At 63.3% G+C, this 55,801-nt stretch carries 54 protein-coding genes and 1 tRNA gene (2 of these 55 cut by a window edge); 38 read left to right on the forward strand and 17 right to left on the reverse strand.

Annotated elements, in window-relative coordinates:
• The 12 genes from nagZ to MUU55_RS00375 all read left to right on the forward strand — a co-directional run.
• Nucleotides 1–267, forward strand: the 3' end of a protein-coding gene (gene nagZ, locus MUU55_RS00320) for a beta-N-acetylhexosaminidase (protein ID WP_244758789.1). 753 nt of this gene lie to the left of the window's left edge; only the last 267 of its 1,020 coding nucleotides appear in the window; its start codon lies beyond the left edge, outside the window; its stop codon occupies nucleotides 265–267.
• Between the two features lie 75 nt (nucleotides 268–342).
• Complete coding sequence (locus MUU55_RS00325; protein ID WP_244759832.1) at nucleotides 343–1,158, forward strand: segregation and condensation protein A; 816 nt, start codon at nucleotides 343–345, stop codon at nucleotides 1,156–1,158.
• Nucleotides 1,151–1,849, forward strand: coding sequence for an SMC-Scp complex subunit ScpB (gene scpB / locus MUU55_RS00330; protein ID WP_244758790.1), 699 nt, complete (start codon nucleotides 1,151–1,153; stop codon nucleotides 1,847–1,849). Before MUU55_RS00325 ends, scpB begins: the two co-directional genes overlap by 8 nt.
• Nucleotides 1,850–2,012: 163 nt before the next feature.
• Nucleotides 2,013–3,116, forward strand: a complete 1,104-nt coding sequence (locus tag MUU55_RS00335) for an ABC transporter ATP-binding protein (RefSeq protein ID WP_244758791.1) — start codon at nucleotides 2,013–2,015, stop codon at nucleotides 3,114–3,116.
• A gap of 42 nt (nucleotides 3,117–3,158) precedes the next feature.
• The gene (locus MUU55_RS00340; protein ID WP_023511864.1) at nucleotides 3,159–3,356 is read left to right on the forward strand and encodes a twin-arginine translocase TatA/TatE family subunit; all 198 of its coding nucleotides are present in this window, start codon (nucleotides 3,159–3,161) and stop codon (nucleotides 3,354–3,356) included.
• Nucleotides 3,357–3,406: 50 nt separating this feature from the next.
• Entirely contained in the window at nucleotides 3,407–4,039 is a 633-nt protein-coding gene (gene tatB, locus MUU55_RS00345; protein WP_244758792.1) for a Sec-independent protein translocase protein TatB, read from the forward strand.
• Nucleotides 4,036–4,866, forward strand: coding sequence for a twin-arginine translocase subunit TatC (tatC, locus tag MUU55_RS00350; protein WP_244758793.1), 831 nt, complete (start codon nucleotides 4,036–4,038; stop codon nucleotides 4,864–4,866). The genes tatB and tatC overlap by 4 nt, the downstream gene beginning before the upstream one ends.
• Nucleotides 4,867–4,929: 63 nt before the next feature.
• Nucleotides 4,930–6,213, forward strand: coding sequence for a serine--tRNA ligase (serS, locus tag MUU55_RS00355; RefSeq protein ID WP_244758794.1), 1,284 nt, complete (start codon nucleotides 4,930–4,932; stop codon nucleotides 6,211–6,213).
• Between the two features lie 14 nt (nucleotides 6,214–6,227).
• Nucleotides 6,228–6,998, forward strand: a complete 771-nt coding sequence (gene surE / locus MUU55_RS00360) for a 5'/3'-nucleotidase SurE (protein ID WP_244758795.1) — start codon at nucleotides 6,228–6,230, stop codon at nucleotides 6,996–6,998.
• Nucleotides 6,995–7,651 carry a protein-L-isoaspartate(D-aspartate) O-methyltransferase gene (locus tag MUU55_RS00365; protein WP_244758796.1) on the forward strand — a complete coding sequence of 219 codons (657 nt, stop codon included), beginning with the start codon at nucleotides 6,995–6,997 and terminating at the stop codon, nucleotides 7,649–7,651. Before surE ends, MUU55_RS00365 begins: the two co-directional genes overlap by 4 nt.
• Before the next feature lie 267 nt (nucleotides 7,652–7,918).
• Complete coding sequence (locus MUU55_RS00370) at nucleotides 7,919–8,545, forward strand: hypothetical protein (protein ID WP_244758797.1); 627 nt, start codon at nucleotides 7,919–7,921, stop codon at nucleotides 8,543–8,545.
• Between the two features lie 141 nt (nucleotides 8,546–8,686).
• Nucleotides 8,687–10,270, forward strand: coding sequence for a peptidoglycan DD-metalloendopeptidase family protein (locus tag MUU55_RS00375; protein WP_244758798.1), 1,584 nt, complete (start codon nucleotides 8,687–8,689; stop codon nucleotides 10,268–10,270).
• A gap of 58 nt (nucleotides 10,271–10,328) precedes the next feature.
• Here the strand turns inward: MUU55_RS00375 and ftrA are convergent, their stop codons facing one another.
• The gene (gene ftrA / locus MUU55_RS00380) at nucleotides 10,329–11,327 is read right to left on the reverse strand and encodes a transcriptional regulator FtrA (RefSeq protein ID WP_244758799.1); all 999 of its coding nucleotides are present in this window, start codon (nucleotides 11,325–11,327) and stop codon (nucleotides 10,329–10,331) included.
• 87 nt (nucleotides 11,328–11,414) lie between these two features.
• On the opposite strand from ftrA, the gene MUU55_RS00385 reads away from it, so the two are divergent.
• The 3 genes from MUU55_RS00385 to MUU55_RS00395 are packed head-to-tail and all read left to right on the forward strand — an operon-like array spanning nucleotide 11,415 to nucleotide 12,655.
• Complete coding sequence (locus tag MUU55_RS00385) at nucleotides 11,415–11,846, forward strand: rhodanese-like domain-containing protein (RefSeq protein WP_244758800.1); 432 nt, start codon at nucleotides 11,415–11,417, stop codon at nucleotides 11,844–11,846.
• Nucleotides 11,843–12,316 carry a GNAT family N-acetyltransferase gene (locus MUU55_RS00390; RefSeq protein ID WP_244758801.1) on the forward strand — a complete coding sequence of 158 codons (474 nt, stop codon included), beginning with the start codon at nucleotides 11,843–11,845 and terminating at the stop codon, nucleotides 12,314–12,316. The genes MUU55_RS00385 and MUU55_RS00390 overlap by 4 nt, the downstream gene beginning before the upstream one ends.
• A gap of 33 nt (nucleotides 12,317–12,349) precedes the next feature.
• On the forward strand, nucleotides 12,350–12,655 hold the full coding sequence (locus MUU55_RS00395) for an NIPSNAP family protein (protein WP_244758802.1): 306 nt from the start codon (nucleotides 12,350–12,352) through the stop codon (nucleotides 12,653–12,655).
• 39 nt (nucleotides 12,656–12,694) lie between these two features.
• Here MUU55_RS00395 and MUU55_RS00400 read toward each other — a convergent pair whose 3' ends face one another.
• Entirely contained in the window at nucleotides 12,695–13,579 is an 885-nt protein-coding gene (locus MUU55_RS00400) for an ATP-binding protein (protein WP_280518831.1), read from the reverse strand.
• A gap of 168 nt (nucleotides 13,580–13,747) precedes the next feature.
• Between MUU55_RS00400 and yajC the strand changes: the two genes are divergently transcribed.
• The 5 genes from yajC to MUU55_RS00425 all read left to right on the forward strand — a co-directional run bounded on the left by yajC (nucleotide 13,748) and on the right by MUU55_RS00425 (nucleotide 18,503).
• The gene (yajC, locus tag MUU55_RS00405) at nucleotides 13,748–14,086 is read left to right on the forward strand and encodes a preprotein translocase subunit YajC (RefSeq protein WP_244758804.1); all 339 of its coding nucleotides are present in this window, start codon (nucleotides 13,748–13,750) and stop codon (nucleotides 14,084–14,086) included.
• A 146-nt stretch (nucleotides 14,087–14,232) separates the two neighbouring features.
• Nucleotides 14,233–16,737 carry a protein translocase subunit SecD gene (gene secD / locus MUU55_RS00410; protein WP_244758805.1) on the forward strand — a complete coding sequence of 835 codons (2,505 nt, stop codon included), beginning with the start codon at nucleotides 14,233–14,235 and terminating at the stop codon, nucleotides 16,735–16,737.
• The gene (locus tag MUU55_RS00415; RefSeq protein ID WP_244758806.1) at nucleotides 16,730–17,116 is read left to right on the forward strand and encodes an Mth938-like domain-containing protein; all 387 of its coding nucleotides are present in this window, start codon (nucleotides 16,730–16,732) and stop codon (nucleotides 17,114–17,116) included. The genes secD and MUU55_RS00415 overlap by 8 nt, the downstream gene beginning before the upstream one ends.
• Before the next feature lie 15 nt (nucleotides 17,117–17,131).
• Nucleotides 17,132–17,983 carry a phytoene/squalene synthase family protein gene (locus tag MUU55_RS00420; protein WP_244758807.1) on the forward strand — a complete coding sequence of 284 codons (852 nt, stop codon included), beginning with the start codon at nucleotides 17,132–17,134 and terminating at the stop codon, nucleotides 17,981–17,983.
• A gap of 76 nt (nucleotides 17,984–18,059) precedes the next feature.
• On the forward strand, nucleotides 18,060–18,503 hold the full coding sequence (locus MUU55_RS00425) for a hypothetical protein (protein WP_244758808.1): 444 nt from the start codon (nucleotides 18,060–18,062) through the stop codon (nucleotides 18,501–18,503).
• 12 nt (nucleotides 18,504–18,515) lie between these two features.
• On the opposite strand, the gene trmFO is transcribed toward MUU55_RS00425, so the two are convergent.
• The 3 genes from trmFO to MUU55_RS00440 form a co-directional block, all read right to left on the reverse strand.
• Entirely contained in the window at nucleotides 18,516–19,925 is a 1,410-nt protein-coding gene (gene trmFO, locus MUU55_RS00430) for a methylenetetrahydrofolate--tRNA-(uracil(54)-C(5))-methyltransferase (FADH(2)-oxidizing) TrmFO (RefSeq protein WP_244758809.1), read from the reverse strand.
• Between the two features lie 158 nt (nucleotides 19,926–20,083).
• Complete coding sequence (locus MUU55_RS29270; protein ID WP_117371029.1) at nucleotides 20,084–20,227, reverse strand: DUF1127 domain-containing protein; 144 nt, start codon at nucleotides 20,225–20,227, stop codon at nucleotides 20,084–20,086.
• Between the two features lie 346 nt (nucleotides 20,228–20,573).
• The gene (locus tag MUU55_RS00440) at nucleotides 20,574–20,717 is read right to left on the reverse strand and encodes a DUF1127 domain-containing protein (protein ID WP_117371030.1); all 144 of its coding nucleotides are present in this window, start codon (nucleotides 20,715–20,717) and stop codon (nucleotides 20,574–20,576) included.
• Between the two features lie 1,069 nt (nucleotides 20,718–21,786).
• On the opposite strand from MUU55_RS00440, the gene MUU55_RS00445 reads away from it, so the two are divergent.
• From MUU55_RS00445 to tig, 4 genes are all read left to right on the forward strand, one after another.
• Complete coding sequence (locus MUU55_RS00445; protein WP_244758810.1) at nucleotides 21,787–22,890, forward strand: DUF2157 domain-containing protein; 1,104 nt, start codon at nucleotides 21,787–21,789, stop codon at nucleotides 22,888–22,890.
• 3 nt (nucleotides 22,891–22,893) lie between these two features.
• Complete coding sequence (locus tag MUU55_RS00450) at nucleotides 22,894–23,484, forward strand: GDYXXLXY domain-containing protein (protein ID WP_244758811.1); 591 nt, start codon at nucleotides 22,894–22,896, stop codon at nucleotides 23,482–23,484.
• 135 nt (nucleotides 23,485–23,619) lie between these two features.
• A tRNA-Leu gene (locus tag MUU55_RS00455) sits at nucleotides 23,620–23,704 on the forward strand.
• 180 nt (nucleotides 23,705–23,884) lie between these two features.
• The gene (gene tig / locus MUU55_RS00460) at nucleotides 23,885–25,360 is read left to right on the forward strand and encodes a trigger factor (RefSeq protein ID WP_244758812.1); all 1,476 of its coding nucleotides are present in this window, start codon (nucleotides 23,885–23,887) and stop codon (nucleotides 25,358–25,360) included.
• A gap of 1,216 nt (nucleotides 25,361–26,576) precedes the next feature.
• Here tig and MUU55_RS00465 read toward each other — a convergent pair.
• Complete coding sequence (locus MUU55_RS00465) at nucleotides 26,577–27,209, reverse strand: hypothetical protein (protein WP_244758813.1); 633 nt, start codon at nucleotides 27,207–27,209, stop codon at nucleotides 26,577–26,579.
• Nucleotides 27,210–27,337: 128 nt separating this feature from the next.
• Here MUU55_RS00465 and MUU55_RS00470 point away from each other — a divergent pair, with 128 nt between their 5' ends.
• Entirely contained in the window at nucleotides 27,338–28,465 is a 1,128-nt protein-coding gene (locus tag MUU55_RS00470) for a DUF2336 domain-containing protein (RefSeq protein ID WP_244758814.1), read from the forward strand.
• Nucleotides 28,466–28,470: 5 nt separating this feature from the next.
• Here MUU55_RS00470 and MUU55_RS00475 read toward each other — a convergent pair whose 3' ends face one another.
• Nucleotides 28,471–28,902, reverse strand: a complete 432-nt coding sequence (locus MUU55_RS00475) for a hypothetical protein (RefSeq protein WP_244758815.1) — start codon at nucleotides 28,900–28,902, stop codon at nucleotides 28,471–28,473.
• A gap of 105 nt (nucleotides 28,903–29,007) precedes the next feature.
• On the reverse strand, nucleotides 29,008–31,074 hold the full coding sequence (parE, locus tag MUU55_RS00480) for a DNA topoisomerase IV subunit B (RefSeq protein ID WP_244758816.1): 2,067 nt from the start codon (nucleotides 31,072–31,074) through the stop codon (nucleotides 29,008–29,010).
• Between the two features lie 299 nt (nucleotides 31,075–31,373).
• On the opposite strand from parE, the gene MUU55_RS00485 reads away from it, so the two are divergent.
• The gene (locus MUU55_RS00485) at nucleotides 31,374–32,258 is read left to right on the forward strand and encodes an alpha/beta hydrolase family protein (RefSeq protein ID WP_244758817.1); all 885 of its coding nucleotides are present in this window, start codon (nucleotides 31,374–31,376) and stop codon (nucleotides 32,256–32,258) included.
• A 104-nt stretch (nucleotides 32,259–32,362) separates the two neighbouring features.
• Here MUU55_RS00485 and MUU55_RS00490 read toward each other — a convergent pair whose 3' ends face one another.
• Together MUU55_RS00490 and MUU55_RS00495 are read right to left on the reverse strand one after the other, a co-directional pair.
• A complete protein-coding gene (locus MUU55_RS00490) occupies nucleotides 32,363–32,971 on the reverse strand; it encodes a hypothetical protein (protein WP_244758818.1) in 609 nt (202 codons plus the stop codon).
• 22 nt (nucleotides 32,972–32,993) lie between these two features.
• Entirely contained in the window at nucleotides 32,994–34,571 is a 1,578-nt protein-coding gene (locus tag MUU55_RS00495; protein WP_244758819.1) for a caspase family protein, read from the reverse strand.
• Nucleotides 34,572–34,729: 158 nt separating this feature from the next.
• Between MUU55_RS00495 and tpiA the strand changes: the two genes are divergently transcribed.
• The 3 genes from tpiA to MUU55_RS00510 all read left to right on the forward strand — a co-directional run bounded on the left by tpiA (nucleotide 34,730) and on the right by MUU55_RS00510 (nucleotide 37,920).
• On the forward strand, nucleotides 34,730–35,500 hold the full coding sequence (gene tpiA, locus MUU55_RS00500; protein ID WP_244758820.1) for a triose-phosphate isomerase: 771 nt from the start codon (nucleotides 34,730–34,732) through the stop codon (nucleotides 35,498–35,500).
• A gap of 132 nt (nucleotides 35,501–35,632) precedes the next feature.
• Nucleotides 35,633–36,145, forward strand: coding sequence for a preprotein translocase subunit SecG (secG, locus tag MUU55_RS00505; RefSeq protein ID WP_244758821.1), 513 nt, complete (start codon nucleotides 35,633–35,635; stop codon nucleotides 36,143–36,145).
• Nucleotides 36,146–36,291: 146 nt separating this feature from the next.
• A complete protein-coding gene (locus tag MUU55_RS00510; RefSeq protein ID WP_244758822.1) occupies nucleotides 36,292–37,920 on the forward strand; it encodes a CTP synthase in 1,629 nt (542 codons plus the stop codon).
• Nucleotides 37,921–37,977: 57 nt separating this feature from the next.
• Here MUU55_RS00510 and MUU55_RS00515 read toward each other — a convergent pair whose 3' ends face one another.
• Nucleotides 37,978–39,339 carry an MATE family efflux transporter gene (locus MUU55_RS00515; protein ID WP_244758823.1) on the reverse strand — a complete coding sequence of 454 codons (1,362 nt, stop codon included), beginning with the start codon at nucleotides 39,337–39,339 and terminating at the stop codon, nucleotides 37,978–37,980.
• Between the two features lie 221 nt (nucleotides 39,340–39,560).
• Complete coding sequence (locus tag MUU55_RS00520; protein WP_244758824.1) at nucleotides 39,561–40,784, reverse strand: MFS transporter; 1,224 nt, start codon at nucleotides 40,782–40,784, stop codon at nucleotides 39,561–39,563.
• A gap of 118 nt (nucleotides 40,785–40,902) precedes the next feature.
• On the opposite strand from MUU55_RS00520, the gene MUU55_RS00525 reads away from it, so the two are divergent.
• Nucleotides 40,903–41,493 (forward strand): TetR/AcrR family transcriptional regulator, encoded by a 591-nt coding sequence (locus MUU55_RS00525; RefSeq protein ID WP_244758825.1) that lies wholly within the window; start codon nucleotides 40,903–40,905, stop codon nucleotides 41,491–41,493.
• Between the two features lie 7 nt (nucleotides 41,494–41,500).
• On the opposite strand, the gene MUU55_RS00530 is transcribed toward MUU55_RS00525, so the two are convergent.
• The gene (locus MUU55_RS00530) at nucleotides 41,501–42,646 is read right to left on the reverse strand and encodes a ceramide glucosyltransferase (protein WP_244759833.1); all 1,146 of its coding nucleotides are present in this window, start codon (nucleotides 42,644–42,646) and stop codon (nucleotides 41,501–41,503) included.
• Between the two features lie 191 nt (nucleotides 42,647–42,837).
• Nucleotides 42,838–43,383, reverse strand: a complete 546-nt coding sequence (locus MUU55_RS00535) for an isochorismatase family protein (RefSeq protein ID WP_244758826.1) — start codon at nucleotides 43,381–43,383, stop codon at nucleotides 42,838–42,840.
• Between the two features lie 98 nt (nucleotides 43,384–43,481).
• Between MUU55_RS00535 and MUU55_RS00540 the strand changes: the two genes are divergently transcribed.
• Nucleotides 43,482–44,441, forward strand: a complete 960-nt coding sequence (locus MUU55_RS00540; protein ID WP_244758827.1) for a GlxA family transcriptional regulator — start codon at nucleotides 43,482–43,484, stop codon at nucleotides 44,439–44,441.
• Here the strand turns inward: MUU55_RS00540 and MUU55_RS00545 are convergent, their stop codons facing one another.
• The 3 genes from MUU55_RS00545 to MUU55_RS00555 form a co-directional block, all read right to left on the reverse strand.
• Nucleotides 44,442–45,845 (reverse strand): bifunctional serine/threonine-protein kinase/universal stress protein, encoded by a 1,404-nt coding sequence (locus tag MUU55_RS00545; protein ID WP_244758828.1) that lies wholly within the window; start codon nucleotides 45,843–45,845, stop codon nucleotides 44,442–44,444.
• Entirely contained in the window at nucleotides 45,845–46,585 is a 741-nt protein-coding gene (locus tag MUU55_RS00550; protein WP_244758829.1) for a metallophosphoesterase family protein, read from the reverse strand. Before MUU55_RS00550 ends, MUU55_RS00545 begins: the two co-directional genes overlap by 1 nt.
• 96 nt (nucleotides 46,586–46,681) lie before the next feature.
• Nucleotides 46,682–47,938 carry an NAD(P)/FAD-dependent oxidoreductase gene (locus tag MUU55_RS00555; RefSeq protein ID WP_244758830.1) on the reverse strand — a complete coding sequence of 419 codons (1,257 nt, stop codon included), beginning with the start codon at nucleotides 47,936–47,938 and terminating at the stop codon, nucleotides 46,682–46,684.
• 129 nt (nucleotides 47,939–48,067) lie between these two features.
• Between MUU55_RS00555 and MUU55_RS00560 the strand changes: the two genes are divergently transcribed.
• From MUU55_RS00560 to MUU55_RS00590, 7 genes are all read left to right on the forward strand, one after another.
• Nucleotides 48,068–48,961, forward strand: coding sequence for a VOC family protein (locus MUU55_RS00560; RefSeq protein ID WP_244758831.1), 894 nt, complete (start codon nucleotides 48,068–48,070; stop codon nucleotides 48,959–48,961).
• Nucleotide 48,962: 1 nt separating this feature from the next.
• A complete protein-coding gene (gene kdsA / locus MUU55_RS00565; RefSeq protein WP_244758832.1) occupies nucleotides 48,963–49,802 on the forward strand; it encodes a 3-deoxy-8-phosphooctulonate synthase in 840 nt (279 codons plus the stop codon).
• A gap of 131 nt (nucleotides 49,803–49,933) precedes the next feature.
• Complete coding sequence (gene eno / locus MUU55_RS00570; protein ID WP_244758833.1) at nucleotides 49,934–51,208, forward strand: phosphopyruvate hydratase; 1,275 nt, start codon at nucleotides 49,934–49,936, stop codon at nucleotides 51,206–51,208.
• 449 nt (nucleotides 51,209–51,657) lie between these two features.
• A complete protein-coding gene (locus MUU55_RS00575; protein ID WP_117371052.1) occupies nucleotides 51,658–51,966 on the forward strand; it encodes an FtsB family cell division protein in 309 nt (102 codons plus the stop codon).
• A 148-nt stretch (nucleotides 51,967–52,114) separates the two neighbouring features.
• Nucleotides 52,115–53,161, forward strand: coding sequence for a pyruvate dehydrogenase (acetyl-transferring) E1 component subunit alpha (pdhA, locus tag MUU55_RS00580; protein WP_244758834.1), 1,047 nt, complete (start codon nucleotides 52,115–52,117; stop codon nucleotides 53,159–53,161).
• A gap of 16 nt (nucleotides 53,162–53,177) precedes the next feature.
• On the forward strand, nucleotides 53,178–54,572 hold the full coding sequence (locus MUU55_RS00585; RefSeq protein WP_244758835.1) for a pyruvate dehydrogenase complex E1 component subunit beta: 1,395 nt from the start codon (nucleotides 53,178–53,180) through the stop codon (nucleotides 54,570–54,572).
• A 14-nt stretch (nucleotides 54,573–54,586) separates the two neighbouring features.
• Nucleotides 54,587–55,801, forward strand: partial view of a pyruvate dehydrogenase complex dihydrolipoamide acetyltransferase gene (locus tag MUU55_RS00590; protein WP_244758836.1) — the 5' portion only. 123 nt of this gene lie beyond the right edge of the window; the window shows 1,215 of its 1,338 coding nt (coding positions 1–1,215); it begins with the start codon at nucleotides 54,587–54,589; its stop codon lies off the right edge, out of view.

The following is a 55,801-nucleotide window of genomic DNA, read 5'->3' on the forward strand; positions in this document are numbered from 1 at the left end:
CTGCTGATGTCCGACGACGTGTCGATGAACGCGCTGAAGGGCGATATTGCCGAAAGAACCCGGGGAATCATCGCCGCCGGCCTCGACATGGTGTTGCATTGCCATGGCATCATGGACGAAATGATCATGGTGACCGAAAACGCGCCGCCGCTGACCGGAGAAAGCCTGCGGCGCGCCAAGGCGGTGCGTGCAGCCTTCACGGCGCCCGATGCGGCGGACGAACAGGCGATGCGCGAAGAGTTCAATGCAATGATCGCGGTGTCCTGAGCGGCTCCGCAAAGGATGCTCGTGCCAGGACCGGGAAGCAAGTCGCAGAAGAATGGCCGCGGCGCGGATGCGCCGATGGAGGACCTGTGGCAGGAGGGCGGCGAAGAGCGGGGGCTTTCGGAAGAGAGCCTCGTCGTCGATCTCGCCGGCTTCGAAGGCCCGCTCGACCTGTTACTGCATCTCGCCCGCACGCAGAAGGTGGACCTCACCCGCATTTCCGTGCTGGCGCTTGCCGAACAGTATCTCGCCTTCATCGACAAGGCGCGAAAAATCCGCATCGAGCTTGCCGCCGATTATCTCGTCATGGCGGCGTGGCTCGCCTATCTCAAATCCCGCCTGCTGATTCCCAAGCAGGCCAAGGACGATGGTCCCACCGGCGAGGAAATGGCGGCAAGCCTGGCGTTCCGGCTGAAGCGGCTGGAGGCCATGCGCGATGCGGCGACACGGCTCGTCAACCGCAATCGCCTCGGCCGCGACGTCTTCGCCCGCGGCATGCCGGAGCATATCCCGACCGAACGGCGCTCCGCCTTCGAAGCCTCGCTCTATGACCTGCTCAACGCCTATGCATCGCTGCGCCAGCGCCATGCGATCACTCAGGTAACGATCGAGAAGCGCAATGTCTGGTCGCTGTCCGACGCGCGCGAAATCCTGTCGCTGCTGGTGGGCGGCTTTGCGGACGACGACTGGACGGCGCTCGACCATTTCATGCTGCGCTACCTGACCGATCCGGCCGAGCGCACCACGGCGATCGCCAGCGCCTTCGCAGCGACGCTGGAGCTCGTGCGGGAAGGGCGCCTGGAGCTTCGCCAGGATGGCGTGTTCCAGCCGATCTATCTGCGCCGCGGCCCCAAAACTGAGGGCGACGACGAGGAGGGTACGAAAAATGGCTGATGAGGATGTACCGGAGGGCGGCACGATCGTCGATCCGCGCCGGCTGCATGAGGCCGCACGCATCGCCGAAGCCCTGGTCTTTGCCTCCGCCGGCCCGGTCTCGCAGAACTATATCGCCGAGCGCCTGCCGCGCGGTGTGGACGTATTGCATGTGCTGCGTGAACTGAAGGGCCTCTATGCCGGGCGCGGCGTCAACCTGGTGCAGGTTGATGACGGCTGGGCCTTTCGCACGGCGCCGGACCTGTCCTTCGTCATCCGCACCGACGAGACGGAGGTGCGCAAATTGTCGCGCGCCGCGCTCGAGGTTCTGTCGATCATCGCTTACCACCAGCCGGTCACGCGCGCCGAGATCGAGGAGATCAGAGGCGTGCAGACCTCGAAGGGCACGCTCGACGTGCTGATGGAAGCAGGCTGGGTGCGTTTTCGCGGGCGCCGCCGCACGCCGGGCCGCCCCGTGACCTTCGGCACGACGCGGGATTTCCTCGACCATTTCGGACTGGAGGAACTGCGCGACCTGCCCGGTCTCGAAGAATTGAAGGGCGCCGGCCTTCTTTCCGGCCGCATTCCCTCCAATTTTCAGGTACCACTGCCGCTCGGTGAGGACGAACTGGCCGAGGACGAGGATCCCATCACCCAGCTCGACCTTGAGGAACTGGGTCTCTTGACACCCGGCGGGAAAGAAGACGAATAGGCGAAACCTATCGGCCGGCCCCATGGCTTTCTGATGCACCTTGCATGGGAATATTGCGGAGAAACAAACAGCGGGCCGCGCTCCTGCGGTAAGCAGTAGAAGAAGAAAAGCCGTTCAGGCAGGACTGTGGCCGGCCGGGCCGGTGACAGGGAAAGATTTGGCAATGGCTTCGGACCCCTCGGGCTCCAGCGATATCGAGACGAGACGGGCCTCGGCTGTGACCTTCGCCGCGCGCCTTGCCTTCGAAGACATCCATCACAGCTACCAGAACAAGCAGACGATCCGCGGTATCTCGCTGACGGCCGAGCCCGGAGAAGTGCTCTGCCTGCTCGGCCCCTCGGGCTCCGGCAAGACGACGCTTTTGCGCATCGCCGCCGGCATCGAGGCGCAGACATCCGGCCGCGTTCTCCTCAACGATCGCGAGATCGCCGGCCCGAGCGTCTTCCTGCCGCCGGAGCGGCGCGGCGTGGGTCTGATGTTCCAGGATTTCGCGCTTTTTCCACATATGTCCGTACTCGACAATGTGCGATTCGGCCTGACGGCTCTGCCGCGTGCCGAAGCCGAGGCCGAGGCGGGGGTGGCGCTGGAGCGCGTCGGACTGTCGCACTATGCCCAAAAGTTTCCGCACATGCTGTCCGGCGGCGAGCAGCAGCGTGTGGCTCTCGCCCGCGCGCTGGCGCCGCGGCCCTCCGTACTTCTCATGGACGAGCCGTTCTCCGGCCTCGACTCACGGTTGAAGGATTCGATCCGCGCCGACACGCTCGCCATCCTGCGCCAGTCGCGCGCCAGCGCCATCGTCGTCACGCACGATGCCGAAGAAGCGATGCGCATGGGAGACAGGATTGCCCTTCTCAAGGATGGCTGTCTCGTGCAGGCCGGCACGGCGGAGGAACTCTATCTCCATCCCAGCGACATCTTTGCTGCCGCGTTCTTTTCCGAGATCAACGAATTTCCGGGGCATGTGCGTGGCGGTGTCGTGGAAACGCCGCTCGGCAACGTGGACGGGAAGCGTTTTGCCGACGGCCAGAAGGTGAACGTCGCGGTGCGTCTCTCGGGACTGCGTGTTCTGGAGACCGGCGGTGAAATTCCCGCGCGCATTTTGTCGCGGCGGTTTCTCGGCGTCGTGGAGCTGCTGGACCTCGCGATACCCGGCGCGGACCGGCCCATCCGGGCACGCGTGCGGGCAGACCAGTTGGCGGCCGGATTGCGTGAGGTCACGCTTTCGGCTAACCAGCGGGATATTCTAGTGTTTGAAAAAAACGGTTGAACGTCTTACATCGGGGTAAGGGTTCGTAAGGGAGTCGAAAAAATGGGTTCTTTCAGCATCTGGCATTGGCTGATCGTTCTGGTGGTTGTGCTGCTGCTGTTCGGCCGTGGCAAGATTCCGGAACTGATGGGCGATGTCGCCAAGGGTATCAAGAACTTCAAGAAGGGCATGTCCGACGAGGAGGCCGCTGCCGCCGACAAGGCGAAGACGGTCGATCACAAGGCCGACGAGGTCAAGTGACCGGCATTCGGCCGTTGATCGCTGATTGCGGCCTATGAGGACAGTTTTCTATGCTTGATGTCGGCTGGACCGAGATACTCGTCATCGCCATCGTTCTGATCATCGTGGTGGGTCCGAAGGACCTGCCGCAGATGCTCAGGACGTTCGGCCGCATGGTCTCAAAGATGCGCGGCATGGCCAGCGACTTCCGTCAGCAATTCGACGAGGCGCTGCGCGAAGCCGATCTTGACGACGTGCGCAAGACCATCGGCGAGGCGCAGAAGCTCAATCCGCTCAACACCATCAGGGAGGCGGTCAACCCGCTGCGCCAGATGGGTGACGAGCTGAAGGCAGACCTGCAGAAGTCGACCAGTTCCGTCACGACGGCGACGCCTTCGGCCAATCCGGCCGAGAGTGTGTCCGGCGTGCCTGTTGCTGTGCCCTCGGAGGCCGGAAAACCCGCCTCCGCCGAGCCTGTCTCCGCCGCGCCGCTCAAGACCGGTCCGGTCCGCAAGACGGCGAAGAAGAAGGCCGATGACGGCGCCGCCAAGATCGCAAAACCGCGCAAGGCGGCGGCGAAGCCTGAGGCCGAGCCGAAGAAGGCCGCCGCCGTCAAGGCATCGTCTTCGACCAGTAAGGCGGCTCCTGCCAAAACCTCGACCGCCAAAACCAAGACTGCAAAGACCAAGAAGGGCGAGGCATGAGCGGCGATATTGACGACAAGCCCCAGCCGCTCATCGAGCATCTGATCGAGCTGCGCCAGCGCCTGCTCTGGGCCGTGGGAGCATTTTTCGTTGCCTTCCTTGTCTGCTTCTATTTCGCCAAGCAGCTCTTCAATCTGCTCGTCCTGCCCTTCAAGTGGTCGGTGGAATGGGCGGGGCTCACACACCGCAATGTCGAACTGATCTATACGGCACCGCAGGAATTCTTCTTTACGCAGATTAAGGTCGCCATGTTCGGCGCCCTGGTCATCGCCTTTCCGGTGATCGCGCAGCAGGTCTACAAGTTCGTGGCGCCTGGCCTGTACAAGAACGAGCGTGCAGCCTTCCTGCCGTTTCTGATTGCGTCGCCCATCCTGTTCCTCATCGGTGCCGGGCTCGTTTATTTCTTCTTCACACCCATGGTCATGTGGTTCTTCCTCGCCATGGAGCAGGGCGGCGGCGAAGGCCAGGTGTCGATCCAGCTTCTGCCGAAGGTGTCCGAATATCTCAGCCTGATCATGTCGCTGATCTTCGCCTTCGGTCTCGTCTTCCAGCTTCCGGTGGTTTCGTCGCTTCTCGTGCGCGCCGGTTTCATCACGTCGCAGACGCTGAAGGAAAAGCGGAAATACGCGATCGTCATCGCCTTCGTGGTGGCCGCCGTGCTGACGCCCCCGGATCCGGTTTCCCAGATCGGTCTTGCACTGCCGGCCATCCTTCTCTACGAGATTTCCATCTATACGGCCCGACTCATCGAACGGCAGCGGGCGAGCGTCTCGAACGCGCAGGATGCGGAAAACGAGGTCGCTGCAACGCAGGGCGAAGCCGATTGAGGCTTCGCCGGCGGGTCGCTGCCGGGCGTGATGGGCTCCATCCACGCAAGGCCTGGAACGACAATGCTTGATATCAAATGGATCCGCGACAACGCCGACGCTCTTGATGCCGCTCTGGCAAAACGCGGTGCCAGCCCCCTTGCCCAGAGCCTCATCGATCTCGACGAGAAACGCCGCAGCGTCATCCAGAAGGCGCAGGACATGCAGTCGCGCCGCAACGCCGCCTCCAAGGAGATCGGTGCGGCCATGGCCGCCAAGAACAGCGAGCTTGCCGACAAGCTGAAGGCGGAAGTGTCGGCTATCAAGGATCAGCTGCCGGCGGCCGAAGAGGAGGAGCGTCAGGCGACAGCCGAACTCAACGATGCCCTGTCGCGTCTGCCGAATATCCCGTTCGACGACGTGCCGGTCGGTTCGGACGAGACCGGCAATGTGGAAAAACACAAATGGGGCCAGAAGCCCGGCTGGAACCACAAGGCGCTGGAGCACTACGAAATCGGCGAAGCGCTCGGCTACATGGATTTCGAAGCCGCCGCCAAGATCGCCGGTTCGCGCTTCACCGTGTTGAAGGGGCAGCTTGCCCGCCTCGAGCGTGCGCTCGGCCAGTTCATGCTGGATGTGCATACGCAGGAGCACGGCTATACGGAAGTCCATGCGCCGCTCCTGGTGCGCGACGACGCCATGTTCGGAACCGGCCAGCTGCCGAAATTTTCCGAAGACCTCTTTCGCACGACCGACGGCCGCTGGCTGATCCCGACGGCCGAAGTCTCGCTCACCAATCTCGTGCGTGAAGACATTCTCGATCAGGAGAAGCTGCCGCTCCGCTTTACCGCGCTGACGCCGTGCTTCCGCTCGGAAGCCGGCTCTTCGGGTCGCGATACGCGCGGCATGCTGCGCCAGCACCAGTTCATGAAATGCGAGCTTGTCTCGATCACCGATGCTGAAAGTGCCGTCGACGAACATGAGCGCATGACCGCCTGCGCGGAAGAAATCCTCAAGCGTCTCGGCCTGCATTATCGTGTCATGACGCTTTGCACCGGCGACATGGGCTTTGGCGCCCGCAAGACCTACGATCTGGAAGTCTGGCTGCCGGGGCAGGATACGTTCCGTGAAATCTCGTCCTGTTCGGTTTGCGGCGATTTCCAGGGGCGCCGCATGAATGCGCGCTATCGCGGCAAGGACGACAAGACGACGAGATTCGTGCACACGCTGAACGGCTCGGGCACTGCTGTCGGCCGCGCGCTGATCGCCGTTCTGGAAAACTATCTCAACGCCGATGGCTCGGTCACTGTGCCCGATGTCCTGCTGCCCTATATGGGTGGCCTGAAGAAGATCGAGAAGGCAGCGTAAGGCCGGGGTATCGTATGCGTATTCTGCTGACCAATGACGATGGCATTCACGCCGAGGGCCTTGCGGTTCTCGAACGGATTGCCCGGGAGCTGACGGACGACGTCTGGATCGTGGCACCGGAAACGGACCAGAGCGGCCTTGCGCACTCGCTGACCCTTTCGGAACCTCTGCGCCTGCGCAAGATCGACGAGAAGCGTTTCGCCCTGCGCGGCACGCCGACCGACTGCGTCATCATGGGGGTGCGGGAGGTTCTGGACAAGAAGCCGGATCTCGTTCTGTCCGGTGTCAATGTCGGCGCCAACATGGCCGACGACGTGACCTATTCGGGTACGGTCGCCGGCGCCATAGAGGGGACGCTCCAGGGTATCAAGTCCATGGCGCTGAGCCAGGCCTATAACCATGCCGGCGGCCGCATCGTGCCGTGGGAAGTGGCCGAGAGCTTTGCGCCGAAACTCATCCGCCAGCTGATGGATGTGGAACTGCCGGACTGGACGTTCTTCAACATCAACTTCCCGAATTGTGCGCCATCCGATCTCAAGGGTGTCGAGGTGACCGCCCAGGGCAAGCTCGATTTCGGCTTGACGATCGAGGAGCGCGCCGATGGCCGCGGCTTCCCCTATTATTGGCTGCGCTTCGGCGAACGGAAGGGCGATTTCCGCGCCGGCACCGATATCCATGCCGTCAAGAACCAGAAGATCTCTGTGACGCCGCTGAAGCTCGATCTGACGGATTATTCCGTGCTCGACCGCGTTCAACGCGCGCTCAACGGCGAGGACGCGGATTGAGCGCGGGTCGGGTGATCGAGAAGGAAGGTTTTGCCGCGCTTGCGCTGCGCCTGCGCGGGCAGGGCATCAACAATATCGAGCTCCTGACCGCCGTCGAGCAGACACCGCGCACGCTTTTCGTACCGCCGCAATTTACCGGTGAGGCCTATTCGCGTCGCGTGCTGCCGCTCGATTGCGGGTCCTTCATGGAAGGCATCGATCTCTCGGTGCGCATCCTGCACCTGCTGAGCCTCAAGCCCGGCCAGCGCATTCTCGAAGTCGGCACCGGCAGCGGCTTCACCGCCGCCGTCATGGGCCGCATGACCGAGCGCGTGCTCACCGTCGATCGCTACCGCACGCTCGTCACCAATGCGCAGGCCTCCATCGACAAGGCCGGCATCCGCAATGTCATCGTGCGTCAGGCCGATGGCAGCAACGGCATGCCGGGCGAGGGAACCTTCGACCGCATCCTCGTTACGGCCGCTTTTCCAGCCCTGCCGCGCTTCTTTGCCGAGCAGCTGGTTTCCGGTGGCATGCTGATCGCACCCGTCATGATCAGCGAAACCGAGTGCCGCATGCTGAAGCTGGTCAAGACCGGCAGCCGTTTCGATCGCGAGGACCTTTTCGAGGTGCCTTATCTGCCGATCGTACCCCATATGGCGCAGGCCCTTTAGGGCGCACGACATCTCTTCAAATCAATATTTCGCGGCTGAGCGGGGATCTGCCCGCTGAGTCTTGCGGTGTTTCTGCGGCAGGACGCGGGCCTGATTGCGGCCGGCTACACGCATCGAGTGAAATCCTGTCGTAAATACAGCGCGTTAACCTTTTGTTAACTTTGGTAAGCCTCGCGCAAGCTTCGGGGCGTAGGCCGATGACGAAGCACAAGTTCCAAGCAGAATGCCGGTTTCCCAATGGGTTCCGGAGTTCCGATGGAGAGGGCAATGTACGTCTCGAACAGGATTTCCAGCGGATCGACCAATGACAGCCTCGCGTATCTCGCGACAAAGGCTGCGGGTCGGGCTGTCGAAGAGAATGCCGAGGTCGCCTCGAGTGCTCATCTGGCTGGTGGCAGCTACGATCCCTCCGCCCATGTCGGCCTTTCCGTCGATGCCCTTCTTGTGTTGAGCGTCGCCAAGGAAGAGACGACTTACAGTCAGCCTTCATTGACGGAAGCCGAGCGCAACAATCTCGATACATCGGAACTGGAAAAGCGTGAATATGCCGCTTACGGCCACTTCCTCGATGAGGGCGACCGCAAGGGCTATTATCGCGCCTATATCGAATACTTCGACAGTATGCCGGCCCATGACCAGCGCAGCGACCGTTACGCCGGCACGCGCGAATCCGCGGTTTCGGCTCTTCGTGCTATCGCCTACAATGAGAGTGCCCTCGACATGACGGCGCCGGATGCCGCACTAGAGAATGCGAGCGCCGCCGGCGAGCGAGGCCAGCGCCGGGCGACGCCGATCTCGGCGATCTTCCAGCCGAGCGCCGGCGACTATGAGAACGTCGCCCGCGTTTCCGGCCGTATCTCGCGCGCCGACAGCATGTACGCCACCGGTTTCTGACCTTCGGCTGGCGGTCGTGACATCACGCCATGGTTATCAATTCATCAAAAAATCAACGCGGATGACCCGGCCTTAACCGGGCAGTAACTCTAACGCGCTTTAATCGGACTACATCAAGTAGCGTACCGATTGGGTAGTCTCATGCGTAAGAGTGTATCGCCGAGTTTTGGTAGGACTGCGACCCGTCTGGTGGCGGCCGCCCTGCTGGCCAGCGTTGCGACCGGGTGCAGCTCGGACGTTTCCCGTTTTGGCGGCCTCTTTTCCGGCTCCGGTTCTGACAATATCACGACGAATTCGGTTCCGCGCCGCACGCTTCTCGGTGGCGATCCGGTTCCGCGCGGCACGGTCGGCAACGGTCAGATGGCGCAGGTCAATCCGATGGGCGGCTCGCGCGACGAAGCGCTGAACCAGCCCTTCCCGGATCAGGGCAACGTCTCCTACGATCCCATCAATACCGCGACGACGAATGGTTCCGGCACGCGCCTTGCGACGACGCCGATGACAGTCCAGCGTGGCGAGCTTTCTGATCCGACGGCCGGCGCCCGTGCCGAAGCCGAGCGCGATGTCGCGATGGCGCAGGAACTGCCGCAGCGCAAGGCGAAGGCGATCGTCGAGGAAGCCGATGCCACGGCGAAGACCGTGAAGGGCAAGGCCGGCTGGTCGACCAACAATGCGCCGGTCGTGATGTTGCGGCAGGGCGAAAGCGTGAAGACGCTCGCCAACCGCTACGGCGTGCCGGAAAAGGAAATCCTCGCCGCCAACGGCCTGAAGCGCTCCTCGGATGCCGAGCCGGGCCAGAAGATCGTCATTCCGACCTTCTCGACGACGGCCAGCGCCGCCAAGGCCTCGACGGATCACACGCTGAAAGTCGACGGCAAGCTGCCGACGCCGGAACAGAAGGGCGAAAAGAACGTCGCCATCCTTCCCGGCACGTCAAGCCGCGACAAGCAGAAGTCGGAGAACGGTCAGGCGAACACCAACGTCGCCGATGCCGGCGAAGGCAAGGGCAAGGGCAAGGGCGGCTACGAAGTACAGCCCGGTGATTCGCTTGCCAAGATCGCGCGCAGCAACGGCGTTTCGGTCGATGCGCTGAAGAAGGCGAATGGCCTTGAGACGGCTTCGATCCGCATTGGCCAGAAGCTGGTGATCCCGGCTGGCGGTGGCGCGGTCGTGGCGGAAAAGGCGACCACGGACAAGACGACGACGGCATCCGTTCCGGTCAGCAAGGAAAAGAAGGTCGAGACGGCCGAAAAGAAGCCGGAGGCCTACAAGGCACCGGTGAAGACGGTTTCGGTCACCGAGGCCACCGAAAAGTCCGACGTAACGGACGATGCGCCCGAATCGACCGGTATCGGCAAGTATCGCTGGCCGGTGCGCGGCGCGGTCATCGCCGGCTACGGCGCCAATGTCGAAGGCAACCGCAATGACGGTATCGACATCTCGGTCCCCGAGGGCACGCCGATCAAGGCTGCGGAAAACGGTGTGGTCATCTATTCGGGCTCGAGCCTGAAGGAACTCGGCAATGCCGTGCTCGTCCGCCATGACGACGGCACCGTCACTGTCTATGGCCATGCCGGCGAACTGAACGTACAGCGCGGCCAGAAGATCCAGCGCGGCCAGACGGTTGCGACCTCGGGCATGAGCGGCAACGCCACGCGTCCGAAGGTTCACTTCGAGGTGCGCAAGAACGCGACCCCGGTCAACCCGATGACCTTTCTGGAATAGTCGCTTCGTATGCAGCGATGGACACGCGCGGGCGGCCTCTGGCCGCCCGTTTGTATTTCTACTGCCGGGTTGCGGCCTGGCGCCCGAATGCCTCGCGATAGGCGGCGGGTGTCGTCGAAAGATGCAACCGAAAATGATGGCGCAACGTGCCGGTCGTGCCGAAGCCTGACAGGGCAGCGACCTCCTCGATCGAGGCGCTGGTCTCCTCAAGCAGGTCGCGCGCCTTGCCGAGGCGCTGGCTCAGCAGCCACCGGGCGGGCGTCATCCCGGTGGCCGACTCGAAACGGCGCAGGAAGGTGCGATCGCTCATGCCGGCACGGCGGGCGAGTGCGGTGACCGTGTGGTCCGCTCCTAGGTCTTCGCGCATATGGTCGAGCAGTGGCCCGAGCCGGGAGCCTTCATGCGCGCGCGGCACGGACTGGCGAATGAACTGCGCCTGGCCGCCGTCGCGGTGCGCTGGAACGACAAGCCGCCTGGCGACGAGATTGGCCGCCTCCGTACCGAAGTCCCGGCGGATGAGATGCAGGCAGAGATCGAGCCCCGCCGCCGTTCCCGCCGAAGTCAGCACATTGCCGGCATCGACATAGAGCACGTCGGGCGTCACGGCGATGCCGGGAAACCGCGCGGTCAGCGCGTCCGTATAGCGCCAATGGGTCGTCGCACGCCGGCCCTCAAGCAGGCCGGCTGCCGCAAGCACGAAGACGCCGGAGCAGAAGGAGAGGATGCGTGCGCCACGTGCATGCGCTGCCCGTAGCGCCTCGATCAGACGCTGCGGCACCGGCGCATCGATACCCCGCCAGCCGGGAATGACGATCGTGCCTGCCTCCGCCAGCAGATCGAGCCCACCGTCCACGGCGAAGCGCAGGCCACCTGTCGAGCGCATTTCCCCTTCGTCGAGGCCGGCGACGGCGAAGCGATACCAATTCGGCCCCATTTCGGGCCTGGGGAGGGCGAAGATCTCGGTCGCGATGCCGAATTCGAAGGTGCAGAGCTGATCATAGGCAAGGGCCACGACCTGAGAATTGGCAAGAGGCGGCAGGGCAAGGGTATTTGTCATGATATTGATGGTATATGGCGATCATGCCATCTGCAAGCCGTGCCAGGATGCGGGTATATCTCTCACGTCCCAGCAAGGAGAGAGACAATGAGTTTCGTCACCGACTATCCCGCCGCGTCCCCGTTGGTTGCCGTCGAGCATTTCCTGAAACGACTCTCCGTGGAGACCGACTGCGCAGATGTCGCGGCCGCTCTCGCATCCGGCGAGCAGGATTTCGTTCTTCTGCACGTCATCGGCGCGCCCGAGGCCTATGCCCGCCGGCATGTGCCGGGCGCGATCCACCTGCCGCATCGGCAGATCAGTGCGGAGCGTATGGCGGAATGGTCCGACGATACCCTGTTCGTCGTCTATTGCGCCGGCCCGCACTGCAACGGCGCGGATCAGGCGGCTCTCAAGATCGCCCGCCTCGGCCGTCCGGTAAAAATCATGATCGGCGGCGTCACCGGTTGGGAAGACGAAGGCCACCCCTTTGTTACGGGCAGCGCGCCGGGCAGCCTGTTGGCGATTGCCGCCGAATGAGCGCGGACGGTTTTCAAATCAGGCCTTTCACGCACAACGACGTGGAGGCCGTCTGGACGCTGATGCGGGCGCTGGCCGTCTTCGAAGGTTATATCGATACCTTTGCGGTCACGCCCGATGATCTCCGGCTCCATGGTCTCGGTGCTGCGCCTGCCTTCGGCGTCTTTGTGGCGGCGAAGGGGGAGGCGCTTGCCGGCATCGCCGTGCACTACCGCATTCCCTGGACCTACGATCTCAAACCCGTCGTGGTGCTCAAGGAACTCTTCGTCGCCGAAGAATATCGCGGGCAGGGTGCAGGCCAGGCTCTCTTTGCGCATGTGCGTGCCCATGCCGCCGCTATCGGCGCTTCCGCCCTGCGCTGGACGGTTTTGCCGGACAACGTTGCGGCGAAGCGATTTTATGCGGGGCAGGGCGGCGCATGCGATGCGGACTGGGAACATTGGACCCTGCCGCTACAGGCACGAATCTGAAATGGTCCGCGCTATCAACGACGGAGAATTCCCTTGATCACCTGTTATCTCAGATATGTCATCGACCCGCACAAGCTCGCGGAATTCGAGGCCTATGCCCGCGCCTGGATCCCCATCGTCAACCGCATGGGCGGCCAACATCACGGCTATTTCCTGCCGAGCGAGGGCGCAAACAATATCGCGCTCGCCCTGTTCAGCTTCCCGAGCCTTGCGGCCTATGAGGACTACCGTACCCGCATGCTGAGCGATCCGGAATGCATCGCCGCCTTCGACATGGACAAGCACAATCGCAGCATCATCAGCTACGAGCGCAGTTTCATGCGGCCGGTCTTTTCCTGAAAAGCAGAACGCCGGCCCGTTTCGGTGCCGGCGCTCGTCCTACTTGTTGAGTGCGACGCCGAGGCGCCCCGCCAGATCCTGAACATATTGCCAGGCGACACGGCCGGAGCGCGAACCGCGCGTCGTCGCCCATTCGAGCGCTTCGCCATGCAGTTGCTCATGGGGAATATCCAGGCCGAAATGCCGGGCATAACCGTCGATCATCTCGAGATATTCTCTCTGGCTGCACTTGTAGAAGCCGAGCCACAGGCCGAAACGGTCCGACAGCGACACCTTCTCTTCAACCGCCTCAGACGGGTTGATCGCCGTCGACTGTTCGTTCTCGATCATATTACGCGGCAAAAGATGCCGGCGGTTCGAGGTTGCGTAGAGCAGCACATTGTCCGGCCGCCCCTCGACACCGCCGTCAAGCGCCGCCTTCAGCGACTTATAGGATGTGTCGTCGTGGTCGAAGGACAAGTCGTCGCAGAAGATGATGGAGGGGAAGGGCGCGTCCTTCAGCACCTCGAGCAACTGCGGCAGCGTCGCGATGTCCTCGCGGTGCACCTCGATCAGCTTCAGGCCGCTCGCCGTTTCCTTCGCCGCCAGCGCGTGCACGGATTTCACCAGCGAGGACTTACCCATGCCGCGGGCACCCCAGAGCAGTACGTTGTTCGCCGGCAGGCCGCGGGCGAAGCGCACGGTGTTGTCGACGAGAATGTCGCGCACATGGTCGACACCGCGGATTAGGTCAATCTCGATGCGGTTAGGCCGTTTGACCGGCTGCACATGCTGGCGGGTCGGCGACCAGACAAAGACGTCGGCAGCGTTCCAGTCGTTGACGGCGGGGGCGGGGCCGGCCAGGCGCTCGAGCGCCGCGGTGATGCGGCCGATTTCGGCCAGCAGAAGCTTGACGTGATCTTCCTGCACTTTGTCTCTCCTCATGCGTGAGAGCCGGGTAGCATGCGACGGCCGGTCGCGAAAAGGGGGAAAGTACTTGAAAACGGCGGGGTTGACGCGGTCGTGTGTTGCATTCAAGGCCCGCTTGCCTATATTCCGGCAACCGAAATGGCCGTTCAGGCCGCGCAAATTCAAGATTTCAAGGAGTAACTGATGTTCATTACCGAGGCCTTCGCCCAGACGGCGGCACCTGGCGGGGCAGCGGGCGGCGCTGACATCCTCATGTCTATCCTGCCGTTCCTGCTGATCTTCGTGGTGATGTACTTCCTCATCATCCGCCCGCAGCGCGCTGCCATGAAGCGCCGCGAAGAGCTTCTGAAGAACATCCGCCGTGGCGACCAGGTCGTGACCGGCGGCGGCATCGTCGGCAAAGTCACCAAGGTGGTCGATGACGGCGAACTCGAAGTCGAAATCGCCGAAGGCACCAAGGTGCGCGTCGTGCGCAGTGGCATCAGCGAAGTCCGCGTCAAGGGCGAACCCGTCAAGGAATAAGCTTGGCTTGTCGTCCGGCCGGGGTAAACTCGGCCGGGTGGCCCGACTGGTTTTCAGCCGGCGTGCACGCCGCGTTGTTTTTTGGTTCACGCAATTCCGGCAGGATGGTTCGACGCCCTTGCCGGAATTGACGTAGCGAGACCCTGATGCAGCAATCCGCCCGCTGGAAGACCCTTGCCCTCTGGCTCGTCCTCGTGGCGAGCCTTCTTGTCCTTGTGCCGAGCCTTCTGCCGACCCGCATGGCCGCTGGGCTACCGAACTGGATGGCGGCGCACCGCCTCGTTCCAGGCCTCGACCTGACCGGCGGTTCTCGCCTCGTTCTCGAAGTTTCCCGTACCGATATTGCTGCAGATCGCCTGCGCGCCGCCGTCGAGACCATCGGCAACACGCTGCGGGCTGCCGGCATCCCCCACGGCGATCTCAACGGCGCGGAAGATACCGTCGATGTCACGGTGACGGCGAACGACCGCATCGACGCCGCCCGCCAGGCGCTGGCTGGTCTCGATCTGGGTACGCTGAGCGAGCCGCAGGCCGGCCAGTTCCGCATCGTGCTCTCGTCGGCCGCTGTCGACGAGGCCGTTCAGGCCGCATCCCTCGGCGCGGTCGACGCCGTTCGCCGCCGTGTCGAAAGCCTCGATATTCCGGCACTCTCCGTCGCACGCGGCGAGCGCGGGCGCATCGTCGTCGCAATGCCCGGCCTGACTGACCCACAGCGCGTCAAAGACCTTCTGGCGCAGGCCGGCAAGCTTTCCGCCCGGCTTGTCGATGACAGCATGCCGGTCAATACGGCAATCGAGGACGGCGCCCCGGCAGGGTCGGAAGTTCTCTATTCCACCGGTGAACCGCCCGTCGGCTATCTCGTGCGACAGGACGATCTTTTCACTGCGGCGGATGTCGCGTCGGCGGAACCGGCAGCCAATGACGAACCCTTTATCGAATTCGTGCTGAGGGGGGACGCCGCCGAGCGTCTGGCAGCGTTCACCCGTGACAACAGCGGCCGCACCATCGCCATCCTGCTGGACGGTCAGGTCATCTCGACGTCGCAAATCCAGGGCGCCATCACCGATGGTGTTGGCCGCCTGTCCGGCGATTTCGACGCGGAAGGTGCTGCAAACCTTGCGCGTATCGTCGCCAGCGGCCCGCTGCCGGCTCCCGTGACGATCATCGAGGAGCGATCGATCGAGCCTGCTCTCGGCGCCACCTCCACCGCGACCGTCGTCGTCGCTCTCGTCGCTGCGGTTCTGGCCGTCGTCGCCTTCATGACCTTCTTCTATGGCGTGCTTGGCATCATCGCCTCGGTCTCGCTGTTCTTCAACGTCGCGCTGACCTTTGCCGTGCTCGCACTCGTCGGTGCGCCGCTGTCGCTGTCCATGATCGCCGGCGTCGTCCTGACCATCGGCATCGCCGTCGATGCGAGCGTGCTGATCTTCGAACGCATCCGCGAGGAAACGAAGGCTGGCCGGGACCTGGGTGAGGCCGTCGATACCGGCTTCAACCGTGCCCGCGCGACCGTGCTCGATGCGTCGGCGACGATGCTCATTGCCATCGCTGTTCTGTTCCTGCTTTCGGCCGCACCCGTCCGTGCTTTCGCACTGTCCGTGGGCATCGGCATGCTGGCGACACTTTTCACCACCTTCGGACTGACGCAGCGCCTCGTGCGCGCCTGGCTCGGCCGCAGCCATATCACGCATCTGCCCAAGGGCGTGCGCACGGGGCTCTTCGACCGGCTCAACCTGCGTTTCATGGCCGTGCGCAACGGCGTCTTCCTGCTGACGGCCGTGCTGTCGCTGGCCATTGCCGGCCTGCTCTTCGCCGGAAAGCTCCGGCTGGGCATCGATTTTACCGGCGGCGCCGCGCTGGAACTTCAGGCCAAAACCGGCAATGCCGACCCCTTCGAGATTTCCGCCCGCCTTGCCGATACCGGTGTCGACGTGCTGAGCGTCGATGGCGCGGCGGCCCCGAACCGGGCGCTCGTGCGCCTTACGGCGCAGGGCGAAGGTGAGAATGCCGAACAGACCTCTGTTCTCATCGCTCGCGGTGAACTGGAGGATGAATTTGATTTCCGTCGCGTCGAAGTGGTTGGGCCAGCCATATCGGGCGAGTTGATCGATACGGCGACGCTCGGTTTCGTCGCCGGCCTCATCGCGCTCGTCGCCTATATCTGGATCCGCTTCGAGTGGCATTTCGCCATCGGCGCGATCATTTCGCTGGCGCACGACGTGTTCTTCACGCTGGGCTTCCTCGCGCTTGCCAAGATCGAGTTCAACATCAGCGCGGTCGCCGCACTTCTGACGGTCGCCGGCTATTCGCTCAACGACACGATGGTCGTCTATGACCGCATTCGCGAAAATCTGCGCCATTTCAAGCAGATGCCGCTACCCATCCTGATCGACGATGCGATCAATCGCACGCTGTCGCGCACCGTGCTGACCTCGGCGACGACGCTGATCGCGCTTGCGGCGCTGGCACTCTTCGGCGGCGAGGCTATCCGCACATTCGCGCTGACGCTGCTCTTCGGGGTGGCGATCGGCACCATATCCTCTATCTACATTGCCGGGCCGATCCTCATTCTGTTCCGCCTCCGGCCGGAGCGTTACCGTCCCGGCAAGGGCGGCACGGGGGCGGCCCCGGAGACGGGAGCCAATGGCTAAGGGCATCGAAATCCGAGAGGCGCATTTCCCCGGGCGTGCGCCGATCGACGCATATGGCAATGGCGGGTTCCGCTTCGCCGACATGTCGCACCGCGGCTCCATCCTGTGCCTGCCCTCGGGCATCCACGGCTGGGACAAGACGGAAGATACGCCGCTCACTTTGGCCGATCTCCAGCGCGTGCTGGACGATGCTGGCGAGATCGAGGTTTTGCTCGTAGGCACCGGCAAGGAGATCCGTCCGCTGCCAGCCGAGATCAAGGCTGCGCTGAGAGAACGCCATATCCGTTCCGACCCGATGAGCACGGGCGCGGCGGTGCGCACCTTCAATGTCATGCTGGCCGAAAGCCGCGCGGTTGCCGCCGCGCTCATCGCCGTGTGACGCGAAAGACCTGACGTGACCGACACCAAGGACAATTATGCGCACTGCCTGACAGTGCTCCGCGACACCGATCGCGACCGTTACCTCGCCTGCCTGCTGGCGCCGGCGGAGAAGCGCGGCCCGCTTGCCGCGCTCTATGCCTTCAATGCCGAAATCGCCCGCGTGCGCGATCTCGTGCGCGAGGCGCTGCCCGGCGAAATCCGCCTGCAATGGTGGCGTGATCTCCTGGAAGGCGAGGCGGACGGTGACGCGATGGCCAATCCGCTCGCCGCCGGTCTCCTCGCCTGCGTGAAGGAGTACAGGCTGCCCGTCGCCGTGCTAACGGACATGATCGAGGCGCGCATCTTCGATGTCTATAACGATCCGATGGAAAGCCGCTCGGCACTGGAGGGCTATGCCGGCGAGACAGCCTCTGCGCTGATCCAGCTCGCGAGCCTCATTCTCGACCCGAAGAACGCCCCGAAATCCGCCGAGGCTGCCGGCCATGCCGGCGTCGCGCAGACGGTCGCCGGCACCCTGCTGCTCATGCCCATCCATCGCCGGCGCGGCCAGATCTATCTGCCGGCCGATCTCATGGCCGCCACGGGCCTGACGCCGGAAGCACTGCTCGCCGGAAACGATCCGGTGGCGGCGGCACGCGCCGTCGAGGCCTTCGTCGGTCTCGGACGCGATCATCTCGCCAAGGCGCGCGCCGCAAACGGCGTGTCGCTCGCCAACCGCGCTGCCTTTTTGCCAGTCGCGCTCGTTGTGCCTATATTGAAGGCTGCGGAGAAAGCGGGCGCCGGTGTGCTTGACGGTACGCTTCAGCCTCCTCAGTGGCGGCGGCAGTGGTGGATGTGGCGCGCCCTGCGGCGTGGCCCGTTCTGAAAACCTGACAAGACGCAAAACTGGCGCAAGCCTTGTCCGCTACAGCGGCTGAACCTGTTTTGCGGGAGGAGAGTCGATGTTCTGGACCATCATCATCGCCGGCCTGTTTTTGGCCGGACTGATCTTCCGTCAAAAATTTCGCAGTGAGGATCGCCAGGAGGAGGCGGGCGAGGATGCCGGCCTCGCCATCGTGGAATTCGGCCGAGCCTTCCCGGAGGAGGCTATCCGCGCCGTCGTGACCACCAGGGATCGCCGCACGGTCTTTCTGCGGCTGCACGACGGCAAGGCGGGGTGCATGCAGGCCCATGGCCATCATTATGCCTGCCACCTGATCGAGCCCGGCACCGTCCGCGTCAGCAGCGCCGGCCCGAAACGTCTGGCCATACAGTTCGCAAACGCCGCCTTCGAAGGCGGCACTTACGAATTCAGTGATGAAAAAGAGGCCGCCGAGGTCTCCCTCTGGCTGCTCGGGAGCTTTATGCCGGGCGCTGCAAACCTCAACGCCCAGCCGGCCGGCTAATTCAGTTGCCGATCAGCGCCCGAGCCAGCGGGCGCAATCTTCGAGCGCGCGTGCCGCGGTTGCCTGTTTTTTGGCGACTGCCTTGTCCTTGCCGCGAAACCGCTTCAGCCCTTCGGGACGGACGACCGCGCCGGGTTCCAGCGGCGGGAAGAGGCCGAAATTCACGTTCATCGGCTGGAAGGAACGTTTGCCCGGCTCGTCGTCGGAGACGATGTGGCCGCCGGTGATGTGGTTCAGCAATGCGCCGAAGGCCGTCGTTTCCGGCGGCAGCGACGGCGTCTGGCCGAGCCGTTCGGCCGCGGCGAAGCGGCCGGCGAGCAAGCCGATGCTGGCGCTTTCCACATAGCCTTCACAGCCGGTGATCTGGCCGGCGAATCGCAGGCCCGGACGGCCCTTCAGCGTCAGCGACCGATCGAGCAGCGTCGGCGAATTGATATAGGTATTGCGGTGCAGGCCGCCGAGGCGGGCGAATTCCGCGTTTTCCAGGCCGGGAATCAGCCGGAAGATTTCGGCCTGCGCGCCATATTTCAACTTCGTCTGGAAACCGACCATGTTGTAGAGCGTGCCGAGCGCATTGTCCTGGCGCAACTGCACGACAGCATAGGCCTTGACGGTCGGATTGTGCGCATTGGTCAGGCCCATCGGCTTCATCGGGCCGTGGCGCAGGGTCTCGCGGCCGCGCTCGGCCATCACCTCGATCGGCAGGCAGCCATCGAAATAGGGCGTGCCTTCCCATTCCTTGAAGCCCGTCGTGTCGCCGGCGATCAGCGCATCGACGAAGGCATTGTACTGCGCTTCGTCCATCGGGCAGTTGATATAGTCCTTGCCCGTGCCGCCGGGGCCGACCTTGTCGTAGCGCGACTGGAACCAGCAGACATCCATATTGATGCTGGCGGTGTGCACGATCGGCGCGATCGCATCGAAGAAGGCAAGCGAATCGGCGCCGGTGCGCGCCTGGATCGCGGCGGCAAGCGAGGGCGCGGTGAGCGGGCCGGTGGCGATGATCGCCTGGTCCCACGCTTCCGGCGGCAGGCCGGTGACTTCCTCGCGGGTGATGGTGATCAGCGGATGGCTTTCGAGCGCAGCCGTGACGGCGGCAGAAAAACCGTCGCGGTCGACGGCGAGCGCGCCGCCGGCCGGCACCTGGTTGGCATCGGCTGAACGCATGATGAGCGAGCCGGCAAGCCGCATTTCGGCATGCAGAACGCCCACGGCATTGGAGGTGGCGTCATCCGAGCGGAAGGAATTGGAGCAGACGAGCTCGGCGAGGCTGTCCGTCTTGTGCGCATCCGTGCCGCGCACGCCGCGCATTTCATGCAGGATGACGGGAACGCCGGTTTCGGCGATCTGCCAGGCGGCTTCCGAGCCGGCTAGGCCGCCGCCGATGACATGGATGGGGGTGTGGGAAGAGGTCTTGGTCATGGGCGGTTGGTTATCATGGGCAACGGCGCATTTCCAAGGAAAAGCATTTTTGGGGCGGGGCATCATGCACCTGGAATCAAAAACGGCACCAGATGGTGCCGTTTGATCGTCCCTCGCGCTGGCCGTTTCCGGCCGCTGCGGCGGAAACCGGCTATGTCTTAGCGGAAGGAACGGGCTGCGATGTCGCGGATGTCGTAACGGGTCAGGCCGATGTCGGACAGCGTGTGGTTCGACAGGTTGCCGAGTTCGTTCATCGTGCGGCGGTAGGACATCCAGTTCTTGGCAATGCGGATCGGGTTCATGGTCTTCTCCTCGAAGTGTTGGCCGGGAGGTCTCTCTCTCCGGTTTGTGAGGTCTGTATACGCGACATATCTATTAATGTGCAGTGCAAAGAAAATGCAGCTGCTATGCATTTGTGCAATAAGACGATGACGGATCAGGCAGATGCTCAGCCTGCATGCGAACTAGCCAGAAAATGCCGTTATTACGGGCATATAGCTGGATTTGGTGAATGCGAACTTAGACTTGTCAGAATGTCGCATTTGGGGAACTGCGACATTGTGCGCCGCAAAAAGACGCGCAAACGAAAACGCCCTCCGGTGGGAGCCGGAGGGCGTTCGAATTGCGACCCGCAAGGGTCCGTTCGGCTTAGATCGAAGCCTTGCGAGCGATGTACGGAATATCGCTGCGGCCGATGCCGAGGTCGCGAAGTTCACGGTCGGTCATGCGGCCGAGTTCGCTGACGGTCTGACGGTACTTGCGCCAGTTGTTGAAAGAGCGTGCCAGGTTCATGTCATTTACCCCTTTCGTGGGCTTGCGTACTAGGCGGCCGCTCATCTTTGGCGCCGCCCTGATCTGATGGATTGGAATATACGCTGCGCCGCGAAAAAGGACAGCGCAATTGCCGTATGGCACCCATGCGTTTTATGCATGTCAAGTGGAAATTTAGGCGAAATTCTGGCCAAAATCCGGGCTCGGTGCCACAAAGGTAAAGAAGCCATGTGGGATTGATTGGGTGCGGTGCAAAAAGCAACGCCCGCCGGGGGAGGAGATCCGGCGGGCGTTGCTGATATCGATTGGCAGCTTGGGAGGAGGAGGGGCTGCCAATCCTTGTCGGGGACGTTGGGAGGAGGAGATCGTTGCCCGACCGATGGGAAAGTTATAGCCTGCCTCGATGGCGAGCAAAAGCGCACGATTGGAATGGCACCCATGCGTGAGCCGCATGCGTTCCGCAGTCCGGCGCTCAACGCGACGAGGGCGGCCGCATCGAACCTCGCGGTGGCAAAAGATTTTGGATGGTTGGGCGGGTTTGCCAGTACTTGGCGAAAACAATAACGCCCGCCGGGGGAGGAGATCCGGCGGGCGTCATTAAGAGTGATTGGCAACTGGGAGGAGGAGTGTTGCCAATCGTATCGGAGAAGCGCTGGGAGGAGGAGTGCGCTGCTCCGAATTCCTGTTCGATACCGTTTCCGGCGTCGGGTCTGTCGGCATCATGCCGGGCGTTCAACCATTCCGCCCTCCGGTCTGCCTGTCGCCTCAGTGGCGCCTTGGTTTCCGGTCCGAACCATCTCTGATCCGATGACTCCAATCTAACCTGATCTTTCGATTTTGTGCAGTGCAATATGGGAATGGATGATATGCGCCAGCTGCATGCCCGAAATCGAAACGCCACCGGCGTCTTGCTGCTAAATTTGCCAGGGATTTCTTTATGTCCCGTTAATCATCGCGCCCACCGCATTCCTTTTGGCCCGAATGAGCGGATTGTCGCTTCGATTGCGAATTTCTGGCGGCGCTATACCGTTTCTCCTGACAGGGTATGCTCGACGCGACTCGTGCGCGTTTTGAAGAGAGGTGGGGACGGATGTATCGGGGCAGGTTGGAACGCGATCTCAAACTGTGGGCGCAGCAGGGCTTGCTCGATGCGCCGACCGCCGATCGCCTCCTGAAGGAATATGATTCCCGCGAAAGCTCGTTCAGCCTCGGCCGCGTGCTGATGATGATCGCCGCTCTCCTGATGTCGGCCGCCGTGTTGTTGCTGATCGCCGCCAATTGGGAGGCGATCCCGCGTCTCGTGCGCGTCGTCGGCATCGTCGCGCTGATCTGGGGCGCCTATCTGACGGGCGGGCTGCTTATCCAGCGTGGCGCGCCGCGCCTTGCCGCAGCCTTCCTTGCCGTCGGTACCGTTTCCTTCGGCGGCGCCATCGCGCTGATCGGGCAGATGTACCACTTTTCCGGCGATGCACTTCAGGCGATGCTCGTCTGGTTCGCCGGCGCAGTGATTGCTGCGGCGCTCTTCCGGTCCGGCGCGGTGACCGCCATTGCTGGTTTTCTCGCCTTCGCGGTCGCCTGGACGGACTGGAACGAGGCCTACCGTGCCAGCGATACGATGCTGCTCTGGCTGATGCCGCTCATGGCCGTCATCATCATCCTTTTGGTGCGCTACACCGATGCCGGGCGCGTGCGCCACATTGCCTATCTGCTGCTCGTCGCCTGGCTGGCCTTCATCTATGGCGAACACGATACGCCGACGACCGCCATCATCATCGCATCGCTCGGTGCGCTCGCCTATCTGCTGGCCGCCCTGCCGCAATCGCCGCTCCACGCGCTGGCCCGCAACGCTGGTGCTGCCCCCGCCTTCTATTCCTATCTCGTGCTGCTGCTCGGCCTGCTCGTCCTCCATTCCGAGTTCGATGCTGTCGGGGATCGCCTGATGCTCGGCGTCATCACGCTGTTCGTAGCCATCGGCGGCATCGTGTTTTCCGGCAAGGAGAACGGCGCGGTGCGCTATCTCGGTTACGCGACCTTCGCTGCCGAAACGCTGTATCTCGCCTCCGAGACGATCGGCTCGATCATTGGCACATCCGGCTTCTTCCTGATCTCCGGTCTCGTTGTCGCGCTGATCGCCTGGGCCGTGATCGTCGTCGAACGCCGCTTTTCCAAGGCTGAAACCAAGGCGGAGGCCTGAGCCATGTCGATCCTCTCTTCTTTCCGCATTCCGCCGATCGCCGCCGCCATCATCGCAGCGTCCCTCCAGACGGCCGTGCTTGGTTATATGGTGGAAGGCCGCGCCTCGATCCTGCGCAATGGCGCGGATATCAGGCTGAAAACGCTGCCCGTCGATCCTCGCGATCTGCTGCGCGGCGATTACGTCATCCTGTCCTACGCGATTTCGACGATCCCGAAGAGCATCGTCACCGGCGAGGTGCCAAAGGTGAATGGCCGTGAGCGCCTCGTCGTGCGCCTGAAGCCCGGCGCGGACGGGTTGTGGACGGCGACAGAGGCGAGTTTCGGTACTCTGGCTCCGGAGGAGGGCAGTGTTCTCCTGCGCACGCAGCCCTTCGATTATTATTCGGTGACCGACGGCGTTCTGCCGGACAGTCTCTTCGTCAGCTACGGCCTCGAGCGATATTATGTGCCGGAAGGCGAGGGCAAGGTGCTGGAAGATGCCCGCAATCAGGAGGAGCTCGAGGTGGAGGCCCGTGTGTCGAAAGACGGCACGCCGCAGATCGCCCGGCTGATCCTGCGCGGCGAACCGGTCTATGACGAACCGCTCTATTGAGCGCAAGGGCCGGGAGAACGGTCATTTGAGTGTCATTTTTCCTTTGATCCGCCGAAAACGGGTGATATAGAGACGCCGCGCTCGGAAGGCGCCATGAGAGCGGTATAGCCGCCCGTGGCAACGAGGTTTCTGAGAGCGGGTATGGTGAAATTGGTAGACACGCCAGATTTAGGTTCTGGTGCCGCAAGGCGTGGGAGTTCAAGTCTCTCTACCCGCACCAGAGCCACAAAACGCGAAAACAACGGGTTTTCGCGCGGCGTGGAGCATTTCAGCGCGCCATTTTGCTTGCCAAAAGGCCACCGAATTCAGTAAAGCCACTGCCGGCAAATGGACCGGCGGGGTGCTCGCCATAACCGGAACCGCGGTTTGAGCACCGCCAACTCGAAATGAAGGTTTGAACATGCAGGTTATCGAAACGCTCGCTGAAGGGCTGAAGCGCGAAATCAAGGTCGTCATCCCGGCCAAGGACATGGAAGCTCAGATGAACGAGCGTCTTGAGGACGTGAAGGGCCGTGTCCGCATCAACGGCTTCCGTCCGGGCAAGGTACCCTTCGCCCATCTCAAGAAGATGTACGGCAAGTCCGTCATGGCCGAACTCGTCAACGAGATCGTCCGCGACCGCCCGACCGCGATCCTGTCCGAGCGCGGCGAAAAGTCGGCCACGCAGCCGGAAGTCGCGATGACCGAAGACCAGGCCGAAGCCGAGAAGATCCTGAACGGCCAGGCCGATTTCGAATTCACGCTCTCCTACGAAGTCATCCCTGCGATCGACCTCAAGGACAATTCCGGCATCACCGTCACCCGTGAAGTCGTCGACATCGACGCCAAGGAAGTTGACGAGCAGATCCTCAAGATCGCCGAAAGCGCCCGCTCCTACGAAACCAAGAAGGGCAAGGCCGCCGATGGCGACCGCGTCACGATCGATTACCTCGGCAAGGTCGACGGTGAAGCCTTCGACGGCGGCAAGGACGAAGACGCAGAACTCGTTCTCGGCTCCAACCGCTTCATCCCGGGCTTCGAAGAGCAGCTCGTCGGCCTGAAGGCTGGCGACGAGAAGGTCATCACCGTCACCTTCCCGGCTGAATACCCGGCTGCAAACCTCGCCGGCAAGGAAGCCACCTTCGACATCAACGTCAAGGAAGTCGCTGCTCCTTCGGAAGTCGAGATCAACGATGAGCTGGCCACCAAGCTCGGCCTCGAATCGGCTGACAAGCTGCGCGAAATCGTTCGCGGCCAGATCGAAAGCCAGTACGGCTCGGTCAGCCGCCAGAAGGTCAAGCGTCAGATCCTCGACCAGCTCGACGAGATGTACAAGTTCGAAACCCCGGAGCGCCTGGTCGAAGCCGAGTTTGAAAACATCTGGCGCCAGATCAACACCGATCTCGCTCAGTCCGGCAAGACCTTCGCTGACGAAGACACGACCGAAGAAGCCGCTCGCGAAGAATACCGCAAGCTCGCCGAACGCCGCGTACGCCTCGGCCTCGTTCTCTCGGAAATCGGCGAAAAGGCCGGCGTCCAGGTAACCGACGAGGAAATGCAGCAGTCGCTCTACCAGCAGCTGCGCCAGTTCCCGGGCCAGGAAAAGCAGATCCTCGAATACTTCCAGAAGACCCCGGGTGCCGCCGCTTCGCTGCGCGCGCCGATCTTCGAAGAAAAGGTCGTCGATCACCTGCTCGGTGAAATCAAGGTAACGGACAAGACCGTTTCCAAGGAAGACCTGCTCGCCGACGACGAAGACGGCGACGACAAGGGCTCCAAGAAGGCTGCGCCGAAGAAGAAGGCTGCCGCCAAGGCCGAAGCTCAGGAAGGCGAAGACGCCGCTCCGAAGAAGAAGGCCCCGGCCAAGAAGAAGGCCGCCGAAGGCGACGCCGAGTAATCGGTTCGACATAGCGTATCTGGAAAAGGCCGCCCATCGGGCGGCCTTTTTCGTTCCACGATAGAGGCTGAGGGTACTTTGCCGCCACTCCGCCTGCCGCCTACGCACCAACATCCACGCAGCGGTTTTCCCGCCCGTGGGTTTTCAAAGAGCATTTCGGACGGGGCGCTGGAAGCTGCCTCGATTGAAATGTTGTATGTGGCACCTTTCAGCGCCCCGTTCAGCGGTTTTTGCCCGCGACTCCGGTCCCTCTGCAAAGGCCGGGATTGCGGATGTTGCTCGCCGGTTTCCGAAAGGGCCCATCGCCGTTTTGACATCGCAACCGCACGCTCTGGCGATCTCGACGGAAGGTTTTGGCCTTCCAGCGTTTTACCCATCCGGCGAACGATGCCGACGCATCCGCCAATCCCGGCCCCCTTTGCGTGCCGCACAGGCACATCCGGCGCGCCGTCCGGGGCATGAAACGAAGGGATCGGTCCGACACCCCATCGCTTCCCCCATGTCGCCGGAGGGAGATCATTTTCCGCGGGCCCGGTGCGTGAGGTTCTGCGTCTTCGCCCCACACAACGCGCCGGCCCCGCCTCGCTGCCACGCCTGGCAGTGTATCCGCGGCGGGATGGGGGGATTGTAGGCACATGTTCGGAGGACGGGGAAAATGTGGTGCGGATGCGGGGATAAACGGAGAGGCTTTGCCGTGTGGCTGTGGGGCCTCGGGTTAAGCCCTGACATGACGAAAGCGGAGAGGTGGTACGCCAGCCCGGCGTGTGGTGCGGATGCAGACGCGCGGGGCGAGGGCGGGAATGGCGAGGAGCGTCCTTTGAGGCGAGTCGGAGATGAAGAACGAGGGTGCCGTGGATGTCCGGAGCTCGGAGCAAGCCATGACATTACGAGGAGAGGTGGTCACCAGCCCAGCGTGCCGTTCGGATACGGGGATGGTGAAAGGGCGTTCTTTGACGCAGGCAGGAGATAGGGAAAGAGGGCTGCTGAGCGCTGAAGAGGCCGACCCGCATACGCTATCGGTCGATAGGTGGGTGGCTCTTCCTCCCCTCCGTCATCCTCGGGCTTGACCCGAGGATCCATGCCACACGGCACGACTGCCGAGGGGCACGAGAACAGGCGGGCCAAAAGTGTGCTGTGCGCATTCCGGGAGGACGTGTTTCGAGGACGGGCAGTGTAGCCGCACCGGAAATGATGTCAGGACGAGCGCCGTTGCGGCTCAGTTGGCTTCAGTTGCCTCGGTCTGTGGCCGTGGAATGGCGACGTGGCCGAAGAAACCTTCGGTGCGGGATCGTTTCAAGGCCCGCTCCAAAGCCTCCTCCTCGAGCTCGATTGCCGAATCGAAGGCGGGCACGCCGGCGGCTGCAGCGGTCAGCAGGGTGGCGGCGCGGGCCGCAGCGAAAGGGGGGGCACAATCATCGAAATCCGTACTCGTGCGCGTGGCGCCAAGGGCGGCGGCGAGCGCCCTCTGGTCCCAAACCAGACCTGCAAGGCGCTGCGATTTTCCAGCAAGACTTTCCCGCGCTGCGGGGGCGGGGAGAATGCCATCCGTGAAGGCGAGGATGGGTGTGCTGCCTTCGGGGCGATCAGCCTGCGCCTCGGCGACGGACAGCAATGTGGCGAAGCGCTGGAGATCGGCACCGATGCGGCAGCCGTCGAGTGCGATCGTGGCGGCGCCGGCAACGAGGGCTTTTTGAAGCGTGGCAATATCGGAGTGGATTTCGACCACTACGATGGCGCCGTCGATGTTCGTTTCCGCGATCCGTTCGATGGGAATCAGCACGCCGCGCCGGTCTGCGGGAATGGGTTGATCGGGGGCGAGAGCGAGCAGGGCGCGGGGAAGCGGTGTCATGGTTTTTCATAGGGCTTTGAGACCGCTTCTGGCAATGACCGGTCCGTTAATGGATATGGTGAACCAATCTTAAACACTTTGGCGATAGCTTGGTTTCAATAGCGTATTGCAGGCGTTTGGGGCGTCCATTGATCGTTCATGCTTTTCTTCGTTGGGTCGAGACCGCGCGGGCAGCCGACAGGGCGAAGGCGGCGAGCGTGTTGGCGCGGGCTTACGCAAAGGAGCGCATAGCGCCCGACGACCGACGCGCCGCCGAAATGGCGATGATCTTTCTGCTCGACGATCCCGCACCGAAAGTGCGCCTCGCGCTGGCCGAGGCCCTTGCCGAATGCGAGGACGCGCCGCGCGCCGTCGTCCTGCCCCTTGCCGAAGACCAGCCGGAAATCGCCGCCCATATCATTCTGTCGTCGTCGCTGCTGACGGATTCCGACCTTGTGGATCTCGCCGCCAAGGGCAGCGATGTGACGCGCATGCTGATCGCCCATCGCACCTACGTCTCGCGGGCCGTCTCGGCCGCCATGGCGGAGATCGGCGATGTTCCCGACGTGTTGGCGCTGCTGGAAAACGAGGGCGCCGTATTTTCGCGCCGCAGCATGAGCCGCATTGCCGACCGGCTCGGCGACGATTCGGAAATCCGCGCGCTGTTGCTTGACCGGGAGGACCTGCCGAGCGACGCCCGCCAGGCGCTGGTGGAAAAGATCGGAACGGCGCTGGCCGGCTTCGGGCTGATCCAGGCCGCCATCGGCGAAAACCGGGTCGAACGCATCACGCGCGAGGCTTGCGACGTCGCAACGATCGGCATGGTCGCGGATGTGGCCGCGGCGGAAATGCCTGGCCTTGTCGAACACCTTCGTCTGACCGGGCGCCTGACGCCGGTGTTCCTGATGCATGCGCTCTGCACCGGTCGCGTGGAGTTTTTTGCGGCGGCGATCACCAATCTTTCTGGACAGGCCGAGCGGCGGGTCCGCTCCATTCTTTCCGATGGCCGCGAGGCGGCCGTCCGCGCGCTCTACGAAACAGCCGGGCTCGGCCGGGACATCAGCGCACTCTTTGCCGAGGCGACCATGTTGTGGCGCCGCGAGGCCAAGGGCGGGCAGGGTGACCTTTCCGTGTCCGAGCTGCTTTTGCTGCAGGCACGCGCTGCCGGCAACGCGGCCTGCCAGTCCATGCTGGAACTGGTCGAGCGGCTGGCGATCGCCGAACAGCGTCAGACGGCGCGCAGCTATGCGCTGATTGCGTCTCGCGAAGCTGCGTAACCGCGCTAGTCGGCGAAGCGTTTGACGACCCAGCTGTAGCCGTCCTCGGCATAACGCACCGGCTTGACGACGGCGGCCTTCAGCGAAGCGGTGTCCGGAATGGCCTTCTTCACGAAGTTCAGCGTGCGGGCCGCAAGGCCCTGGCGTGCTTGCGCCGTCTCGGCGGGCACGGGAATCTCGGCCTGCGTGCTCGTTTCCGCTGGCGTCGTCTCGGGCGCGGTTTTGGCGACATCGGCGGTCATGCGGTCGCCCGAGCTTTCGCAGACGGCCACGATGACCGGATAGTTCTTGTCCTGATGGCGGTTGATATAGGTCTCCGCCTGCGCATCGCACAGCGCTACGGTCTGCCAACTCTTCGGCACCGTATCGATATAGTGGCACTGGGTTGCGCTGTCGTCGCAGCCCATGATCGTCATGACGATGAGCGCAGCTTTCATGGCTGTCCTTTCCGGGTTCGACAGGTCCGCACGCGGACCTGTCCTGCCGCCGGTTAGAGGCGGGTATTGCCGCGAAAATAAGGCGCCAGCCCGGCCGCTGACCCGTCAGATATCCAGGTTGTCGGCGAAAACAGCGCGATCCTGGATGAAGCGGAAGCGGGCTTCCGGCTTGGTGCCCATGAGGTCGTCGACGGCCGTCCGCGTGCCCTCGAAATCGACATCGTCAATGGCGACCTTCAGAAGCGTGCGCTTCGACGGGTCCATCGTCGTCTCCTTCAATTGCGCCGGCAGCATCTCGCCGAGACCTTTGAAACGGCCGATTTCCACCTTGCCACGGCCATTGAACTCGGTGCGCATCAACTCTTCGCGGTGACCGTCGTCGCGGGCATAGAGCGTCTTGCCGCCCTGACTGAGGCGGTAGAGCGGCGGCACGGCGAGATAGAGATGGCCGCCGCGGATAAGGTCGGGCATCTCCTGGTAGAAGAACGTGATGAGCAGGGAGGCGATATGCGCGCCGTCGACGTCGGCGTCGGTCATGACGATGACGCGCTCGTAGCGCAGATCCTCTTCACGGTATTTCGTGCGCGTGCCGCAGCCGAGCGCCTGCACGAGGTCGGAAATCTGCTGGTTGGCGCCGAGTTTTTCACGCCCGGCGCTGGCGACGTTGAGGATTTTTCCGCGCAGGGGAAGAATGGCCTGGTTGGAGCGGTTGCGCGCCTGCTTGGCCGAGCCGCCGGCCGAATCGCCTTCAACGATGAAGAGTTCGGCGCCATCGGCGGAATTCTGCGAGCAATCGGCAAGCTTGCCCGGCAGGCGCAGCTTGCGCACCGCGGTTTTGCGGCTGACTTCCTTCTCCTTGCGGCGGCGCATGCGCTCTTCCGCGCGCTCGATCACCCATTCGAGCAGTTTGGCGGCTTCGCCCGGATTGTCGGCGAGATAGTGATCGAAGGGGTCGCGCAGGGCGTTTTCGACGATGCGCTGGGCCTCGACGGTGGCCAGCTTGTCCTTCGTCTGGCCGACGAATTCCGGCTCGCGGATGAAGACCGAGAGCATGCCGACGGAGGAGATCATCACGTCGTCGGTGGTGATCATGGCGGCGCGCTTGTTCTGCGTCAGTTCGGCATAGGCCTTGAGGCCCTTGGTGAGCGCGATGCGCAGACCAGCCTCGTGCGTGCCGCCGTCGGCCGTGGGGATGGTGTTGCAGTAGGAGTGGATCAGCGAATCGCCGCCGTACCAGGTGACGGCCCATTCCAGCGAGCCGTGGCCGCCGGATTTTTCGCTCTTGCCGGCGAAAATCTCGCGGGTGACGGTGTATTCCTTGCCGAGCGTCGCCTGCAGATAATCCTTCAGGCCGCCGGGAAAGTGGAAGACGGCCTTTTCCGGCGTTTCCGAACCCTCGGGCAGCAGCGACGGGTCGCAGCTCCAGCGGATTTCGACGCCGCCGAACAGATAGGCCTTCGAACGGGCCATGCGGAAGACGCGGCCTGGGTCGAAACGGGCATGGGCGCCGAAGATCTCCGGGTCGGGGTGGAAGCGCACCTTCGTGCCGCGCCGGTTGTGCACGTCGCCGAGCTCTTCCAGGCCGCCAACAGGCTTGCCGCGCGAAAAACGCTGGCGATAGAGCTTTTTGTTGCGCGCGACCTCGACTTCGAGCTGATCGGACAGCGCATTGACGACGGAGACGCCGACGCCGTGCAGACCGCCGGACGTTTCATAGGCCTTGCCATCGAACTTGCCGCCGGCATGCAGCACCGTGAGGATGACTTCGAGCGTGGACTTGCCCGGCATCTGCGGGTGGTTTTCCACCGGGATGCCGCGACCGTTATCGGTGACGGTCAAAAAGCCGTCGGCGTCGAGATTGACGTCGATGAAATTGGCGTGGCCGGCGACGGCCTCGTCCATCGAGTTGTCGATGACTTCCGCGAAGAGATGGTGCAGTGCCTTCTCGTCCGTGCCGCCGATATACATGCCGGGGCGCATGCGCACCGGCTCGAGGCCCTCGAGAACACGGATGGCCGAGGCGTCGTAGCCGCCCGATCCCTCGCTCAGCGGCGGACGGGTTTCGCGGGGGGCTTCGGGTGTGGCGGCAACGGGCTTATCAACCGGCTTGGCCGGCTGGCGCTCGGGCTCGGAAGGCATGTTGGCGAAGAGGTCGTTGTCGTCGTTCTGCATGGGCTGTTCAGAGTTTGTTCCGTTTGCCAGTTTTCCCCGCCGATCCACAAGGGACCGGCGCCTGGCGCAAAAGGGATAGTCGGCGAATCACTTGCGACTGTGCCAGATTTGGGGACATTTCGCGATGGCAGCAGGGCAACGCCGGGCTTTCGCCGGCTGGCCGTCCTGTCTCATCTTTTGCCGCTTCGAGGCGGCGTCCCCGTGTCCGTCGGTCGTCGAGCCGCGCCAACCGCTGTGCCAAGGATTGCGTTGCGGGCGGGTGGATGGCAAGTATCGCGAGCCTCAAGGAGCCCCCGTTCATGCGTCAGTCCACAGTTCATTGCCTGAAAAGGCTGGTTTTCGCCGGTATCCTCGCCGGCATGGGCATGCAGGATGCGATGGCGGTGACGCTCCAGCCGTGGAAGGACGAGCTGTTCGGCTATGGCACGGTGGCCGAGACGACGGATGACGGAGCGCTCCGGGTCGTCGACTATCAGGAAATGCGCGATATCAACGGGCGCGACCAGGTGCCGGAACGCCGGGTGAAATCGACCTATGTCTCGACGGCGGTAAAAAAGGCGCAGCAGAATGTGACGATCGAAACGCCTGCCGGCCCGATCGACGTGACGATGACCGGCAAGGGCGAGGGGGCCGCCTTCACGGTCATTTTCATCCACGGCCGCGGCGGCGACCGCAGGCTCGGCAGCAACGACTGGAGCTTCGGCGGCAATTTTAACCGGCTGAAGAACCTCGCGGTGCGCGGCGGCGGCGTCTACTATGCACCGAGCGTGCCATCCTTCGACGATGCGGGCGCTGCGCGCATTGCGGGCCTCGTCCTGCACGCGAAGGCGCTTTCGCCCGATGCGCCCGTCATCCTTGCCTGCGCCTCCATGGGCAGCTTCATCTGCGCACGGGTGGCGCGCGATACGGCGGCCGTTAAAAGCCTCGCGGGCATGGTGCTGATGGGAGGCGCTGCCGATGGCGACTACGTCAAGACGCCGGCCTTCAAGGCGAAGCTGCCGGTTTTCTTCACCCATGGCGACAGCGACAGCGTCTATGCGGCCAATGACCAGATCGCGGTCTTTCGCAAGCTGCGCAAGGCCGGCGTGCCTGCCCGCTTCGTGCTGTTTCAGACCGGTGGACACGGCACGCCGGTGCGCATGACGGACTGGCGAGAGACGCTGAACTGGCTTTTTGCGCAATAGGGCATAGAGGCTGGCAGGTTCGTTCTGAACCAAGCAGGCTCCATGTTTTTGTTTTCGTCTGTCTTTTTTGAGAAAACCGGCTCCCATTTTTCCCGTGAAGAGCCCTAGGAGCGCAAAAGCACCTTCGTCGAGTCGAGGGCAGCGGCGATCTTCTGGTAGTGACCGGCGCGCTTGTCCGAGTTTTCGGCGGCGCGCAGCAATTGCGTTTCTGCCTCCTCGATGACCTGCCGCGCCTGCTCCATCGCCTTGCCCAGCTTTTCGCGCTTGGCCGCGGCATAGATTTTTGCCTGCTTGAGCCGGGGATTGGCCCTTGAGCGCTTAGTCGGCGCTTTCCTGTCGACGACACCGGCCTGGATGCGGCCGAGCTTGCTGGAGGCGCGGCTGATGATCTGGCGCGCTTCGGAATAGGCGGGTCCGGCAGGGATGCGCCGGGCGATATCGGCCAGGCGCTGGCGCAGGCAGTCGATGCGGTAGACGGGATCATAGCTGCCGCACTCGGCACGCGCGCCGTCGATGTTCTTCACGATCGAGGATGTGAGGTAGTCCGTCGGAACCGCGACATTTGTCGAAGCAGCGCTGCTGCCCACGCTTCCCTGCGTGCTCTCGCCGTCGCCGGGACCCGTCTGTCCCCGGACATCGGGCATGGTGGAAAGGGTGAGAGCGCCGGCCAAAAGCACAGCCTGGATCGAACGGAAATGGGTCGATTTGATCATGCCTTCCTCCTCTTGCATTTGGTCATTCCGCCTGACCGAAGGCGATGCGCATACTGCGTTGCGTGCCCGCGCCGATATCGCCGTCGATTGTGCCCTTGTAGAACTTGTTGCGGCTAAGCTCGGCCTGCAGCGCCCGCCGCGTTTCAGGCTTGAACATGGTCGGCCGCGTCGAGAGCTGCTGGAGAACGTCGTCCACGCCCGAGCGCAAGGCTTGATAGAGATAGCTGGCGGCGTCCTCCGGCGTCTTGCCCGGAACCAGCCCGTCATCGATGAGGGCCGCGACGTTGAACATCGCCTGCGGGTGGCGCAAGTCTGCGGCGCGAATGAAGAGCTCGACGGCCTTTTTCGGATCGCGCGGTAACCCTTCCGCTCCCTGGTAATAGAGGAAACCGAGGTCGTTGATCGCATCGGCGAAGCCGAGATCGGCGGCGCGCTGGTAGAGCTTGATCGCTTCCGGCACGTTCTGCGCCGTGCCGATACCCTTTTCATGGAGCTTGCCGAGTTCGAACATCGCTTCCGTATCGCCGGCATCGGCGGCCGTACGGAAATATTCGAGGGCCTTTTCCGGCTTGAATTTTTTCGTATCCGGGGTCAGCGCCATGTAGCCGAGGCCGAGCATGGCGCGTGTGTTACCCTCTCCGGCAAGGGCGGCGAGCTGCACTTCCTGCTCGGGCTTCAGCGCCTGCCATTGCGAGGCCTTGTCGGCGATATCGGCGACAGCAGCATCCTCGCCGGCAAGGAAATAGGGGGCGCCGGACAGGGAGCCGTAGAAATGCGGCTGCTGACGGTTGGCGGTGAGCGACATCACGCGGTCGCGCACCTGGCGGAAAACCAGGCCTATCTCGACATTCGGCCTGGGCAGGTTTTCGAGGATGGCGGTAGCGAAGGGACTGTGCTCCCCGTCACCGTCGAGCGCCACCTTCCCACCTTCGGCGGCATAGATCACCAGCATGCCCTGCGACGGGTCGGGCGCCAGCAGTCCATCTCTCCCAAGTTTTGCGCCGTCGTCGGCGGCGGCGCCGGCAAGCGCGGGGAAAGGGTTGTTGCGGCAGGAATCGAGAATGACGATGCGCAGTTTCCGGGCCCGCTCGACGCTGCGCAGGACGGACGTGAGGCTGAGCGCCTGCGCCGGGATCGTGGCCGGGTCGTCGACCTTGATATCGACAGGCACGAGATAGTTTTCTCCCGAAGCCTCGACGCCGTGGCCGGCATAGTAGACGACGGCGATATCTGCGGTCTCGACCTTGCGCGAGAAGGCGGCGACGGTCTCCTGCATCTGGCTTAGGGGAATGTCGATCGCAAAATCCACCGTGAAGCCGAGGCGTTGCAGCATATCGGCGACGGCACGAGCGTCGGAGGCGGTGTTCTTCAGGGGCGAAATCGATGTGTAGGCCGACATGCCGATGACAAGCGCCATGCGCTGGAACGAGGCGGCAGGCACCGTTAGCGTATCGCCGGCGGTGATCTTTTCCACCTCGGTCTTGATGCCCATCAGGCCGCGTGTCTGGCCGCCGGCGGAGGCCGAATCCTGCGGGGCGGCGCTGCCGGCCGACAGCAGCACCGTCAGGACAAGGAAGATACCCAGTCTCGAGGGAAGCATGTGCCCCTTCCGCCTTCCTCATACGCAGATCGCGATATCTATGGTCACGGATCAGATCCCGCGAATATTCGGATTTGTGCGATCACATGCCGGCTTTTCTTGCGGGCTTCGATTTGCTACGCCGCAAGCCGAGAAAAGTTCAGGAATAGGGAGGCCTCATGACACCGGACGTAACCCCGCTTGTTGCCGGAAACTGGAAAATGAACGGCACGCGCGCATCGCTCGACCAGATCAAGGCGATGGCTGAAGGCGTGATGGGACCGCTTTCCGAAAAGGTCGAAACGCTGATCTGCCCGCCGGCGACGCTGCTCTATGTGGCGACGGCGCTCTGCACCGATAGCCCTTTGCAGATCGGCGCGCAGGATTGCCATGAAAAGGCCTCCGGCGCCCATACCGGCGATGTCTCGGCCGAAATGATCGCCGATTGCTTCGGCACCCATGTGATCGTCGGCCATTCGGAGCGCCGCACTGATCACAAGGAAAGCGATGCACTGGTGCGCGCCAAGGCGGAAACCGCCTATGCGAACGACCTCGTTGCCATCATCTGCATCGGCGAGACCGGCGAAGAGCGCAAGGCCGGCAAGACGCTGGACGTTCTGAAGACGCAGCTCGCCGGCTCCGTGCCGGATGGTGCGACCGCCGAAAACACGGTCATCGCCTATGAGCCCGTCTGGGCGATCGGCACCGGCCTTACGCCGACGGCAGCCGATGTGGAAGAGGCGCATGCCTTCATGCGCGCCGAACTCAAGGGCCGGTTCGCAGGCGAGGGTGCCAAGATGCGCATTCTCTATGGCGGTTCGGTCAAGCCCGGCAATGCCAAGGAACTGATGGGTGTCGCCAATGTTGACGGCGCGCTGATCGGCGGCGCGAGCTTGAAATCCGACGACTTCCTCGCCATCTACCGCGCATACGAAGCACTGACGGCCTGATACCCGCTCTGATCGTTCGCCTGCCCGATCAAAAGGGCGGGCGGATTGGCGGGAAGGGCTTGGAATGGCGCACGGCTTGGTATATTGAGCCGCAAACCTGAATTTTGGGCCGTCTGGCCGGGATCCTTAAACATGCAGACCATTTTGCTCGTCATCTATCTCATGGTCGTCGTCGCGCTGATCGGCGTCGTGCTGATCCAGCGTTCGGAAGGCGGCGGCCTCGGCATCGGCGGCGGCTCCGGCTTCATGTCGGCGCGCGGCACGGCCAATGCCCTGACGCGCACCACGGCGATCCTCGCGACGCTGTTCTTCGTGCTGGCGCTCGGCATGGGCATCATCGCCCGCTGGGAATCACAGCCGACGGACATTCTCGACCGCATCCCCGGCACGACCGGTACGGGTGGCGTTCTCGACGCCCTTGGCGGTGCGGAGAAGCCGTCGGAAGGCAGCCAGCAGAATCAGGGCACTGAGAACAACACGAACACCACCAACCAGACGCCCGCGACGACCGGCACCGATGCCGTTCCGACCGAAGGCGGCGCGGCAACCGGCACCGGCAACACCACGACGACGACGGATACCGGCGCGGCGGGTGGCGCGACCACGGGCACGGGCGGTAACGCCGGCGTTCCGAGCGGCCAGTAAGCCGCAAAAGCAAAAAACAAACCGGCCGGTTGCGTCACACCAACCGGCCTTCTTCTGTGTAAAACGCCGATTGCGACTTCCGAAATCACGAGCAAGGTGATTTTTCGGTGGCGTAGTTGATTTTGAAAAGGTATGCGGTGACTCCCATGGCGCGATATGTATTCATCACAGGCGGCGTGGTTTCTTCCCTCGGAAAAGGCATCGCGGCCGCTGCACTCGGAGCTCTCCTTCAGGCCCGCGGTTACCGCGTCCGCCTCCGGAAGCTGGACCCCTATCTCAATGTCGATCCGGGCACCATGAGCCCGACGCAGCACGGCGAGGTCTTCGTCACCGACGATGGTGCGGAAACCGACCTCGACCTTGGCCACTACGAGCGCTTTACCGGCCGCTCGGCCACCAAGACCGACAACATCACCACCGGTCGCATCTACAAGAACATCATCGACAAGGAACGCCGCGGCGACTATCTCGGCGCGACCGTGCAGGTCATTCCGCACGTTACCAACGAGATCAAGAACTTCGTCACCGAAGGCAATGACGACTACGACTTCGTCATCTGCGAGATCGGCGGCACGGTGGGCGATATCGAGGCGATGCCGTTCATGGAGGCGATCCGCCAGCTCGGCAACGATCTGCCGCGCGGCACGGCCGTCTATGTCCACCTGACGCTGATGCCCTATATCCCGGCCGCCGGCGAGCTGAAGACCAAGCCGACGCAGCACTCCGTCAAGGAACTGCAGGCCATGGGCATCCACCCGGATATCCTGCTGGTGCGCGCCGACCGCGAAATCCCGGAGGCCGAGCGCAAAAAACTGTCGCTGTTCTGCAACGTGCGGGCGACGGCCGTGATCCAGGCGCTCGACGTCTCCTCGATCTACGACGTGCCGCTCGCCTATCACAAGGAAGGCCTCGACGACGAGGTGCTGGCCGCCTTCGGCATCGAACCGGCGCCGAAGCCGCGCCTCGAAGCCTGGCAGAAGGTGTCCGATCGCATCAAGACGCCCGAGGGCGAGGTGACGATCGCCATCGTCGGCAAGTACACCGGCCTCAAGGACGCCTATAAGTCGCTGATCGAGGCGCTGTACCACGGCGGCATCGCCAACCACGTCAAGGTCAAGCTCGAATGGATCGAGTCGGAGATCTTCGAGAAGGAAGACCCGGCGCCGTATCTGGAGAAGGTGCACGGCATCCTCGTTCCCGGCGGTTTTGGCGAGCGCGGTTCGGAAGGCAAGATCAATGCGGCGCGGTTCGCCCGCGAGCGCAAGGTGCCGTATTTCGGTATCTGCTTCGGCATGCAGATGGCGGTCGTGGAAGCGGCCCGCAACCTCGCCGGCATCGACAAGGCCTCGTCCACCGAATTCGGCAAGACGGCCGAGCCGGTCGTCGGCCTGATGACGGAATGGGTGAAGGGCAACGACCTGGAGAAGCGTTCGGCTTCGGGCGATCTCGGCGGTACGATGCGCCTTGGCGCCTACCGCGCCGCGCTCAAGGGCGGCACGAAGATCGCCGATATCTACGGCTCGACCGATATTTCCGAGCGCCATCGCCACCGCTACGAGGTGAATGTCGACTACAAGCAGAAGCTCGAGAGCTGCGGCCTCGTCTTCTCCGGCATGTCGCCGGATGGCGTGCTGCCGGAGACGGTCGAATACCCGGATCACCCGTGGTTCATCGGCGTTCAGTACCATCCGGAACTGAAGAGCCGTCCGCTCGATCCACATCCGCTGTTCGCAAGCTTCGTCGAAGCGGCGCTGGAACAGAGCCGCCTCGTCTGATCTGCGGCAGGATATCGTGTTTCGAAACCGCCCGGTGCTGTCGCTCCGGGCGGTTTTTTATTGGCCGGAGGGACGGGATGCGGCCTGTCGGAGAACGATGGCCGTCAGGACGAGCAGCAATGCGTCGGCCGTGGGCATGGCGAACCACAAACCTCTTTCACCGAATGCCATGGTCAGGACCAGGACCAGCGGCATCGTGAAGAGATAGGGTTTCGCAAGGCTCAGTACCGCCGCGCGCTTCGCATCGCCGATGGCCTGGAAATAGCCGGCGATGACCATCAGCGGGCCGGACACCACGTAGAGTGCCGTCATGACGGGCATGATGCGGGCGATGGCGTCGATGACGACCCTGTCGTCAACGAACATCGCACCGATCGCATCTGGAAATGCGATGAGGGATGCCTGGATGGCGAGGCAATAGACGAAGACGACCGACAGACCGAGGCGCAATGTCGCGTCGGCGCGGCGGGTGAGGCCGGCGCCACGGTTCTGGCCGAGGATCGCCTGGACGGCTTGGCTCATGCCAAGCAGCGGCAGATAGGTGAAGGTCAGGATACGCGTGACGATGCCATAGGCTGTGACCAGCGGCTCGTAGGCGCTGCCTGCGGAAGCCTGCAAGGCGGCGATGACCGTGGCGGACACCAATGCGAGGCCGATGAAGCCGAGGCTTTGCGGGGCGCCGAGGGCGAGGATTTCCCGCATCGCGCCGGATAGCCGTGTCGGGGGCGAGACGATGTCCGCGAGCCGCAGGTTGGTTCGCCCCATGGTTCTGAAGACGAACAGAAAGCCCAGCGCAAGCATTTGTGCCAATACCGTGCCGAGCGCGGAGCCGGCGACACCCATGTCGAAGTGCACGATCAGGACATAGTTGAAGACGAGGTTGGCAAGCGAGATGACGACGCTGGCAAGCGCCATCAGGCCCACGCGGCCCTCGCAGCGGAGTGCATCGACATTGACCGCCAGAAGAAGCTGGATCGGTGAAAAGAAGACGACGATCGAGATGTAGCTGTAGGCGAGCGTTTCCAGGCTTTGCGAACCGTTCGCGATAGCGCCGACAAGCGCGGAGCCGCAGACGAGAAAGGCCAGGATGAAGGCCGCACCGATACCGAGCGCCATATAGTGGGCGGCACGGAAGATTTCCCGCGCGGCCGGCAGATCGGCGGCGCCGAGCCAGCGGGCGAGCAGGCTCGCCATGCCGCTGCCGACAAGGGTGGCGAGCGCCACCAGCAGCATGAAGACGGGAAAGACCGCCGTGACGGCAGCCACCGCCTCCGGCCCGGCATAGAGGCCGAGCATGACGGCATCCACGACGGTCAGAAGCCCGTTCATGCTCATGACGAAGACAACGGGGGAGGCGGTCTTCGCGAAAAGCGCGCCAAGCGGCGCGGTCAGAAATGGATTGGCAGTGCCTTGCGACATCCCGCTCTCCTCATGGCGCATTTCGTCTGGAGGAAGGGGCTCGCATTGCCTGCCGCACGAAATGCTTCGAGGGTCGGGGTCGTTTGAAACCAGATTTCACCGGGACTTTCGTCTGCGAGCGGCAGGTATCTGTGACCTTGATGCGCTCGTTACCGGCATGATGTGGTGACGTCAAGGGCGGATGGCGAAGGCCCGGCGCGCTGCGGCCGGGCCTTGCGGTTCTACTCTGCGGCCTGCGGCAGCGGGCAGACGCCGCCGTCGCAATCCTCGCCGGCGAGCGTGCGCTGACCGATTGCGATGGTCAGTGCGGCGCTGAGGCCGGCGACGACCGAGACCCAGAATCCATTTTGCGAGCCGAACGTATCGACGGCCCAGCCGGCGACGAAGGCGCCGAGCGCCATGCCGATACCGATACCGGTGGTGACCCATGTGATGCCTTCCGTCAGCATGGCCTCGGGCACGCGGCGCTCGACGATGCCGAAGGCGGTGATGAAGGTCGGCGAGATCGCGACGCCGCTGACGAAGACGGCAATGGCCAGCAGCGGCACCGTGCCGGCGAAGGGCAGCGGCAGGGCGGTGAGCGCCAGGATGGTGACGGCGATCATCAGTTGCTTTTGGAGCGCCAGCTTCGGGTTCAGCGCGCCGAGCACGAGGCCGACGACGAAAGAGCCGATGGCGTAGACTCCGATGACGACGCTGGCGGCATTCGGTTGGCCAAGGTCCTTGGTGATCGCGACCGCGCTGACTTCGGCCGTGGCGAAGGTGGCGCCGACGAAGACGAGAGCGAGCGTGATGATCTGCACCGGGCGCAGCCGGATCGCCGATTTTTGCGGCGTGCTGCCGGCGACATGGCGTACGGCCGGTTCTGTTGCACGCTGGAGCACGAAGGCGAGGGTGCCGAGCGCCAGGAAGGCCGTGCTGATCAGCATGCCGGCCTCGGGGAAGAGCGCCACGGCAAGGCCGACCGACAGCGAGGCGCCGGCGATATAGACCAGCTCGTCCGCCGCCGATTCGAAGGCGAAGGCGGTATTGAGTTCCGGCCTGTCGCGAAAAATCTCGGTCCAGCGGGCGCGCAGCATGGCGGGCATGCTGGGCATGGCGGCGGCGAGGAAGGCGGCGGCAAAAAGCGTCCAGGTTGGCCAGCTCTGGTTGGCGGCGGCGATCAGGGCGAGGAAGGCCAGCACGGAGATTGTTGTCGTCGGTGCCAGAACGACAGACTGGCCGAAGCGATCGACCGCGCGCGAGATCTGCGGCGCTATGAGGGCATTTGTCAGCGCATAGGTCGCCGATACGGCGCCGGCGAGCCAATATTCCCCGTGCGTCTGCGAGAGCATGGCGACGATGCCGATCGGCGCCATGGCGATGGGAAGGCGGGCGAGGAAGCCGGCGGCGGAAAACGCCTTGGTTCCCGGCACGCTGAAGATTTGTTTATACGGATTGGACATGGCCTGCTCCTGTAAACGGGCGGTTCCACCACTTACATACGTGGCGTATGTCTAAGAAGTAGTTGCATACGTGGCGTATGTCAAATAAAATACGCGCCGTATGTGAACAGGAGGCTCCATGCGCAAACCGCGCGAGGAAATGATCGCTGAAACCAGGGCAAAGCTGATCGCCGCCGGACGCCACGCCTTCGGCACGGTCGGCTATGCGGGTTCCTCGATGGACGACTTCACTGGCCATGCCGGGCTGACGCGCGGCGCGCTCTACCATCATTTCGGTGATAAAAAGGGGCTGCTGCAGGCGGTCATCCGGGAAATCGATGCGGAAATGACGGTCCGGCTCCACCGGATTTCGTCTGCCGCGCCGAACCGCTGGCAGGGTTTCGTGGACGAATGCGTCGCCTATATCGAGATGGCGCTGGAGCCCGAAATCCAGCGCATCATGTTCCGTGACGGGCCGGCCGTGCTTGGGGATATCTCGCAATGGCCGACCAACAACGGCTGTATCGCCGCCCTCAGCGGCAGCATCGACCAGTTGAAGGCCGACGGCGTGATGGCCGATATCGACACGGAGGGTGCCGCGCGGCTGATCAACGGGGCAAGCAGCCATGCGGCGCTGTGGATCGCCAATTCCGACGATCCGGAGGGGACGTCGAAACGCGCGGTGCGCGGGTTTCGCATCCTGCTGGAAGGCCTGCGCACGAGGAGCTGACGGGCTTTCACGAGCCCGCCGGAGCTTCCTTCAGTTCCGAAGCATTGGTGCCGATCGTCATCGTATTGCCGCGCCAGTCGATGGCGCCGCCGATCCAGGCACGCAGCCAGATGGCCGGCATCATGACATCGCGCACCATCATCGCCGGCACGGACCAGCGCGACAGGCGCCAGCCCTTGGAGCGCGCAAGGGCGACCTCCGGCAGATAGATGGCAACGAGCACCGCCAGCACCGTGGGCAGAAGTGTCAGGTCGCCGAGTGCGACGGCGGCAAGCGCAAGCAGGAGCGGCGGCAGCACGCCGAGAAGAATCTCCGGCGCGAAGAAACCCGGAAACGTCACACGGCGCAGGCGTGACCAGCGGGCCTGGCGCGACCAGATCTCCTGCTCCGTGCGGCGACCGAGCGGCTGCTCGAAGGGGGCGGAGACGAGGTGGACTTTCAAACCGAGACGGTTGACCAGCTTGGTGGAGGCGGCGTCTTCGGCGATTTCCGCATTCAGCGCATGGATTCCGCCATTGGCATCGAGCATCGGCTTGTACCACAGCATGCTCTTGCCTTGCGCGAAGCCGAGGCCGACGGCCTCGCCGGCATATTGCCAACGCGCCTGCTGGGTGTTGAGGAACATGCACTCGACTTCCGCCCAGAAGCCCTCCGGGCGCGAGCCGAGCGGCGTGGAGCAGACGAGGCCGGAATCGCTCCGCCAGCTGCCCATGAGGTGCTGGATATATTCCGGCGGCATCAGCACGTTGGAATCAGCGAGGATGACCCAGTCGTACCGGGCCGCCTGCCAGCCCTTCACGCAATTGTTCAGCTTTGGATTGGCGCTGATACGGTCGTCGCCGACCAGGATGCGCATCTCGACATGCGGGTAGGCAATGGCAGCCTTCTCGATTTCCGGGATGACCGGGTCATTGCCATGGGCAACGCAGAACAGCAGTTCGTAGCGCGGCCAGGTGAGGCGGAAGGCACGCTCCAGCGTCTCGGCGGTAAAATTCTCGATGCCGCGGACGGGAACGACGAGGGAGACGGGCGGCTTCTTGCGCAGATCCGGCGGCGGCGCACCGGTCGCATCCAGTCGCCTGCCGGCGATGAGGATGCTGACGAGATTGGTCGCGACGAGAGCGCCCGAGGCAAGGGCGAAGGCCTGAGCCATGTCCATTCACGCAGTCTCCGAAAGGCGCTGCGCTCGAGGCGCGTCTGCCGAGGTGCATTCACGCGCGAAGGAACACCATTGTCACATGACAGGGGAATGACGGGCGGGGCGGTGACGCCTGAAATGCCGGTTCCTCCCCTTCATGCGGCGGAGAAGGGGAGGAAGACATTGAAGTTTTCGAGGCCTATGGTTCAGGAGAGAAATGCGGCGGTGGTCGTGACCTTGCCGTAGCCGAACTCCAGCGCCGACATGATGGTGGCGTGCACCTGGGCCGCGGGTACGACCGAATCGCCGAAGGTCTTGTCGCGCGTCGCGCAGGCGTCGTGCACCACGGTCAGGTCATAGCCGAGATCGGCGGCGGCGCGGGCCGTGGCGTCGATGCAGACGTCGCTCATGGCGCCGACGACCACGACCTCCTCAATGCCGCCCGCTTGCAGCGTGTCATGCAGGGCCGTGTCGCGGAAGGAGTTCGGGTAGTTCTTGATGACCACGGTGTCGCCTGCCTCGGGCTTCACCGCTGCGATGGGGCTGATACCGTCCGTGTCCGGCGCAAAGAGCGGCGAATCGGCTTCCTTTGAGACATGGTGGACATGGACGATCCTGTCGCCCCGGTCGCGGGCAGCGGCGACGACGCGGGCGGCGTTTTCCGCGGCGGCATCGATGCCGTCAAGCGCGAAGCTGCCCGAGGCGAGATAGTCCTTCTGGAGATCGACGATGATGATGGCGCGTTTGCTCATGGGAAATCCTTGTCCTGAGTTGATGTCGTGGACATTCTGCCTCCAGACTGCCATTTCTGGCCATTGGCGATACCGACATAATCAAGGGTGAAAGTGACATGGCGTCCTCGGCCGAAATCGGACTGGTGCTCTATCCCGGCGCGCAGATGGCGGCCGTGCTGGGCATGACGGACCTTTTCAATTCGGCAACGCATCTGGCGCAGGCGAAGTGCGGGGCCGGCGCGGCGATCCGGGTGAGCCACTGGCGGCTGGAGGATGGCAAGCCGGTGCGCACGAATGCCAGCGACGTGCCGGAGGCGGCGGCGACGCCCGCCGTGCTCGTGCTGCCGCCGGCTCTCGGGGATCCTATCCTCCGCGAAGATGCGGCGCCCTTTGCCGCCTGGTTGCGGGAATGCCACGCTTCCGGCATCCAGCTCGCCTCGATATGCGCCGGCGCCTTTCTTCTCGGGGAAACCGGCCTGCTTTCCGGGCGCACGATCACCACCAACTGGGTCATTGCGGAAACATTCGAAGTGCGTTTTCCGGATGTCTTCGTCGATACCGACCGGCTGCTCAATGACGATGGCGATATCGTGACGGCGGGAGGTGTGATGGCTTGGGTCGATCTCGGCCTGAAGCTGATCGACCGCTTCCTGGGGCCGACGATCATGCTGGACGTCGCGCGCCAGTTCGTCGTCGATCCACCCGGCCGAGAGCAGCGTTACTACAGCACCTTTTCGCCGCGTCTGCTGCACGGCGATGCGGCCATTCTCAAGGTGCAGCATTTCCTCCAGGCCAACGAGGCGAAGGAGACGGCGGTGGATGTGCTGGCCGCCCAGGCCGGATTGGAAGAGCGCACGTTCCTCCGGCGCTTCCGCAAGGCGACGGGGCTCACGACCTCGGATTATTACCAGCGCCTTCGGGTCGCCAAGGCGCAGGAACTGTTGCAGTTCACGGCGCGGTCGGTCGATATCGTCGCGCTGGATGTGGGTTACAACGATCCCGGCGCGTTCCGCAAAGTCTTCGCGCGCATCGTCGGGCTGACGCCGGGGGAGTATCGCAAGCGTTTCCGCTCCTGACTATTCGGGGCGTTGGCGGTTGCGCACGACGGTCACGGTGCAGGGGGCATGGGCGGCCACCTCGCCGGAAACGCTGCCGAGCATCGAGCGCATCGCCGATTCGGCCCGCGCGCCCATTACGATATGGTCGACATAGTTTTCGCGCGCATATTTGAGGATCGCATCGGCCGGCGAAACGGCTTCCAGCACATGGAACGTGATACCGCCGCCCGGCGTCGGCAGGCCGGTGGACCAGGTGCGCAGTTCGACCAGACGCATCACATGCTTGTTGCGGCCTTCGTCATCAAGGGAGGTATCGAGGGCGATGCGGTTGATCTTCAGGACATTGAGGCAGGCGATGCGGGCATCGGGCGTGTTTTCGATGATGCGCGCGACCGTTCGACGCTTCGCTTCGGCAAGCTCGGGCGTGCCGCCTGCAAGATCGATCGCCACCGCGACGATCGGGGCGTTTGCACGCTGCGTCTCCGCCGTCTGCGGCTTCACGGTCTCGATGGGCACGGGGTTGAAACGGCGGCGCAGCACCGTGCCGAAGGAGTCACGTTTCATTTTCTCCGCCCGCGCGGTGAGCTTGACGGAGGACAGATCCTGCAGATCGAGGGCGAGCTGGGCTGCACTCGGGTAACGCCAGGCGGGGTTCACCTCCAGGCAGCGCAGGATGATTTCCTGCAGGGCCGGCGGGATCGACGTGTTGCGGGCGCGCGGCGGCAGCGGATCGCGCCAGAGCCGCCGTTTCAGGCCCTTCAGCCGTTGCGGATCGCCGAAGGGGCGCTCGCCGGTCGCGAAGAAATAGAGCATGACGCCGAGCGCGAAGAGGTCGCTGCGAAAATCGCTGCGCGTGCCGAGTACCTGCTCGGGCGCCATATAGGGGGCGGTGCCATAGGGCAGGCGAAACTGCTCGTCCATCAGGTCCGGCAGGTGGATATGGCGGGCGAGGCCATAGTCGATCAGCACCGCTTCGCCGCTCTCGCGGAACATGACATTGGAGGGCTTGAGATCGAGATGCACGACATTCTGCCGGTGCAGCGAATCGAGCGCGACAGCGACCTTGGCGCCGATGGCGGCAACCTCCTCTGGCGGCAGCGGCAGGCGCTCGATCAGCGGATAGAGCGAGGTGCCGGGCAGCCGCTCCATGATGATGTAGGGAAGCGTCGCGAAATCGCCGTTGGCGACGAAGCGCGGCACATGCGGACCGGAAAGGCGCGGCAGGATCATCTGCTCCATCTCGAAGCCGACGATGGCGGCGGGGTCGTCGCCTTCGCCGATGACCGGCACCTTCATGAGGATGGGATGGGCGATATCCGGTCGCGAGACCTTCCAGATCCGCGCCATGCCGCCGTTGTGGGCGATGGACTCGACGACGAAACCATCGATTTCATCGCCGGGTTGCAGACGTGCCTTGACCATCAGCGCCCCTCGAACAGCCGGTCGGCGAGCGAGAGCGGCAGACCGGCAGCACGAATCTTGCCGGCCGCGGTCTCCACGTCGTAGGCGGCGCGCAGGAAGCGGAGCTCGGCATTCTCCGTATCGTAGAGCGCGAAGGCGGCGCAGGGATTGCCGTCGCGCGGCTGGCCGACCGCTCCCATCACGGCAAGCCAGCGGCGCTGCTGCAGGAGCGGCACCGGCGTTGCCGCCACCGGGCAGAAATGCGTGATCCTGCCACCGACGGCGCTGCAGTAGAGCGCCGGCTTGTGAACATGGCCGCAGAAACTGACGCGCGCCTCGCAGGCATCCAGGTGCTGGCCGGCATCGCTGGCGTCCAGAACGTAGTTCCAATCGGACGGCGCGCTCGCATCGGCATGCACGAAGAGGCAATCCCCGTCACGCGCCTTGAAGGGCAGGCCGGCGAGAAAGGCGCGCGTATCGCTGCCGAGCTGCCGGCGGGTCCATTCAAGCGCCATTGTCGCCGTCTGGTTCATCGTGACGGAGGCATTGCCGACGGCATCGTCATGGTTGCCACGCAGCACGATGGCGCCGGCTTGCGTAAGCGCCCGCGCCGTTTCCGCGCACCATTCCGGATCGGCGCCGTAGCCGACGATATCGCCGAGCACGACGAAACGCTCCGCACCCGCCGCATCCGCGGCGGCAAGCACGGCTTCGAAGGCTTCTCGGTTGCCGTGAATATCGGAGAGGATGGCAAGCAGCATGGTCTTCCAAACGATTGCGGTGACGCAGCATAGCGCGCCTTGCAGCAGGCAGCCATTCGACGGAAGGGGAATATGGACCCGTGGAGTTGCGTTTCGTCAGGATTGTCCGAAGGCAAAGAGATCCGCGTCGCCATCGTCGTGGCCGGCAATATCCGACGAAACGATCTCGGCGGCGATCTGGCTGAAGGTGATGCCGTTGCCGCCGAAGCCCATGACGGCGAAGACGTCGGGCAGGTTCGGCACGCGGCCGATTAGCGGCAGGCCTGTACGGGTGATGCCGAAGGGGGCCGCCCAAACATGATCCGGCTCCGGCAGTGCGGTGCCGAGCAGGGTTTCCGCCTTTCGGCGGATGATCCTGGCCTTTTGGCGGAGTTTCGAGCGCGACTTATAGGCGTCTTCGCTGTCCTCGTCCTCGCCGCCGACGATCAGCCGGCCGTCGCGGGTGCGGCGCAGATAGAGATAGGGATCGGCGCCTTCCCATACGATGCAGTCTTTCAGCCAATCCGGCAGCTTTGTGCCGGGCGGTGTGGACAGCGCCCAGGTGGAGACGATGGCGTGGTTCTTGTCCGCGACAGCCTCGAGGAACTCGTAGCCCGAGCAGAAGACGGCATGCGCGGCGGAGAGAATCCCGCCCTCCGACGTCGCAAGGAAAACGCCGCCTGCAGGCGTTGCGCGCACATCGGTGATCTCGAGAGGGCTGACCAATTCGACGCCGTGCGCCATCGCCGCGCGCAAAATGCCCGCCGCCATCCGGGCCGGATTGGCGGAGGCGGAGATGTCGCTGAGGATGGCGCCGGTGCGGTGTATGGCGAAGCGGTCGGCGAGGGCGTGGCCGTCGAGGAACTCCGCGTCTATCGCGGCGGCCCGACGGGCCTCCACTTCGGCGCGAAGGGCGCGCTGGCCATAGGTGTCGCCGGCCAGAAAAAGCGTTTTCTTGCGTTCGAAGCCGCAGGAAATCTTCAGGTCCGCAACGATCCGCGAGAGTTGCTCGACCGCGCGGGCGGAGCGCTGCCAGGCGCGCCGGGCATTGCCTTGACCGATCATGTCCGCCAGCTTGTGCAGCGGGATGTCGATCTCGTGCTGGATCATCGCCGTACTGGCGAGCGTGCTTCCGTGCACCGGCTTGCGTCGGTCGATGACGAGTATGCGGCGCTTTCCATCCGCCAATGCGTGCGCCATCAGCGCGCCGGAAATGCCGGCGCCGACGATGATGACGTCGTAGTCGCTTGCGGAAGGCTTCCGATGCAGGCGAAGGGAAAGGCGGGAAGAGCCCGCCCAGAGCGGGCGGGATTCGTGCAGGTCGCGCTGGCGGGTGATGTCGCGGGGTGTGGAAATGGGCCGGCTCCGGAGCAAGTCGTCCGGCCAAAATGGCCGGCCAGCGGAAAAGTTCCGCTTGTCGGCCACGGGCGCCCTGCGCGCTTGCATTGCGGGCGCAAAGCATGCAAAGCACGGGACGCCTGAAACACGACCGGATTTTTCGCCATGACCGTGAGTTCGAGAACACCCCGCCCGATCGATCATCTGGTGCTGCCGGTGTCCGATCTCGGTGTCGCGCGCGACCGCCTGACGGCACTCGGTTTTACTGTTGCCAAGGATGCCCGCCATCCCTTCGGTACCGAGAACTGTTGTGTGTTCCTCGCCGATGGCAGCTATCTGGAGCCGCTCGGCATCGCCAATCGCGAGGAATGCGAGGAAGCGGCGCGCGAGGGCAATGCCTTCGTGGCACGGGACCAGGCCTTCCGTTTTCGCCGTGGTCTCGAAGGTTTTTCCGGCATTGCCATGGTAACATCGGATGCGCTGGACGATGACAAGCGCTACGCTTCGGCGGGCCTTTCCGGCGGTCCGGTGCTTGAATTTTCTCGCGACATGGTGCTGCCGGACGGCACCACCGCAACCGGAAGCTTCCGGCTCGCCTTTGCCGCGGATCTGCGCAGCCCGGATTTCTTCTTCTTCGCTTCTCAGCGCGTCCGGCCATTGCCCTCCGACCGCAAGGCTCTGGAAGTGCATGAGAATGGCGTTGTCGGCCTTGCCGAAGTCGTGTTGTCGGAGCAGAATCCCACGGATTTCCAGTATCTGGTGCAGGAAGCGGCCGATGAACGCGAAGTCGAGGCGTTGTCTTTTGGCATGACCGTCGATACGCCGCGTGGCCGCATCACCGTTCTGAACGATGCCGGGCTTGAGGGCTTTTACGGTATTGCACCGGTGGCCGGCACGGACCGTGGCCTGAAGGGGCGGGCGGTGGTGTTCAAGGTTGCCAGCCTCGAGGCCTGTCAGCGCACACTTACCGACCGCGGTGTCATGTTACAGATACGCGACAACCGTATCGTGGTGCCGCCGGCGCCCGGTCAGGGCGTCCATTTTGTCTTCGGAGAATAAAATGCAAACAAATTCGACCGTTGTCGTCGGCGAAGGGCCGAGGAAGGTCACCTTTTCGCAGACAGCGCGCTTCTCGCTGATCGCTGGTCCCTGCCAGATGGAAAGCCGCGACCATGCCTATATGATGGCCGGCGCGCTCGTCGAAATGACCGACAAGCTCGGCATTGGCCTCGTCTACAAATCGTCCTTCGACAAGGCGAACCGCACGTCGCTCTCCGGCAAGCGCGGCATCGGGCTTGAGAAGGCACTGGAAATCTTCGCCGACCTCAAGAAGGATTTCGGCTTTCCGGTCGTGACGGACATTCATACGGAAGAGCAGTGCGCGGTCGTCGCAAAGACCGTCGACATGCTGCAGATTCCGGCCTTCCTGTCGCGCCAGACTGACCTCTTGGTCGCCGCCGCCAAGACCGGCCGCGTCATCAATGTCAAGAAGGGCCAGTTCCTCGCCCCCTGGGACATGAAGAACGTGCTTGCCAAGTTCACCGACAGCGGCAACCCGAATGTCATGCTCTGTGAACGTGGCGCCTCCTTCGGCTATAACACGCTGGTGTCCGACATGCGCTCGCTACCGATCATGGCGTCGCTCGGCGCGCCCGTGGTCTTCGACGCGACCCATTCCGTGCAGCAGCCGGGCGGGCAGGGCGGTTCGTCCGGCGGCGACCGCAAGTTCGTCGAGACCCTTTCGCGCGCTGCCATTGCGGTCGGCATTGCCGGCCTCTTCGTCGAGACGCACGAGGATCCGGACAACGCACCGTCCGACGGTCCCAACATGGTGTACCTGAAGGACATGCCGCGGCTTCTGGAGAAGCTGGTCGCCTTCGACGACATCGCCAAGGCGTAAGACATTTCAAACGGATGACATGATCCCGTGTCATCCGTTTTTTCTTGGGCGGAAACGCCATTGTAATTTCTGCATCGTCGATTAAAAGTGGATTTTAATCGATTAATAAACCCCGAACCAGGACGATATCCATGACTGCTATCATCGACATCATCGGCCGCGAGATTCTCGACAGCCGCGGCAACCCCACCGTCGAAGTGGACGTGCACCTCGAGGATGGCAGCTTCGGCCGCGCGGCCGTTCCGTCGGGCGCCTCGACCGGTGCGCACGAAGCCGTCGAACTGCGCGATGGTGGCAAGCGCTACCTCGGCAAGGGTGTCGAAAACGCCGTCGCCGCCGTCAACGGCGAAATTTTCGAAGCCATCGGCGGCCTCGAGGCTGAAGACCAGATCGCCGTCGACCAGACGATGATCGAACTGGACGGCACGCCGAACAAGGCCCGTCTCGGCGCAAACGCCATCCTCGGCGTGTCGCTCGCCGTCGCCAAGGCTGCCGCCGAAGCCGCCAACCTGCCGCTCTTCCGTTATGTCGGCGGCCCGAACGCCCGCGTCCTGCCGGTGCCGATGATGAACATCATCAATGGCGGCGCCCATGCCGACAACCCGATCGACTTCCAGGAATTCATGATCGTTCCGGTCGGCGCCGACAACATCCGCGACGCTGTGCGCATGGGTTCGGAAGTGTTCCACACGCTGAAGAAGCAGCTTGCCGCCGACGGCCACAACACCAACGTTGGTGACGAAGGCGGTTTCGCGCCGGGTCTCGCTTCGGCTCCGGCTGCCCTCGACTTCATCATGAAGTCGATCGAGAAGGCCGGCTACCGTCCGGGCGAAGACATGCATATCGCGCTCGACTGCGCCTCGACCGAATTCTTCAAGGACGGCAAGTACGTTCTGGAAGGCGAAGGCCGCACGCTGGAGCCGGAAGCCATGGCCGAATACCTGGCCGAGCTGGCCGCCAAGTACCCGATCTTCTCGATCGAAGACGGCATGGCCGAGGACGACTGGGATGGCTGGAAGTCGCTGACCGACAAGATCGGCAAGAAGGTGCAGCTGGTCGGCGATGACCTGTTCGTCACCAACTCCGCGCGTCTGCGCGACGGTATCAAGATGGGCGTCGCCAACTCGATCCTCGTCAAGGTCAACCAGATCGGCTCGCTGTCGGAAACGCTGGACGCCGTCGAGACCGCGCACAAGGCAAGCTACACGGCCGTCATGTCGCACCGTTCGGGCGAGACCGAGGATTCGACGATTGCCGATCTCGCGGTTGCCACGAACTGCGGTCAGATCAAGACCGGCTCGCTCGCGCGCTCCGACCGTACCGCCAAGTACAACCAGCTGATCCGCATCGAGGAACTGCTGGGCGCCCAGGCCAAGTATGCCGGCCGCAGCATCCTGCGCGGCTGATCGAAAAACAGTTTTTCCGAAATGGCGAAACCCGCGTCGAGAGGCGCGGGTTTTGTTTTTTTGGGGGTGGGCAACGGTCTATTGGGACGTGCTATGGCCCGCCCTTTTAATGCAGCGTCTGCCGTGTGGCGTGGATCCTCGGCTCAAGGCCGAGGATGACGGAGGGTAGGTTTGCGGGAGTGATATAGGGAATGTCTGTTGGGGGATGATGAAATGGTGAGGGGGAGCGAGGGAGCGTCCCTCGCGGCGCGTCGCGCGGTTGCTTCTGCCGGTCACTTCTCTTCTTTCGTCATCCTCGGGCTTGACCCGAGGATCCACGCCCGGAATGCTGCCTTGTCCATCCCGTTCGCGCCCCGCAGGCTTTTCCGCCTTCCGGTCCCATCGTGGTCAATGATCGGTTAACCGCTTGGCGCTAATGTCTGAAACGTATTGCGTATCGGGGCACGTGCATGTGGACCAAACACCATAAGAAGCGGAAATTCGGGCGGCTGACGCTGCCGGTAATTACAGTCGCATTCCTCTCCTACTTCGGTTATCATTCCGTCCATGGTGACTTCGGTCTGCGCGGAATGGAGGATTTCGAGCGACAGAGAGTGGAACGGCAGGCGCGTCTGGACGTGCTCGTGCGGCAGCGCCAGATCCTGGAAAAAGAAGTGGCTCTGATGAGCGACGGTTCGCTCGAGCGTGACATGCTCGACGAGAAGGCGCGCTCGTATCTCAATATGTCAAAGGCCGACGAAATCGTCATTTTCCACTGATCATGTCGATTAACCGAAATCAGGTTAATCATAAATACCCCTTACTAATCAGTGGCTTGCCGAGAATATAAGCCATGCATTTATAGCATTGCTACGATGGGCATTCTTCCCTATGGTTTCGTCAAAAGGCAAACATAGGGAGGAACCGATGGCTCCGCGCAAGACCGCGTCCACGTCCAGCCGCAAAGCGGCGGCAAAGCCTGCACGAAACGACTCGATTGGCTCCAACAGTCTGGTTTTCACCAGGGAAGAAGAGCTTCACGCCTACCGCGAGATGCTGCTGATCCGCCGCTTCGAAGAGAAGGCCGGTCAGCTTTACGGCATGGGCGTCATCGGCGGTTTCTGTCACCTCTATATCGGCCAGGAAGCTGTCGTCGTCGGCATGCAGATGGCGCAGAAGGATGGCGACCAGGTCATCACCTCCTATCGTGACCACGGCCACATGATCGCGCTCGGTATGAGCGCGCGTGGCGTCATGTCTGAGCTGACCGGGCGCCGGGGCGGCTTGTCCAAGGGCAAGGGCGGCTCCATGCACATGTTCTCCAAGGAGAAGGGCTTCTACGGCGGCCACGGCATCGTCGGCGGACAGGTCTCGCTTGGCACGGGTCTCGCATTCGCCAACAAGTATCGCGGCAACGACCAGGTGTCGGTGACCTATTTCGGTGACGGCGCGGCCAACCAGGGCCAGGTCTACGAGAGCTTCAACATGGCCGCTCTCTGGAAGCTGCCGGTCGTCTACATCATCGAGAACAACCGTTATGCGATGGGCACGTCGACCGCCCGCTCCACGGCGCAGTCGAACTTCGCCAAGCGCGGTGAAGGCTTCGGCATTCCCGGCGTTCAGGTCGATGGCATGGATGTGCGTGCGGTCAAGGCTGCGGCCGACGAAGCCATCGCGCATTGCCGGGCCGGCAAGGGCCCCTATATCCTGGAAATGCTGACCTATCGCTATCGCGGCCACTCGATGTCCGACCCGGCGAAGTACCGTTCCAAGGATGAAGTGCAGAAGATGCGCTCCGAGCATGATCCTCTCGAGCAGGTCAAGGCCCGCCTTCTGGAGCAGGGCTGGGCGAGCGAGGACGATCTGAAGCAGATCGACAAGGACGTCCGCGACATCGTCGCCGACAGTGCCGAATTCGCCCAGGCCGATCCAGAGCCGGATGTATCCGAACTCTACACCGACATCCTGCTTTGATCCGGGGGAGACAGACATGCCCGTAGATATTCTTATGCCCGCGCTCTCTCCGACGATGGAGGAGGGCACACTTTCCAAATGGATCAAGAACGAAGGCGACACCGTGAAATCTGGTGACGTGATCGCCGAGATCGAGACCGACAAGGCGACGATGGAAGTCGAAGCCGTCGATGAGGGCGTTATCGGCAAGATCCTGATTCCGGCCGGTTCGGAAGGCGTCAAGGTCAACTCCATCATCGCCGTTCTGCTGCAGGATGGCGAAAGCGCCGATGCGCTTTCCGCGCCCAAGGCTGCGGAAAAGCAGGAAGCGGCAAGCCCGAAGGTCGAGGAAGCTGAAAAGCCGACGGCACAGGGTTCCGCCTCCGCACCGGTTCCGGCCGCGCCGAAGGCCGAAGTCGCCGCCGATCCGGACATCCCGGCCGGCACCGAAATGGTGAGCATGACGGTGCGTGAAGCGCTGCGTGACGCCATGGCGGAAGAAATGCGTCGCGACGGCGACGTCTTCATCATGGGTGAGGAAGTCGCCGAATATCAGGGCGCCTATAAGATTACCCAGGGCCTGCTGCAGGAATTCGGCGACAAGCGCGTCATCGACACCCCGATCACCGAGCACGGCTTTGCCGGTATCGGCGTCGGTGCTGCCATGTCGGGCCTCAAGCCGATCGTTGAGTTCATGACGTTCAACTTCGCCATGCAGGCGATCGACCACATCGTCAACTCGGCGGCAAAGACGCTCTACATGTCGGGTGGCCAGATGGGCGCACCGATCGTCTTCCGCGGCCCGAGCGGTGCAGCCGCACGCGTCGGTGCCCAGCACTCGCAGTGCTATGCCGCATGGTACAGCCAGATTCCGGGCCTCAAGGTCGTCATGCCCTACACGGCAGCTGACGCAAAGGGCCTGCTCAAGGCCGCCATCCGCGACCCGAACCCGGTCGTCTTCCTCGAAAACGAAATTCTCTACGGCCACAGCTTCGAGGTTCCGAAGCTTGACGATCTGGTTCTGCCGATCGGCAAGGCGCGCATCCACCGCAGGGGCAAGGACGCGACGCTCGTCTCCTTCGGCATCGGCATGACCTATGCTATCAAGGCCGTGGCGGAACTGGAGAAGGAAGGCATCGACGTCGAGTTGATCGACCTTCGCACGATCCGTCCGATGGATCTGCCGACCATCATCGAATCGGTGAAGAAGACCGGTCGCCTTGTGACCGTCGAGGAAGGTTTCCCGCAGTCGTCCGTTGGCGATTTCATCGCCAACCGCGTCCATCGCGAAGCTTTCGACTATCTTGACGCGCCTGTCGTCACGATTGCCGGCAAGGACGTTCCGATGCCTTACGCCGCCAACCTCGAAAAGCTGGCGCTGCCGAATGTAGGTGAAGTCGTCGAGGCGGTGAAGGCCGTCTGCTACAAGTAACGGGAGGGCGCGAAATGCCGATCAACATTACGATGCCCGCTCTCTCGCCCACCATGGAAGAGGGCAATCTTGCCAAGTGGCTCGTCAAGGAAGGCGACACCGTGAAATCCGGTGACGTCATCGCCGAGATCGAGACCGACAAGGCGACTATGGAAGTCGAAGCCGTCGACGAAGGCGTTGTCGCCAAGATCGTCGTTGCCGCCGGTACGGAAGGCGTGAAGGTCAACAGCCTGATCGCCATCCTCGCCGCCGATGGCGAAGATGTGTCTGCTGCAGCGAGCAGTGGCGGTTCGGCCGCGCCGAAGGCGGAAGCCAAGGCTGCCGAAGCGCCGAAGGAAGCCGAAAAGCCGGCTGCCGCTGCTCCGGCGCCCGTTGCTGCCGCTCCGGCGGCTGCGCAGAATCATGGCGGCAGCGGCCTGTTCTCCTCGCCGCTCGCCCGCCGCATTGCCAAGGACGCCGGCCTCGACATCAAGTCGGTCGCCGGTTCCGGCCCGCATGGCCGCGTGGTCAAGGGTGACGTCGAGAAGGCGATTGCCTCCGGCGGTGCCAAGCCCGCCGCTGCTACCGCCCCGGCGGCTGCTGGATCCGCTGCGCCGGCCGCTGCCCCCAAGGGCATGTCGGAAGAGGCCGTGCTCAAGCTGTTCGAGGCCGGCTCTTACGAGCTCGTGCCACATGACGGCATGCGCAAGACCATCGCCAAGCGCCTGCAGGAATCCAAGCAGACGATCCCGCATTTCTACGTTTCCGTGGATGTCGAGCTCGACGCGCTTCTGGCCCTGCGCGCCCAGATCAACGGCTCCGCCCCGGAGAAGGACGGCAAGCCGGCCTACAAGCTTTCGGTCAACGACATGGTCATCAAGGCCATGGCGCTTGCCCTGCGCGACGTGCCGGATGCCAACGTCTCCTGGACCGATACGAACATGGTCAAGCACAAGCACGCGGATGTCGGCGTCGCCGTCTCCATCCCAGGCGGCCTGATCACGCCGATCATCCGCAGCGCGGAACTGAAGAGCCTGTCGGCCATCTCCAACGAGATGAAGGACCTCGGCAAGCGTGCCAAGGAACGCAAGCTGAAACCCGAAGAGTACCAGGGCGGCACAACGGCAGTCTCCAACATGGGCATGATGGGCGTGAAGAACTTTGCGGCCGTCGTCAACCCGCCGCATGCGACGATCCTGGCGGTCGGCGCGGGCGAAGAGCGCGTCGTGGTCAAGAAGGGCCAGATGGTC

This window comes from Shinella curvata, assembly GCF_022899935.1.
In the GTDB taxonomy this organism is placed as follows: domain Bacteria; phylum Pseudomonadota; class Alphaproteobacteria; order Rhizobiales; family Rhizobiaceae; genus Shinella; species Shinella curvata.

Excerpts from the sequence above, each read along its gene's own strand:
- MUU55_RS00325 (WP_244759832.1), top strand. The coding sequence starts at position 343 with ATGGAGGACCTGTGGCAGGAGGGCGGCGAAGAGCGGGGGCTTTCGGAA.
- scpB (WP_244758790.1), top strand. The coding sequence starts at position 1,151 with ATGGCTGATGAGGATGTACCGGAGGGCGGCACGATCGTCGATCCGCGC.
- MUU55_RS00335 (WP_244758791.1), top strand. The coding sequence starts at position 2,013 with ATGGCTTCGGACCCCTCGGGCTCCAGCGATATCGAGACGAGACGGGCC.
- MUU55_RS00340 (WP_023511864.1), top strand. The coding sequence starts at position 3,159 with ATGGGTTCTTTCAGCATCTGGCATTGGCTGATCGTTCTGGTGGTTGTG.
- tatB (WP_244758792.1), top strand. The coding sequence starts at position 3,407 with ATGCTTGATGTCGGCTGGACCGAGATACTCGTCATCGCCATCGTTCTG.
- tatC (WP_244758793.1), top strand. The coding sequence starts at position 4,036 with ATGAGCGGCGATATTGACGACAAGCCCCAGCCGCTCATCGAGCATCTG.
- serS (WP_244758794.1), top strand. The coding sequence starts at position 4,930 with ATGCTTGATATCAAATGGATCCGCGACAACGCCGACGCTCTTGATGCC.
- surE (WP_244758795.1), top strand. The coding sequence starts at position 6,228 with ATGCGTATTCTGCTGACCAATGACGATGGCATTCACGCCGAGGGCCTT.
- MUU55_RS00370 (WP_244758797.1), top strand. The coding sequence starts at position 7,919 with ATGTACGTCTCGAACAGGATTTCCAGCGGATCGACCAATGACAGCCTC.
- MUU55_RS00375 (WP_244758798.1), top strand. The coding sequence starts at position 8,687 with ATGCGTAAGAGTGTATCGCCGAGTTTTGGTAGGACTGCGACCCGTCTG.
- ftrA (WP_244758799.1), bottom strand. The coding sequence starts at position 11,327 with ATGACAAATACCCTTGCCCTGCCGCCTCTTGCCAATTCTCAGGTCGTG.
- MUU55_RS00385 (WP_244758800.1), top strand. The coding sequence starts at position 11,415 with ATGAGTTTCGTCACCGACTATCCCGCCGCGTCCCCGTTGGTTGCCGTC.
- MUU55_RS00390 (WP_244758801.1), top strand. The coding sequence starts at position 11,843 with ATGAGCGCGGACGGTTTTCAAATCAGGCCTTTCACGCACAACGACGTG.
- MUU55_RS00400 (WP_280518831.1), bottom strand. The coding sequence starts at position 13,579 with ATGAGGAGAGACAAAGTGCAGGAAGATCACGTCAAGCTTCTGCTGGCC.
- yajC (WP_244758804.1), top strand. The coding sequence starts at position 13,748 with ATGTTCATTACCGAGGCCTTCGCCCAGACGGCGGCACCTGGCGGGGCA.
- secD (WP_244758805.1), top strand. The coding sequence starts at position 14,233 with ATGCAGCAATCCGCCCGCTGGAAGACCCTTGCCCTCTGGCTCGTCCTC.
- MUU55_RS00415 (WP_244758806.1), top strand. The coding sequence starts at position 16,730 with ATGGCTAAGGGCATCGAAATCCGAGAGGCGCATTTCCCCGGGCGTGCG.
- MUU55_RS00425 (WP_244758808.1), top strand. The coding sequence starts at position 18,060 with ATGTTCTGGACCATCATCATCGCCGGCCTGTTTTTGGCCGGACTGATC.
- trmFO (WP_244758809.1), bottom strand. The coding sequence starts at position 19,925 with ATGACCAAGACCTCTTCCCACACCCCCATCCATGTCATCGGCGGCGGC.
- MUU55_RS29270 (WP_117371029.1), bottom strand. The coding sequence starts at position 20,227 with ATGAACCCGATCCGCATTGCCAAGAACTGGATGTCCTACCGCCGCACG.
- MUU55_RS00440 (WP_117371030.1), bottom strand. The coding sequence starts at position 20,717 with ATGAACCTGGCACGCTCTTTCAACAACTGGCGCAAGTACCGTCAGACC.
- MUU55_RS00445 (WP_244758810.1), top strand. The coding sequence starts at position 21,787 with ATGTATCGGGGCAGGTTGGAACGCGATCTCAAACTGTGGGCGCAGCAG.
- MUU55_RS00450 (WP_244758811.1), top strand. The coding sequence starts at position 22,894 with ATGTCGATCCTCTCTTCTTTCCGCATTCCGCCGATCGCCGCCGCCATC.
- tig (WP_244758812.1), top strand. The coding sequence starts at position 23,885 with ATGCAGGTTATCGAAACGCTCGCTGAAGGGCTGAAGCGCGAAATCAAG.
- MUU55_RS00465 (WP_244758813.1), bottom strand. The coding sequence starts at position 27,209 with ATGACACCGCTTCCCCGCGCCCTGCTCGCTCTCGCCCCCGATCAACCC.
- MUU55_RS00475 (WP_244758815.1), bottom strand. The coding sequence starts at position 28,902 with ATGAAAGCTGCGCTCATCGTCATGACGATCATGGGCTGCGACGACAGC.
- parE (WP_244758816.1), bottom strand. The coding sequence starts at position 31,074 with ATGCAGAACGACGACAACGACCTCTTCGCCAACATGCCTTCCGAGCCC.
- MUU55_RS00485 (WP_244758817.1), top strand. The coding sequence starts at position 31,374 with ATGCGTCAGTCCACAGTTCATTGCCTGAAAAGGCTGGTTTTCGCCGGT.
- MUU55_RS00490 (WP_244758818.1), bottom strand. The coding sequence starts at position 32,971 with ATGATCAAATCGACCCATTTCCGTTCGATCCAGGCTGTGCTTTTGGCC.
- MUU55_RS00495 (WP_244758819.1), bottom strand. The coding sequence starts at position 34,571 with ATGCTTCCCTCGAGACTGGGTATCTTCCTTGTCCTGACGGTGCTGCTG.
- tpiA (WP_244758820.1), top strand. The coding sequence starts at position 34,730 with ATGACACCGGACGTAACCCCGCTTGTTGCCGGAAACTGGAAAATGAAC.
- secG (WP_244758821.1), top strand. The coding sequence starts at position 35,633 with ATGCAGACCATTTTGCTCGTCATCTATCTCATGGTCGTCGTCGCGCTG.
- MUU55_RS00510 (WP_244758822.1), top strand. The coding sequence starts at position 36,292 with ATGGCGCGATATGTATTCATCACAGGCGGCGTGGTTTCTTCCCTCGGA.
- MUU55_RS00515 (WP_244758823.1), bottom strand. The coding sequence starts at position 39,339 with ATGTCGCAAGGCACTGCCAATCCATTTCTGACCGCGCCGCTTGGCGCG.
- MUU55_RS00520 (WP_244758824.1), bottom strand. The coding sequence starts at position 40,784 with ATGTCCAATCCGTATAAACAAATCTTCAGCGTGCCGGGAACCAAGGCG.
- MUU55_RS00525 (WP_244758825.1), top strand. The coding sequence starts at position 40,903 with ATGCGCAAACCGCGCGAGGAAATGATCGCTGAAACCAGGGCAAAGCTG.
- MUU55_RS00530 (WP_244759833.1), bottom strand. The coding sequence starts at position 42,646 with ATGGCTCAGGCCTTCGCCCTTGCCTCGGGCGCTCTCGTCGCGACCAAT.
- MUU55_RS00535 (WP_244758826.1), bottom strand. The coding sequence starts at position 43,383 with ATGAGCAAACGCGCCATCATCATCGTCGATCTCCAGAAGGACTATCTC.
- MUU55_RS00540 (WP_244758827.1), top strand. The coding sequence starts at position 43,482 with ATGGCGTCCTCGGCCGAAATCGGACTGGTGCTCTATCCCGGCGCGCAG.
- MUU55_RS00545 (WP_244758828.1), bottom strand. The coding sequence starts at position 45,845 with ATGGTCAAGGCACGTCTGCAACCCGGCGATGAAATCGATGGTTTCGTC.
- MUU55_RS00550 (WP_244758829.1), bottom strand. The coding sequence starts at position 46,585 with ATGCTGCTTGCCATCCTCTCCGATATTCACGGCAACCGAGAAGCCTTC.
- MUU55_RS00560 (WP_244758831.1), top strand. The coding sequence starts at position 48,068 with ATGACCGTGAGTTCGAGAACACCCCGCCCGATCGATCATCTGGTGCTG.
- kdsA (WP_244758832.1), top strand. The coding sequence starts at position 48,963 with ATGCAAACAAATTCGACCGTTGTCGTCGGCGAAGGGCCGAGGAAGGTC.
- eno (WP_244758833.1), top strand. The coding sequence starts at position 49,934 with ATGACTGCTATCATCGACATCATCGGCCGCGAGATTCTCGACAGCCGC.
- MUU55_RS00575 (WP_117371052.1), top strand. The coding sequence starts at position 51,658 with ATGTGGACCAAACACCATAAGAAGCGGAAATTCGGGCGGCTGACGCTG.
- pdhA (WP_244758834.1), top strand. The coding sequence starts at position 52,115 with ATGGCTCCGCGCAAGACCGCGTCCACGTCCAGCCGCAAAGCGGCGGCA.
- MUU55_RS00585 (WP_244758835.1), top strand. The coding sequence starts at position 53,178 with ATGCCCGTAGATATTCTTATGCCCGCGCTCTCTCCGACGATGGAGGAG.